This is a genomic window from Rhodococcus sp. IEGM 1351 (genome assembly GCF_030056875.1).
GTDB lineage: Bacteria > Actinomycetota > Actinomycetes > Mycobacteriales > Mycobacteriaceae > Rhodococcus_F > Rhodococcus_F opacus.
Genome location: NZ_JASHKU010000023.1, coordinates 1 through 55243, shown reverse-complemented (window position 1 = coordinate 55243; position 55243 = coordinate 1). Strand labels below are relative to the sequence as shown.

Below are 55243 nucleotides of genomic sequence, written 5' to 3'. Positions count from 1 at the left end.
CGTCGTGCGGGAGGTGGTCCCATCCCCACTGGCCGAGCGAGGTGACCGAACGGCGGGCCCGCTTACGGAAAGGTGGGGCGACCTGGTTGCCGGCCAGGGCGGTGTCGAACATCGCGCGCATGTCGGCCGCGGACGCCCCGTCCGGTGGGTTGAAGACCGCCAGGCCGCCGACGTGCATCGGATGCTCGCGGGATTCGCCGAGCAGAAACAACCGGTAGAAAATTGGGGGAATCGAGCCCGACCGAGCAGGTCAGTTGTCCAACCCGGCCGCGAGTGCTTGACGGCTGGCGTGGACGTGAGGCCCGTGCCGCTCGCCCCATGTCACACAAGTTCAATCTGATTGGCCGGCGGTGACATTGGGCGACGGGCGACAGGCGGAGGCACCGAGGTCCACGTCGGCTGAGCTAAGGTCTGCCTATGGACGACGAGCACGCAGTGGGAACGCCTGGCGGTCCGGTGCGGTATGAAGGTGGACTGCCGGGACTGATCGCGCGCGCCCGCGTGCTCGCCGACTCGGGTCAGCGCCGGCTGCTCGGCATTGCCGGGTCGCCGGGCTCGGGCAAGAGCACCGTCGCCGCGGCAGTGCTCGCGGCACTGGGATCGTCCGCGGTGGTGGTGCCCATGGACGGATTCCACCTGGCGGGTGCGGAACTGGTCCGCCTCGGGCGATCCGGCCGCAAGGGCGCACCGGACACGTTCGACGCCGCCGGCTACGTGGCCCTGCTGCGCCGGCTGCGTGAACCCGACGGCGAGACGGTGTACGCCCCGGAGTTCCACCGCGACGTCGAGGAGTCCTACGCCGGGTCGATCGCCGTCCCGCCGGACGTTCCGCTGGTGATCACCGAGGGCAACTACCTGCTGCTCGACGAGCAGCCGTGGTCGAGGGTGCGCGGCCTGCTCGACGAGGCGTGGTTCCTCGCCCCGGACGAGGAGGAGCGCGTCACCCGGCTCGTCGAGCGGCACGTCCGGTTCGGCAAGTCGCCCGAAGATGCGCGAGAGTGGGTGCGTCGCAGCGACGAACGCAACACCGCGTTGGTCGAGCCCGGCCGTGCCCGCGCCGACGTCGTCGTGCTCGGTGACCCCGTGTAACTCAGACCGGGTATTCGATCGGTTCCATCCGGCCGCTGGTGAGGGAGCGCGCCGCGGCCTCGGCGATCGCCTGCGCCTTCAACGCCTCCGCCAGGGTCGGGCCGATCGCGGCACCGTTCTCCAGCGCGTCGACGAAGTGGTCGAGCGCGGTGCGGTAGCTGCCTCTGATCCGCTCGAACCATCCCGCGTGCAGGCCGTCGTCGACCACGCGGCCGGCGCTGTACCGGGAGACGGATCCGGCGCGCTGGCGACGCGCTTCGACCATGCCGGTCGAACCGAGCACCTCGATGCGTTCGTCGTAGCCGTAGCCGATCCGCCGGGTGCAGTCGATCTGGACGAGCGCGCCGCCGGGCAGACGCAGGGTGACTGCCGACGTGTCGACGTCGCCGTACTCGGCGAGGCGGGGTTCGGCGAGCGTGGAACCGGTCGCGAAGACGGACTCGGGGTCGAGCCCGGAGATCCACCGGGCCAGGTCGAAGAAGTGGACGGTCTGGTCGCGCATCTGCCCACCCGAGACCGCGACGTACTCGAGCGGCGGCATCGCCGGACCGCGGCTGGTCAGCTGGATCAGCTCCACCGAACCGATCTCACCGGACGTGACCACCCGCTGCAGTTCGGCGTAGTCACGGTCGAAGCGGCGGTTGAAATCGACCATCGCCCGCAGTGATCGAGTTTCGGCGAAGCGCACGACGTCGACGGCGCGCGCGAGATCGAGGTCGATCGGTTTCTCACACAGGGCCGGGATCCCCGCCGTGGCCGCGGTGCGAAGGTGCTCGGCGTGGGTGTCGGTGGAGGACGCGATGAGGACGGCGTCGATTGCCGTGGGGTCGAAGGCTTCCGCGAGATCGGTGGTCGCACGGCTGCCGTGCCGCTTGGCGAGGTCCGTCGCGCGAGCGAGGTCGATGTCGAAGACGAGGGCCAGATCGACGTCGGGGTGCGCGGCGAGGTTGGCGCCGTGCACTCCGCCGATGAATCCGGCTCCGATGAGGGCGAATCGCTGCATGTCAGATACCGACCTTGTCGTGTGCGAAAGCGGGAACCACCCACGCGGAGTCGGCGGCGTGCGAGGCGGCCGTCGCCTCGACTAACTGGACGCCGATCAGCCCGTCGCGTCCGGTGGGGAAGGACAGATCGCGGACGGTGGTGGGACCGCCGTCGCGGCGGGCGCGGAGTTCGTCCGCGAGATCGCGGTAGAAGTTCGCGAACGCCTCGAGGAAGCCTTCGGGATGTCCCAGGCCGGGTCGGGTGAGCCGGCCGGCGTCCTCGGACAGCGTGCGCATCCCCTGCGCGAGGATCGTCGTGCCACCGTCGAGGTCGCGCACCGTCAGGTGCTGGGGGTCCTCGTGCCGCCATTCGATGCTCGCGGTGTCACCGAACACCCGGATGCGCAGGCCGTGCTCGTTGCCGGTGGCGGCCATGCTCGCCCACAGTGTCGCGGGCGCCCCGTTGGAGAGGGTGAGGCGAACGGTGGCGTTGTCGAACACCCGCCGTCCGGGGACGAGGGTGTCCAGTTCGGCCGACACCCTGGTGGCTTCCAGTCCGGTGACGTACCGCAGGAGGTGGAACGCGTGGGTGCCGAGATCGCCGACGACGCTGGGGAATCCCGCGACGCCGGGGTCGGTGCGCCAGCGTGCCTGCCGGTGCTCGCCGAGTTCGACGGGTGCCGCGGCCCAACCGGACGCGTGCTCGACCGCGGCGAATCGGATCCGGCCGAGGTCGCCGTCGCGCACCATCCGGGCCGCGTGCCGGACCATCGCGTACGCCGAATAGCAGTGCGGGACGGCGAGAATCGCACCGGAGGACTCGGCGATCGCGACCAGTTCCGCGGCCGACGCCGAGTCGGGCGTGAGGGGTTTCTCGCACACCACCGAGATGCCCGCCTCCAGGAACGTGCGCGCGATGTCGAAGTGGCTGTCGTTCGGCGTGGTCACGGCGACCACGTCGACGCCGTCCTCGCGTGCGGCTTCCCGTTCCGCCATCTCCCGGTAGTCGCGATACGTGCGATCCGCCGGCACACCGAGGCTTCCGGCGATCCGCACCGACGATGCGCCGTCTCGCCCGAAGACCCCCGCGTGCAGTTCGTACCGGTCGTCGAGGCGCATCGCGTAACGGTGGGTCTTGCCGATGTCGGCGCCCTGTCCGCCGCCGACCATGCCCGCGACCAGGCGCAGGCTCCCTTGCTTGCTCAACTCGGCTCCTACTGAGGGGTTTTGACCGCGAGGACCGGGATCGGGGATTGCAGGATGAGGCGTTGGCTCACGCTCCCGAGCAGGGCCTTGCCGACCGCGCTGCGGCGTTTGACGCCGATCACGAGGCGTTCGATGTCGGGTCGTTCGTCGAGCAGGTCGAGCACGGCGGTCGCGGGATCGCGGTCTCCGCGGCCGATCCGGTCGAGGACGGTCACGCCGTCGTCCGCGAGCGTGTGCACGTCTTCGGGTTCGGTGAGGGAGAGGTTCACCACCAGAAGGTCGGCACCCAGCATCGCGGCTTCCTTCTTGCCGGCCAGGAGGGCGTGCGATCCTTCGGAGGAGTCGGTCACGGCTACGAGCACTGTCATGGGATCAACCTTTCAGGGGAGGCGGTGCGGCGACTGTCACGAGTAGTCGCGCCGAAACTGATCTTCGAGTTCCTCGAGCGAGCGGCCACGGGTCTCCGGAACCTGAGTTTTGATGAAGACGAGAGCCAGCACGCCGAGGCCGGCGAAGATGAAGAACGTCGCACCGATTCCCAGTGCGGCCACGACGGGCGGGAAGAGCAGCGCGACAACCGCGTTGGCGATCCACAGTGCGAAGATGCAGACACCGATGGCGAAGCTGCGGATCTTCAGCGGGAAGATCTCCGAGAGCATCAGCCACACCAGGGGGCCGATCGTGGCCTGCATCGAGAAGACGAACAGCACCACGAACGTCAGGATCAGGTAGGCCTTGAGGGTGCCGTCGGGCAGCAGGAACGCGGAGAGGCCGACGAGCACGTGGAACGTGGTGGTGAGGGTGAAGCCGCCGAGGAGCATCTTCCGTCGGTCGATCCGGTTGATCAGGGCGACGCCGGTGAGGACGCCGAGCACGCTGAACAGACCGTTGAGGGTGTTCGCGACGATGGCGGCGTTGGAGGAGAATCCGGCGTCGCCGAGCAGCTGGGTGCCGTAGTACATCACCGAGTTGATGCCGGTGGCCTGCTGGAACACTCCGAGGCCGACGCCGATGAAGATGAGGCGGCGGATCCATTTCACCGACAGGTCGGCGGCCCCGCCGGTCTGGGAGAGCTTCTCTTCCTCGGCGAGCGCCCGGACTTCCTCCAACTCGGCACGTGCCCGCTCCGGGGACCGAACCTGGAGAAGCACGGCGAGCGCTTCGTCGTGCCGGTCCTGCGACATCAGCCAGCGCGGACTCTCCGGCATCCGCAGCATTCCGGCGAACAGGAAGATGGCCGGTGTGACGGCGACCAGAAGCATGAAGCGCCAGACGTTCTCGTGCTCGCCCCAGATGTTGAAGATGACGGCGTTGATCACGAAGGCGGCGAACTGTCCGACGACGATCATGACTTCGTTGCGGGAGACCACGCTGCCGCGTCGTTCGGTGGGCGAGATCTCGGAGAGGTAGACGGGCACGGTCGCGGAGGCGCCGCCGACGGCGAGGCCGAGGATGAAGCGGAACAGTGCGAGCACCTCCCACGTCGGGGACAGCACGCAGCCGAGCGTCCCGATCATGAAGATGATCGCGAGCACCAGGATGTTGTGCCGGCGTCCGAACCGGTCGGACATCCGTCCGCCGATGAGAGCGCCGATCGCGGCACCGAAGATCAGGATGCTCACCACCAGGCCCTCGGTGAACGAGGTGAGCTGAAGGTCTTCCGTGAGCGGTTCGAGTGCGCCGTTGATGACTCCGGTGTCGTATCCGAAGAGCAGGCCGCCGAAGGTGGCGACGACGGCGATGATGCCGAGTCTGTGCGAGTGTCGCCCAGGGGCGTCGGCAGGCAGGGACGGGGCGGTAGTTCGGGTGAGATCGCTGGCCATGAACATCTCCTCGACGTGATCTATGTACAGAACACGTAATGTGTTTATGTCCGAACAAAGCTAACTCATTGTGACTCGGGGCACAACGGCAAGCCGATCATCGGGCGGATCCCCTAGGTGAATGCTTACTCCCTACCCGCGAGTAATAGAACGCACGATCTGTTATCGTTCGGCGTATGCCCAGGCCACGAGTTCACGACCTCGACGCCGCGCTCGATGCCGCCGAACGGCTGGCCGTCGAGGGCGGACCGAGTGCGGTGACCCTACGCGCGGTCGCCGCGGCCACGGAGATGTCCAACGGCGCCATCTATCACGCATTCGGCTCGCGGGGAGGGCTGGTCGGGCGCGCCTGGTTGCGGGCGGCGCACCGATTTCTCGACCTGCAACAGGAATCGGTTCAGGAGGGGCGTGGTCCCGTGGACGCCGTCGTCGCGGCCGCCGACACCCCGGCCGTCTTCGCCGAGCGGTTCCCGCAGTCGTCGCGACTTCTCCTCACCGTGCGCCGCGACGAACTGCTCGGATCCGACGTCCCCGAGGACGTCGCCGCCGAGTTGTCGCGCCTCGACTCCGTCCTCGTCGAACTGTTCGTCCGATTGGCGCTGGCGTTGTGGGGGCGCAAGGACGGTCGCGCGGTCGAAGTGATCGAAGCGTGCGTCGTCGGGCTCCCCACCGGACTGCTGCTGCACGCCCGGCGAAAACCGGACGACGCCATGCGCCGACGCCTGGAGGCGGCGGTCCGCGCCGTCCTCGCACTGGACCCCCCGTCCCCGGGAAAACGTCACGACAGCAACACGAAAGGTTCCCAATGACCGCCACCCTGACCTACCGGGACACGATCGCCGTCCTCGACCTCGGCGACGACGAGAATCGTTTTTCCCCCGAGTGGCTCGACAACGTCGACCGGCTCCTCGACGACGCCCACGAACACGGCGCGCAGGCCCTGGTCACCACGGCCACGGGGAAGTTCTACTCCAACGGCCTCGACCTGGACTGGCTGATGGCGAACGGTGACCGCGCAGACTGGTATGTCGGGCGCGTGCAGGCCCTGTTCAGCCGGATTCTGACGCTCCCCCTGCCGACGGTGGCCGCGGTCAACGGGCACGCGTTCGGCGCCGGCGCCATGCTCGGAATCGCCCACGACTACCGGGTGATGCGGTCCGACCGTGGGTACTACTGCTTCCCCGAGGTCGACATCCACATTCCGTTCACCCCGGGGATGGCCGCGCTGATCCAGGCCAAGCTGACACCGCAGACCGCGATCACCGCCATGACCACCGGCCGCCGCTACGGCGGCGCCGACGCGCACACGAGTGGGCTGGTCGACGGGACCGCGCCCGAAGGCGCGGTCCTGGACGCTGCCGTCGACCTGATCACGCCGCTCGCGGGGAAGGACGCCGGCACGCTCGGCGCGATCAAGTCCACCATGTTCGCGCCGGCCGTCGCCGCACTCGCATCGGGCCGATCATGACCCGGTGACGCGAAACCTACTGTGCCGGAGTGATGGTCACTCGCCGGGCACGTGGAGAATCAGGGCGTCGCCCTGTCCGCCGCCGCCGCAGAGAGCGGCGGCGCCGGTTCCACCGCCGCGTCGTTTCAGCTCGAGCGCGAGGTGCAGCACGACCCGTGCCCCCGACATGCCGAGCGGGTGCCCGATGGCGATGGCGCCGCCGTTCACGTTGACCATCGACGGGTCGACTCCGAGTTGCCGGGTCGACTCGATGCCGACGGCGGCGAAGGCTTCGTTGATCTCGACGAGGTCGAGCGCCGAGGGGTCGAGTCCCTCACGGGTGCACGCCTTGTCGATGGCATTGGCGGGCTGCTGCTGGAGCGTCGAGTCGGGCCCGGCGACGATGCCGTGGGCGCCGATCTCGGCGAGCCATTCGAGCCCCAGCTCCTCGGCCTTGGCCTTGCTCATCACCACGACGGCGGCCGCGCCGTCGGAGATCTGCGACGCGGAACCCGCGGTGACGGTGCCGTTCTTGTTGAAGGCGGGCCGCAGCTTCGACAGCGACTCGGCCGTGGTGTCGGCGCGGATGCCTTCGTCCTCGGTGACGACGAGCGGCTCACCCCGGCGCTGCGGGATGGTGACGGGTACGACCTCGTCGTCGAAGAGTCCGTTCTTCCACGCGGCCGCGGCGCGCTGATGTGAGGCGGCGGCGAAGGCGTCCTGCTCTTCGCGACCGATCTTGTCGGTGTTCGCGTTCCGGTCCTCGGTGAGGGCACCCATCGCCTGCTTGGTGAAGATGTCGTACAGGCCGTCGTAGGCGAGGTGATCGACGAGGGTGGTGTCGCCGTACTTGAAACCGCTCCGCGAGTTCGGGAGAAGGTGCGGCGCCTGGGACATCGACTCCTGCCCACCGGCGACGACGACATCGAATTCGCCGGCGCGGATCAGCTGGTCGGCGAGCGCGATGGCGTCGAGACCCGACAGGCACACCTTGTTGACGGTCAAGGCGGGCACCGACATCGGGATGCCCGCGTTGACCGCGGCCTGCCGGGCCGGGATCTGACCGGCGCCGGCAGTGAGGACCTGCCCCATGATCACGTACTCCACCAGTTCGGGTGCCACCCCGGCCTTGTCGAGGGCGCCCTTGATGGCGATGCCACCGAGATCGGATCCGGAGAGTGACGCGAGCGAACCCGTCAGCCGGCCGACGGGGGTCCGGGCTCCGGCAACGATGACGGACCTGGTGCGAGAAGTCATGGGAGTGTCCTTGGTGTCGTGACGAATGTCGCTCAGACGAGCGCGGATTCGCGAATCTCGAGGGGGGTTCCGGTGGCGGCGACGACCTCGTCGACGGTGACGCCGGGGGCGACCTCACGGAGAGCGAGGGTGCCGTCGCCGACCACGTCGATGACGGCGAGGTTGGTGATGATGCGGTTGACGACGCCCTGGCCGGTCAGCGGCAGGGTGCAGGCGTCGATGATCTTGGGGTTGCCGTCCCGGTCGGTGTGTTCCATGAGGACGATGACGCGGCTCGCGCCGTGCACGAGGTCCATCGCGCCGCCCATGCCCTTGACCATCTTCCCGGGGACCATCCAGTTGGCGAGGTCGCCGGTGCGGGAGACCTGCATGCCACCGAGGACGGCGGTGTCGATGTGGCCGCCGCGGATCATGCCGAACGACAACGCGGAATCGAAGAACGCGGCACCGGCGTTGACGGTGACCGTTTCCTTGCCGGCGTTGATCAGGTCGGGGTCGACGTTCTCGTCGGTGGGGTAGGGGCCGGTGCCGAGGATGCCGTTCTCCGAATGCAGGGTCACGGTGACGTCGGTGCCGAGGTATCCGGGAATGAGCGTGGGCAGTCCGATGCCGAGGTTGACGTATTCGCCGTCGACCATCTCCGCGGCCGCGCGGGCGGCCATTTGCTCACGTGTCCATCCGTTGGTGCCAGTCATCGAGTGGCTCCTTCCGTGCTGCTGACTGTCCGCTTCTCGATCCGCTTGTTCTGGGGGCCGGTCTCGACGATGCGTTGAACGAAGACTCCGGGCAGGTGTACCTGGGCGGGGTCGATGGTGCCTGCGGGGACGAGTTCCTCGACCTGCGCGATGGTCACCTTTCCGGCCATCGCCGCGAGGGGGTTGAAGTTCAGGGCCGACTTGTCGAACACCAGGTTGCCGGCGGTGTCGCCCCGCAGTGCGTGGACCAGGGCGAAGTCGGCGGTGATGCCGAGTTCGAGTACGTAGCGCTTGTCGCCGAACGCGCGGGTTTCCTTCGGGGGCGACGCGAGAGCGACGGAACCGTCGGCGGCGTACCGCCACGGCAGTCCGCCGTCGGCGACCGGGCTGCCCACACCGGCGGGGGTGAAGAACGCGGGGATGCCCGCGCCGCCCGCCCGGAGGCGTTCGGCCAGCGTGCCCTGCGGGGTCAGCTCCACCTCGAGCTCACCGGAAAGGTACTGACGCGCGAATTCCTTGTTCTCGCCGACGTACGACGCGGTGACGCGCCGGATCCGGCGGGCACCCAGCAGAATTCCGAGCCCGTGGTCGTCCACACCGCAGTTGTTGGAGAAGACCTCGAGGTTCCCGACGCCGGAGTCGGCGAGCGCGCGGATCAGCGAGTCGGGGATTCCGCACAGGCCGAACCCGCCCACGGCGATCGATGCGCCGTCGGACACGTCCGCGACTGCTTCTTCCGGGGTGTCGAACACTCTCGATCCCATGTGCATCCTTTCTCCTGGCCGCCGTAGCCGGCGATACCGTCTTCCCGTGAAGAGTCGTCCACCTGATGGACGACTCTGCGCGACGAGCTCTGCTCCACTAAAAGGGGTCTTTGCATGCATTTCAAGGGTTCCCGGCACAGTGCTCGCGGTCTGGACGTCGCGCCGGAGAGCGTTCACTGAGTGAACGTATACTGCAATCATGGACGACGCGCAGCGGCCGCAGGTCATTCGACGGGTGGGATCCCTCCTCCGGGCCATCGCGGCTCTCGAAGAGTCGGGCTCCTCGACGTCCGCCCTGGCGCGGGAGACGGGGCTCGCCCGCCCGACCGTGCATCGCCTCCTCGTCTCGCTGGCCGAGGAGGGGCTGGTCGACCGCGACCAGAAGTCGGGGAAATGGTCGCTGGGACCCGAGCTGTACCTGCTCGGCTCGCTCGCCGCCGGCCGGTACGACATCACGGACCGCTCCCGCGACATCCTGCGCGATCTCGCACGTGAGACCGGCGAGAGTGTCTTCCTGTCCGCGCGCCGCGGTGACGAAACGGTGTGCATCGCGAGCGAGGAGGGCAGCTTCCCGCTGCGTTCCCACGTGCTGTACGTCGGCATCCGCCTGCCGCTGGGGGTGGCGTCGGCGGGTCTGGTCATCCTGTCCCACCTGCCGGACCGCGACATCGACGACTACCTGTCGCGTGCCGACGTCACCGGCGAGTGGGGAACGCAGCACAGGCGGGACGAGATCGCCGAGCGCATCGCGGAGACCCGCCTGAACGGGTACGCCGTCAACCCCGGGCTGCTCGTCGAGGGCAGCTGGGGGATGGGCGCCGCCGTCTTCGACGCCCAGGGATCACCGGCCTGGGCGCTGAGCATCACCGGTGTGGAGAGCCGGTTCCGCGAGGAGCGTCGCCGCGAACTGGGAGAACTCCTCCTCCGCCAGGCGCACCGGCTCACCCAACTCCTCGCCGACAGGCCGCGGAGCCGGGGGTGAGCACGATTCGGTCCGGCGCCTACGCGGCTTTCCGTCGCCGCTGAGGTCGCCCGTGGCGGGTGTCGATACTCCACAGGTGGGTGCAGTCGGGGCACTGGAGATGGACGCGGGTGCCCCGATTGCTCAGCAGGTACTGCCAATGCCGGTCGCAGTTGCGGCTCGACCCGCAGTCGCCGCAGTCCGAGCCGTGGTCGCAGCCCGGGCAGGGCAACCAGGCGCGACGCGAGAAGTCCGCGGTCGGATCAATCGGTAACACGGCCCACCGTCCGATCCGGGAGCACACCCGCCTGGACCAGCTCGTCGTAGATGCGCTGCTGCTCGGGGTCGAGGCCGGAGTACAACATGTCGTACGCCCGCTCCTCCTCCGCGAGCACGGCGACGGGATCCCAGTCCTCGCCGATCGCCTCGAGAACAGCGGTGCGCCGCCGCGCCTCGTCCAGCGTGAGGTCGAGCGCGAACGAGAGTTCGGAGTCGCTACCCATGTGGTCACCTTCGTTTCGCGGTCGCCGTTATCGAAGGGGCCAGGGTCACTCGAGCCCGCCCGAGACCACAATGACCTGGATCACGTCGATCGAAAGTGTTGCGTCGTATTAACGACGAAACGCCCCGCCATCCGGGTGGATGACGGGGCTGTGGTGCGGGTGGTGTCAGGCCTGCAGGCCGGCCTCGATCTCGAGGGTGATGGTGATCTTGTCGCCGACGACGGCTCCGCCGCCTTCGAGGGGCATATCGATGGTGATGCCGAAGTCCTTGCGGTTGAGGACGGTGGTGGCTTCGAAGCCGGCGACCGGGCCGTTGCCCATGCCGGGGTTGACGCCGTTGAACTCGAGGGCGAGCTCGACCGGGCGGGTGACGCCGTGGAGGGTGAATTCGCCCTCGACCACGTAGTCGTCGCCCTTGGTGCGGACGGCGGTGGAGGTGAAGGTGGCGGTGGGGTACTGCTCGGCGTCGAAGAAGTCGGCGGACTTGATGTGGGCGTCGCGGTCGGTGTTCTTGGTGTCGATGGACGCGACCTGGATTTCGGCGGTGACGGCGGCGGTGCCGTCCTCGGCGACGGTGATCGCGCCGGTGAAGTCGTTGAACGTGCCGCGAACCTTGCTGACCATGAGGTGGCGGACGGAGAAGCCGACGGTGGAGTGGACGGTGTCGATGGCCCAGGTTCCGGCGGTGAGGTTGGGCAGGGTGGCGGTGGCGGTGGTCATGAAAACTCCTTGGGCTGTCGAACGGTCACTCGAAATCGAGGTAATTGAATCTGCAACTACTACGTTAAGCCGATGTCGTTGCAATGTCAACTAAATTCTGCGAAACGCAGGTGAACTGCGGTGTTACTGCTTGGGCCGGACCGGATGGCGGCTGACGATGGAGATCCGGTTGAAGGCGTTCATGGTGACGGCGATCCAGCTCACCGTGGAGATCTCCTGCTCGGAGAGGAATCGCCGCGCGAAGGCGTAGTCGGTCTCCTGGGTATGCGCGTCCGGGAGGGTCGTGATCGATTCGGCCAAGGTGAGCGCCGCGACCTCACGTTCGGAGAACAGCGTCGTCTCTTGCCAGGCAGGCAGAACCGCGAGGCGCTGCTGGGTCTCGCCGGCCGCGAGCGCCGCGGCGACGTGAACGTCCAGGCAGTACGCGCAGCGGTTGATCTGGGAGACGCGCACGTTGATCAACTCGACGAACCGCCGGTCCATCCCGGCCTCGGTGGTCGCATGACGGATGGCCTTGGCGACGCCGATCTGCGCCTGATAGACGGCCGGACTCTGCTTGTCGATGTGAACGTAGTCGTTCTCCGCTGACGTGCTGCTCATGGCCGACCTTTCCGGGCTCAGGGGTGTTCCAGCAGGTGGGTGCGCATTTCGCTGAAGTCGTGACCGAGGATGCCGACGTCGCGGGGGCTGAGCAGGTCGAACATGTTGCGGCGCACCTCCGCGACATGTCCCGGGCTGGCGGCGGCGAGCTTCTCGGCGCCGGCGTCGGTCAGCTCGGCCAGTGTTCCCCGCTTGTCGTCTTCGCATTCGACCCGGCGCACCCAGCCGGTGTCGACGAGCCTGCTGATGGCCCTGGTCACGCCGCTGCGGGTGGTGGTCACCGCGTCTGCGAGTTCGCGCATCCGCAGTTGTCGCTGGGGCGCCTCCGACAGCACGACGAGCAGTTCGAAGTCGGTGAACGAGATGCCGGCGTCTCGGGTGAGCTGCCGGTCGAGTGCCTGCAGGAGGAGGCGTGTGGCGTCCAGGTAGGCGCGCCAGGTGTTCTGTTCTTCGGCGCTGAGCCATCGGGTCGGTTCCACGGCACCAGCATAGCCCAAGTAGTTGACAACGCAACGAGTTGTTGTAGTCTGAATTTAGTTGAAAGCGCAATTACTGCGCTCCGCGGAGAGAGGCAGGGCAATGAGCACCACAGACGAGCAGGAGCGTTCGCAGAGGTTCGCGGAGCAACGCGACCGGATCCGCGCCGAGCATCTGAAGCCGGTGGCGTCGAGGCCCACGTCCTCGGCCCGCGGCCTCCATCACGCCGCGCTGATCAGTAGTGACGTCGAGCGCACGGTCCGGTTCTATCAGGACCTGCTCGAATTTCCGCTCACCGAGCTGATCGAGAACCGGGACTACGCCGGGTCTTCGCATTTCTTCTTCGACATCGGCAACGGCAACCTGCTGGCGTTCTTCGACTTCCCGGGACTCGACGTCGGCCCGTACCGGGAAGTTCTCGGCGGACTCCACCACATCGCGATCAGCGTCGAACCCGGCCGCTGGGATCACCTGCGCACGAAACTGATCGACGCCGGCGTCGAACTCGTCGAACACAGTGAGGTGTCGATGTACTTCCGCGACCCCGACGGTGCCCGCCTCGAACTCATCGCCGACCCGCTCGGCGAAATGTACGGCTCACACGTTCTCTGAGAACCCTGACTCCGGGAACCCCTGCTCTGAGAAACCTGGAAAGGATTCGCTGATGACTGCCGCCATCACCCCACCCCGCCTCGACGTCCGCCGAGCCGACGACCGGTTCAAGACCAACGCCGGCTGGCTGGATTCCAAGCATTCTTTCTCGTTCAGCCGCCACTACGATCCGGCCAACACCCATCACGGGGTGCTGATGGTCAACAACGACGACATCGTCGTCCCGGGTCAGGGCTTCGACACCCACCCCCACCAGGACATGGAGATCGTCACCTGGGTGCTCCAGGGTTCACTGGTGCATCAGGATTCGATGGGCCACTCCGGCGTCATCTACCCGGGGCTGGCCCAGCGGATGAGCGCGGGAACCGGAATCCTGCACTCGGAGAAGAACGACTCGTGGCGACTGGACGGCGTCACCGGCGAGCACACCGACGAGCACACCGATCCGGTCCACTTCATCCAGATGTGGGTCGTGCCCGACGAAGCCGGCATCACACCCGGTTACGAGCAACTCGAAATCGACCACGAGTTGCTCGCCGGGGGACTGGTCCCTGTCGCATCGGGCATGCCGGACCATGCGGACCACTCGGCGATCCGGATCAAGAACAAGTACGCCGCAATGCATGTCGCACGACTGCAGCCCGGGCAGGCGCCGATCACCCTGCCCGACGCACCGTTCCTCCACGTGTTCGTCGCGCGCGGTGAAGCGTCGATGGAAGGCGTCGGCATCCTCGCCGAGGGTGACGCCGTCCGGCTCAGCGGTGGCGGCGGCCAGCAGATGACCACCGGCGCCGGCGCCGAGATCATCGTGTGGGAGATGCACGCGACGATCGCTGGGTGACGCGTCCGCCGATCCACCGTCGAGTACGCCCCCGATCTGCTACTCGATCTTGTCCGTCCCGCGAAGCGGAGCAGCCCTTGCCTGCGGTCGTGTGGATTCACGGAGGTGGTTGGCGGCTTCAAGACCAAACTGCCTGCCCAGATCTGGTGCAGCACTTCGCAGAGCACGGTTATGTCATGGTCAGCATCGACTACCGGCTCGTGCCCGAGACCCGGCACCTCGGCCCCGCACAGCGCTGAGCGGGGCCGACTCCGGTCTGCCCGCCGAGTGTGAGACTCGTCAAGTTTGTCCATTTCGGTTTCCCTGTTGCCTGATCAGTGGCGACACTGGTGAAGCAGACATTTAACGTGGACGAAACAATGAGGTGGATTGTGTTGGGGCGCTCGAAGGCAGCCGTGGTGTACTCGGTGTCGGGTCGACCGTCCAACCCGTTCGCGCGACCTGTCGATCGGTTCGCGGCCACCCTGAAATCCGTCATCGTCGCCCTCGCGGGTGTCGCGATCGTGATCGCCGCCGTGATCGGCACCTGGGAATACCACCAGGAGAGTGCGCGGGCCGCGCAACAACGCGCCACCACGACCCTCGTCGAGGCCGTCACCAACGCCGACGCCCCCATCACCCTGTCGCCCCGCGGCTCCGTCCGGACCACCCCGATGGTGAAGGCGACGTGGGCCTGGGGCTCCGAGTCGCGCACCGACAGCATCGAGGTTCCCTCGGGAACGCCGGCGGGCACCGAGAAGACCATCGCCGTCGACGACGACGGAAACTGGGCCGGCCCGAGGATCACGACCTCCGACGTCGTCAGCGCCGCGGTCGCGGCAGTGCTCATCACCCTCGCCGCGAGCGCGTTGCTCCTGGGTGCGGTGTGGGCGATGTTCTCCCGCGCCGTCGAACGCCGCCGCCAGCAGTACTGGGACGAGAGCATCCGCAGGCTGTTCGCGACCTACCGTCGCTGACCCTCCGTAGGCCCGGTTCGACACGGCCTCGTACACGCGGATGTGAATCCGCTTCGGACGACACCCGATCGCGCTGTGCCATGTCGGTTTCGGTGGACCCACTCCGGGCTATTCAGTTGATGCCGAGGAAAGGTGGGAGCCATGTCCGACAGGGATGCTTCTATATTCGAGAGCGAACGCGAGCTCGACGAAGAGTCCGTCCGTAAGGCTCAGCGGACCGTCGCCCACCACTCGATCGATGCCGAAGACTGCCGGATGCTGCTCGCGGCCCTCGGCATTCCCCTCGTGCGCGACCTCGACAACGAGTCGGTCTCCGGCGCAGCCGGTGCAGAATCCCTGTGACCGACGCGTCTCGCTGAGACAGACCCAGGCGACCGCCGCTGGGCGACAGGCGTTCACAGCGACTCCACAGCGGAGCTCGAGGCTGCCTGCACCGGCGACCGCTTGTATGGGATGTAACCCGAACAGCCCATGGAGAGGTCCTCATGACGAACAGCCCGCGTCACCACGCCGACGAAGTGCACGAGCACGACCGCGGACTCAGCCACGACCTGAAATCGATGTTGTCGCGTCGCCGCGCATTGTTCGTGTTCGGCGCGGCGGGTGCGACCGCGCTCGCCGCGTGCTCGACGGCGGGGTCCACGGCGACCTCGTCCTCGTCCTCGACGGAGGCGGCCGCGTCCACGGCGGAGACGGTGAGCGGCGGCACGTGCGTGGCGGCGGCGCCGCAGGAAACGGCCGGCCCGTATCCCGGCGACGGGTCGAACGGTCCGAACGTGCTGGTCGAGTCGGGGATCGTGCGTCAGGACATTCGCAGCAGCTTCGGTGCGTACTCCGGGACCGCGGAGGGTGTCGCGACGACCATCGAACTGAACCTGCAAGACCTGACGAAGGACTGCGCGGCCGGCGAAGGAATGGCGGTCTACCTGTGGCACTGCGACCGGGACGGCGAGTACTCGCTCTACGGTCAGGGCATCACCGAGCAGAATTACCTGCGTGGCGTTCAGGTCGCGGATTCCGCGGGCAGGGTGTCGTTCACGTCGATCTTCCCGGCCTGCTACTCGGGCCGCTGGCCGCACATCCACTTCGAGGTGTTCGACTCATTGGAGTCTGCGGTGGCGGGCGAGGACGCCCGGTTGACGTCTCAGATCGCGGTGCCGCAGGACGCGTGCACCACCGTCTTCGCCTACGACAGCGGCTATGCGAACAGTGTCGGCAACCTGTCGAAGGTCTCCCTGGACTCGGACAACGTGTTCGGTGACGGCTGGGATGCCGAGTTGGCCACCGTGTCGGGCGAACCGGCCACCGGTATGTCGATCTCGATCACGATCGGTGTCGCCGAGAAGTCGGCGAACACGCAGTCTGCGCCGAGCGGTCCCGGTGGGGGTGGCGGACAGCCGCCGAACGGGGCACCCCGGCGGTAGCCGGCGCGGCTCGGTTCCGCCGTCCGTCAGCTGACGTGCCACCCGGGTGGTCTGTCGAGTTCGTTCCATTCACGGGTCAGCTGAGCCTGCTGCCGGCGGGACGCAACCCAGTGGACGACGAGGAAGAGGAGGCAGTAACCGCCGGTCGCTGTCACCCAGATCCCGCACGCGACGCTCACCGCCGTGGCGGCGTTCTGCGAACCGGTCTCCGGCGCCGCGACGAGACCGCCGTTCGGATCGAGCCAGACGGTGACGGTCTGACCGGCCTTCGTGCCCGATTCGGTGGGAACGTCGGCGGTGCGTGTCTGCCCGTTCGCCGACCACTGCACCCGTGCGTGCGCTTGATACTGGGGAGCGGCCGGCAGGGGTTCTCCCGTGCTCCCGGTGCGGGAATCCTCGACGAGCGTGGCGGGTGTCGGGTGGTGGGTGGCGAGTTCGGCCTGCGTCTCCTGGTCCAGTCGCGAGTACGTCTCGGTTCCGACGGCCGCGGCCAGCGGAACCATCAAGAGCACGAAGAACACCCCGATGAGAACCATCGCGGAGCGGAGCCGGTCGCACCCCCTCATGAGCGGGTTGCGGCTCCATGGACCCAGACGCCACAGGCGTATCGGCGCTGCACACGTATCGCTCATCGCGCACCTCCGGGTGGTTGCCCACCACCATTGTGCAACCGAAACGCCTGCACGTGTAGGGCCTTCTGACAGGTGTTCGCACGCGGCCGGTGTTGCCGGGTCAGACCCTTCGCGACAGGTCGGGCCACGGGGAGCTGTCACGCATCGATGCCGGCGAAGGCTTCGGTCAGTGCCTCGATCCCGGCCCGGACCGTGGGCCGGTCGTTGTCGGCGCGGCGGAGCGCGTAGATCTCGCGCTCGAGTGTGGGACGCACCGGGACGATCGCCACGTTGTCCGGCACCCAGACGCGGGCAAGGCGTGGCACGAGAGCGGCGGCGAGTCCGTGCGCGACGAACTCGAGTTGAGCCGCGAATTCGGGCACCTCGTACCTGATATCCGGTTCGACGCCGCGGTTACGCAACGTCTGCACCAGCCAGGTGTGGTACACCGCGCCCTTCTTCCACGTCGTCCACGGCATGTCCGCGATCTCGTCGAGATCGACGTGGTCGCGCGACGCCAGCGGATGGTCCCGGGACAGTGCGACGTCGGCCGAATCCCGGTGCACCAGGGTGTGCACTGCGTCCTCGGGCAGGTGCAGCGGCATCGTGACCCAGCTGTCGACGACGGCGAGGTCGAGTTCCCGGCGCACGATCGCGGGTATGAGGTCCTCGGTCTCGCCGGCGAAGAAGCTGACCCTGAGCTGCGGGTGGCGCCTGCGCAGCGTCGCCACGGCAGTCGGCACGACCACCCTGCCTGCGGAGGAGAAGGACCCGATTCGCAGGTCTCCCACCACATCGCGGTCCAGGGAGACGACCTCGGATTCGGCCTGCGCCAGAAGCGATATCACTTCCTGTCCGCGACGGGCCAGGAGCCGGCCCGCATCGGTGAGCTGAACGCCGCGGCCCGCGGGTACCAGGAGTTCGACGCCGACCTCCCGTTCGAACTTGCCGAGTTGCTGCGACACCCCGGACGGCGTCACGTGCAGGGCGCGGGCTGCGGCACCGATCGATCCGTGTTCGGCGACAGCGCACAACGCGCGGAGGCGATCGACACTCAACATGGTAGTAACTCTACTTCTTTCATGACACGACTATTCACTTGTTGTAATGGTTGGAGCCTCGGAGAATTTTCGGTGTGACTACCGCCCTCCGTTTGCGTCCCCGTGCCCTCGTCCGCCCCTCTTTCAGCGTCGCGTCCGTGGATCCGCGACTGCTGGTGCTGGCGGGTGCGGTGGCGACGTCGCTGACCGGCAGTCTCATCAAATTGTCCGGGGTGGAGCCGGCCACGTCGACGTTCTTCCGGTGTGTGCTGGCGCTGCCCATCCTCGGACTTCTTGCGCTGCAAGAATTTCGGCGGTACGGCGGGATCCCGCGCAGGGTGATCGCGGCCCAGGTACTCGGCGGGATGATGCTCGGCGTCGACTTCGCGTTGTGGGCGCGATCGATCCACCTGATCGGCGCCGGCATCTCCACCGTCGTCGTCAACGTGCAAGTCGTCGTCGTGCCACTGCTCGCGTGGGTCTTCTTCCGTGCACGGGTGCCGGTCCGGTTCGTCGTGGCCGTTCCCTTCCTGTTCGCCGGTGTGGCTCTCGCCGGTGGAATCCTCGGCGGCAGCGGCGAGGGTGACCAGCTGTTCCTCGGAACTCTGCTGTCGCTGGCGGCGGGCGTGGCCTACGGGATCTACATCTTCGTCATCGGCCGCGCCGGATCCGCACACCGGGCGTCGTCGCAGGTCTTCGTGTCGACGATCGCCGCCGGCGTCGTCGGAACCGCAGTGGGATCACTGTGGGGAACGGTGGACCTCACGCCGGGATGGCCCGCGCTGGGATGGCTGGCGGCACTGTCGCTGAGCAGCCAGGTACTCGGCTGGGTCCTCATCGGATTCGCCCTGCCGCGGCTCGCCGCCGAGGTGGGCGCCACATTGCTGCTGCTCCAGCCGGTCCTGGCGATGCTGTTCTCCGTCGTGATCGTGCACGAGCGGCCCAGCATCGGGCAGTTCGCCGGCTGCGCGCTCGTCGTCGCCGCGGTGTGGATGGTCACCCACGTGAAGCCGGCGGACCGTCGTCCGGTGACCGCGCGAATCGCCGAATGACTCGGAGTGCGGCGTCTGCCCGGGCGTTTCACCCCGTCCGCAGTGTGGGTTCGTCGCCGGGCGGTTCGGGTGGGTGCTGCCGCTGCTTCGCCGTGTACAGCTCGCGGTCGGCGGTTCGATAGAGCGCGGTGAGTGGGTCGGCCTCGCCGGTGCACGACGCGGCGCCGAGGCTGAACGGGGTAGGGCTCTGCCGGGCGAGTTGCGCCATCACGCCGGGCAGCCCGGCGTGGTGCTCGCCGACCACGCAGGTGACGAACTCGTCGCCACCGACCCGGGCGAGAAGGGCGCCGCGGGGCATGTGCTCGGCGAGGTAGTTCGCGAGGTCGACGAGAACCGCGTCGCCCGCGGCATGGCCGTAGTGATCGTTGGTGGACTTGAACTGGTCGACGTCGATGAGGACCAATGTCACGGAGACCTGTCCGGTGCCCGCGCCTTCGACGGCGTGCCGGAACGCGAGCTCGAAACCGGCGCGGTTGAGCAGGGCCGTGAGTCCGTCGGTGCTGGCCGATTCGATCAGCGTCCGGGTGAGGGATCCGAACATCTCGGCGGCGCCGACCACGCAGGTGACGGCCACGACGAGAACGGCGGCCTTCACGGTCACCGTGTCCACCTCGACCGGCACCAGCGTGAAGGCAGTGGGGGCGACGACGACTCCGACCACCATCAACCCGGTGAGGCATCCGACGAGGAGCCGCGACTGCCGCTTCGGGTAGAACACGACGAAATACATCGCCAGGAACATCGCCGCGATCGCGCAGAGCAGTTGGGCGACGGCGAGAACGAGACCGGACATCACGATCGGAGTGGCGAGCAGTGCCGCCGCCGTGCAGACCTGGTAGGCCCGTCGGCTCGGCCTGCGTCCGCCCCGGTACAGCACGACGAGTGCGAACACTCCCAGGAGGATGCCCGCCGTGCGAGCGGCGACGGTCTCCGGCCGGATCGGCAACCCGACCATGGGAGGAAGGACGAATCCCGCGAGGTGCAGCGCAGTCGTGATCCACAGGTAGCGGCGCAGGATGCGCGGCTGATAGTCCTGCAGGACCGTGTCGACGGACGACGCAGCGAGGGGCCTCACTCTCGCAATTATCCAGGACCGGTCCAGGAAGGGGCGGGTCTCTCGTGACCGCCCCTTCCGGGAGGGCGAGTCAGCTGGGCGTGGACGCCGGGATCGGCACGGCGGTTTCGTGCCACGGAGGCGTGTGGATGCCCCCGCCGCCGTACATCGGGAGTCGGATCCCGTCGCCGTACCGGGCGATCTGGTCCCAGGGGCGGTTGAGGCCGAACGTGCCGTAGGTGCGGACCCGGGTCACGGCGTCGAGGTCGAGGGTGTCGACGAGCACTTCTTCGCCCGACCCTGCCTGCTGGCGGATGATGCCCTCGGGGTCGACGACGACGCTGGCACCGACTGCGGCCGGGTCGGCGCCGTTGACGTTGACGACGTACACCTGGTTGGTCCACGCGTTGGCGCGGGAGCAGACGAGTTCCATCTCGCGGTCGCGGGTGGTGGTGAGGGTGGGTTGGATGATCACTTCCGCGCCGAGCCAGGCCAGTTGGCGTGCGGTCTCCGGGAAGGAGCCGTCGTAGCAGATGGCCAGACCGATCCGGCCGGTACCGGGAATGTCGAAGACGACGAACTCGCTGCCGGGCGCGGTCTGCTCGTACGGCTGCCAGGGGAAGACCTTGCGGTAGTGGGCCACGACCTCGCCGAGGGGCGACACGGCGATGGCGGTGTTGTAGATCTTGTCGTCGTCGCCGCGCTCGTAGAGGCTTCCCGGCACCAGCCACAGTCCGGTCTCCTCGGCGAGTGCGCAGATCCGGTCGATGTGGGGGCCGGCGAGTGGCAGTGCCACCCGGTCCATCCAGTCGGCGCGGGCCTGCAGGAGGGGTGCCTCCGCGGCCAGCACGAGTTCGGGGACCACAACGAGTTCGACGTGTGGGAAGGTGTCGCGCACGGCGCGGACCTGGTCGGCGAACCGCTGCCAGGTGGCCTCCACATCGAACGGGATCGGGGCGGTCTGGACGGCGGCGATGGTCAGTGTGCGCATGGTTTCAGTCCTCTGTGACGGTCAGTTCGGTGACGGCGGTGCGGCCGTCTCGGAAGAAGCGGCGGAAGCGGGTGCGGACGAGCAGCATCGCCACGGCGCCGACGGCGATCGAGCCGACACCGAGCAGGAACACCCCGCCGATGCCGTGGAACGAGGTGGCCCCGTAGCCCGGGTCGAGCATGTCGTGGGCGCTGCGCGCGAAGGCGGCGAGCATGATCGTCCCGCCCAGTGCGGGCAGGATGCCCCGGAGGAACAGGTCGCGCGGGGAGTTGTTCAGGCGGTGGCGGAAGTACCAGACGCAGGCGAGACCGGTGACGCCGTAGTAGAACGCGATGAGCAGGCCGATCGAGAGGATCGCGTCACCGAGGAAGTTGCCGGAGACGAGCGTGAGGGCGGTGAGCAGGACCGCGGCGGTCGCCCCGAAGAACACCGTGCCGAACGCGGGGGTGCGGTAGGTGGGGTGGATTCGGGTGAAGGTGCGGGGCAGTGCGCCGTGGGCGCCCATGGAGAGGGTGGCGCGTGAGCTGCCGATGACACAGGTGAGCAGCGCCGAGATCGCCGATACGCAGATGGCGAGTTCGACCACCTTCGACAGGCCCGCGCCGAGAACCGGCGGCCCGAGCGTGGCGAGTACGTCTCCCGCGTTGTCGGGATTGCCCAGGCCCAGCCCGTCGGTGCCGATGCCGGCGAAGCTGATCGCGGCGAATCCGGTGAAGAGGTACGTGCCCAGCAGGACGAGCGTGGAGATCACGGCGGCCTGACCCGGGATGCGATCGCTGTCACGGGTTTCCTCGTTGACGGTGATCAGCGCGTCCCAGCCCCAGTAGATGAACAGGCACAGCAGCACCGCCTCCGCGAAGGGACCGAAGCCGCCGAACGCGAACGGGTTGAGCCAGGACAGGCTCGGTGCGGAGGCCCCGGTGCGGGCGAACGCGGCCGCTCCGAACCCGAACAGGGCGACCAGTTGCAGCCCCAGCAGCACGTATTGCACGGGGGCCGCGAGTTGCAGCCCGCGGTAGGCGATGGTGGTGACCGCGGCGACGATCAGGACCGCGGTGACGATTACCGCGACGTTGTCGGACGCCAGCGAATCCAGGCCGAGCAGGGTCAGGAGGTACCCGGCTCCGACTCGGGCCAGTGCCGTCATCGCGATGAGGGTCGCGATCTGCACCACCCAGCCGCCGGAGAGCCATCCCGTGTGTGGACCGAACGCGCGGGTGGTCCAGACGAACGTGGTGCCGCAGTCCGGCATCTCCCGGTTCAGCTCGCGAAAGGCGAACGCCGTCAAAAGGATCGGCACGAAACCGAGGAGCAGGGCGGCGGGGGCGAGGTTGCCGACGACCATCGTCACGAAACCGAGCGTGACCGCGATGCTGTAGGCCGGCGCGACCGAGGACAGGCCGAGCGCGACTGCGGCGAGCAGACCCACGGAGCCGCCCCGCAGTCCCTTCCCGGTGGGTGCTGGTGGTGGGTCGAGACTCGTCTCGGCGTCGGTGGGATTGGTCGACACGGTGACTCCTGAGATCGGATTGGATTCTTTAAATAGAAATTTAAGAACAGTGTGATCTACCTGTCAATAGCTGGGCAGGTATTGTCTAAATCTCCATATAGAAACCAGGAAAGAGCGGAGCGAGGGCAGTGGCGCGGAAGAAGGATCAGGGGGCCCGTCGGGCCGAACTCGGTGAGGCCGTCCAGCGGGCGGTGCTCGCGCGTGGACTGGAGGGCCTGCGTCTGCGTGACATCGCGGAGCAGGCCGGGGTCACGCCTGCGGCGGTGCTCTACTACGGCGACCTGGACGCGTTGATCTACGAGACGTATCAGCGGGCCATCGAGCGGTTCAGTCAGGAGCGCGAGCGCGTCGCCGACCAGTTCCCCGACGCGCGCGACCGCCTCCGGGCCTGCATCGACCACGGCGTCGCGAGCGGGCCGGACGACGAACTGGTCCGACTGCTGTTCGAGTGCTGGCCGAGATCACTGCGCGACGCCAAGGTGGCGGCCCTGGACAGTTCGCTGACCGAACGCCAAATCGCCGTCTACTACGGCATTCTCGTCATCGGTGAGACTCAGGGGCACTTCACGCTCACCGACCCGCCACGCCTGCTCGCAGCGAATTTCGTGGCCATGGAGGACGGTTACCAGATGGAGGTGCTGGCCGGACGTCGCAGCCGCGCCGAGGTGATCGCCAGCCTCCACTCCTACGCGCGTGCGGCCACCGGCCACGATCTGAGCAGCTAGGCCGAGTACGGGAAACTGGGAGTAACAGATAGGTTGGATGCGCGTCGCCAGGCCCGGCCGCCGAGCACCGACAAGGAGCCTCCCATCAAGATCCTGCAGAACGTCTCTTCTCCGGACTAACGACCGCCAGTGGATTTCGGAGAGGGCGGTGGTGTCCGGCTCGAGCGTTGCAGCGATATCCTGGTAGGACGTTTTCGTGAGGTGAGCGCCGTGCTGCATCGTCAAGGGTGTCTCGGATCGGGTGAATCGGCGTAGCCGATGGTTGATGCCGATCCGTACCGGACGCAGCGCGAGGTTGGCGCTTCAGTCACAGCGGAGCTAGAAGCCGCTGGACTCGAAGACGCCCAGGAAATCGGCCGCGGTGGCTTCGGCGTTGTCTACCGGTGTATCCAGACTGAGCTGGACCGAACGGTCGCGGTGAAGGTCCTCACCGCCGACATGGAAGCGGAGAACCGGGCACGGTTCTTCCGGGAACAGCAGGCGATGGGCAGGTTGACCGGTCACCCGAACATCGTCCCTGTCCTGCAAGTCGGTGCCACCGCCACCGGCCGCCCCTACATCGTCATGCCCTATCACCCGCAGGACTCCTTGCAGGTGCGGATCCGAGACCACGGTCCCCTGCCATTGGGCGACGCGCTGCGGCTCGGAGTAAAGCTCGCTGGCGCGGTGGAGACGGCGCACCGGCTCGGCATCCTGCACCGCGACGTGAAACCGGCGAACATCCTGCTCACCGACTACGGCGAACCCGCGCTCACCGACTTCGGTATCGCGCACATCGCCGGAGGATTCGAGACCGCCACCGGCACCGTGACCGGCTCACCGGCCTTCACCGCGCCCGAGGTGCTGGCAGGCGATCCGCCGACCTCCAGTTCGGATATCTACGGGCTCGGGGCGACGCTGTTCTGCGCGCTCACCGGCCACGCCGCGTTCGAACGGCGCAGCGGTGAGCAGTTGGTTGCCCAGTTCCTGAGGATCACAACACAGCCGGTACCGAATCTGCGTGAACAGGGAATCTCCGACGACGTGGCGGCAACGATCGAGCGGGCGATGTCGACGAATCCGCACAACCGCCCGTCCGCGGTCCAGCTCGGAGACGAACTCCGTGAGATCCAGCTCCACCGGGGGTTTGCGGTCGACGTGATGGCCCTCCACGGCGATACGGGGTCCGCGCCGCGGAAACTGCCGAACTCTGTCGTGCAGCGCCTGACGATGGCGCGCACCGTCGGGGACGTCAAGACGAACATTCGCCTGGAACTCACCAGTTTCGTCGGCCGACGGAACGAGGTGACAGAACTCAAGAACCTGTTGTCGGTGTCCCGTTTGGTGACGCTCACCGGGATCGGTGGCGTGGGGAAGACGCGTCTGGCGTTGCGGGTTGCGACCATCACGCACCGCGACTACGCCGACGGAGTGTGGCTCGTGGAGCTGGCCGAGCTGCGGGACGAGTCGTTGCTCGTCGACATGATCGCCGCCTCCCTCGGAATAGGTGATCACTCGGCCAGGCCGTTGATCGAGGTGCTAGCGGAATTTCTGGTGCCGCGCGAGCTGCTGCTGGTATTCGACAACTGCGAGCACATCCTGGATGGCGTCGCCGGGCTGGCCGAGACCCTGCTGCGGGCGTGTCCGGGATTACGCATCCTCGCCACCAGCCGCGAGCCCCTCGGTATCGGCGGGGAAACACTGCTCCGGGTGCCCCCGCTCACTGTCCCCGACCCCGACCGACCGCCCTCCCTGCAGGGTCTGCCCCGCTACGACGCGGTGACATTGTTCGCCGAGCGCGCAGCCGCAGCTGTGCCCGGATTCGAGCTCACCGAGGACAACGCCGCCGCGGTCGCCGGGATCTGCCATCGGCTGGACGGATTACCGCTGCCGATCGAACTAGCGGCGACTCGGTTGCGGGCGATGTCGCCCGAGCAGATCCTTGCGCGGCTGACCGACCGTTACACGCTGCTGACCCGCGGCAGCCGAGGCGCTCCCTCTCGTCAGCAGACCCTTCGGCTGTGTATCGATTGGAGCTACGAGCTGTGCACCCCGCAGGAGCAACAGTTGTGGTCTCGGCTGTCCGTGTTCGCCGGTAGCTTCGAACTCGATGCGGTGGAACAGGTCTGCGGTATGGGACTGGCATCATCGGATCCGCTCGATGTCGTGGCCTCCCTGGTGGACAAATCGGTCGTGATCCGGGTGGAATCCGGCTCGGCCGTGTGCTTTCGGCTGCTCGAGACCCTGCGCGAGTACGGGCATGAGAAGCTCCAGGCCACCGAGGAGTATGTCGAACTGCGTCGACGGCACCGCGACTGGTATGAGCAACTGACCGCCGAGTCTGAGGCCGAGTGGATCAGCTCCCGGCAACTGGACTGGATCGCCCGACTCGAGCGTGAACAAGCGAATCTACGGGAGGCGATGGAGTTCTGTGTGTCCGACAGCCCCAACATTGGACTTCGCATCGCCGCGAGCTTGCTCCCCTTCTGGCTCTCCCGGAGCTTGCTCAGCGAGGGGCGGTACTGGCTGGGTCGCGTCCTTGCACACCTGCCAGCGGAGCCGACCCTGGAGCGGATCAAAGCGGTCTACGCCTGCAGCGTGCTGGCCGAATTGCAGGGCGACCTCTCCGCGGGGGCGGCACTGGTGGAGGAGGGCCGCAGACTGGCCGAACAGACGACCGACGCGGTGAGCCACGCATACATCGAGTACGCGGACGGCCTCCTCGCCCTTTTCAGGGGTGATCCCACTCGCGCCTGCGCGCGACTCGAAAGCGCCGGCACCGTTTTCCGCACACAGGAGGACGTTTCATACGTCGGGGTCCTGCACCGGCTGGGGATGGCCTACGAACAACTCGGCGAATCCCAGCGGGCGAGTGACTGTTACGAACAGATCGTCGCGATCACACAGGCGCACGGTGAATCGATGTACCAGTCGTTCGCGCTGTGGGCCATGGGCGATGCGGGGTGGCGCCACGGTGATACCGATCAGGCAGTTCAACTACTCGAACAGTCACTGCAGTTGACCCGGCAGGTGAACACCCCGCGCACCGCCATCGCGTGCCTCGAGACACTGGGCTCGATCGCCGCCGTAGCGCATGACGCGCGACGCGCGGTCATCCTGATGGCGGCCGCTGACGAACTCGGACGCACCGTGGGCAGCCCCACGGTGGGGTTCCCCCATCTACTCGTCTCCCGCGAGGAGTCCGAACAGAGAGCCTATGGAGCGCTCGGCAAGAGCTCCGTGGAGGCGGCGCGCCGAGAGGGGCGGCGCTTGGGCTTTGACGCCGCCATCGCCTATGCCCTCGGCGAACGGATCCCGGACGCGTCGCCTGATACCTCAGTGAAACTGACCAAACGTGAACGGCAGGTCGCCGAACTGATCGCCGCCGAGGGCCTGACCAACAGGGCGATCGCCGCACGACTGGTGATATCGCCCCGCACCGCGCAAGGCCATGTGGAGCGTGTACTCAGCAAACTCGGCTTCACCTCCCGCGCGCAGATCGCAGCCTGGGTGGTCGAGCAGGCCCAGCAACGATGACACACGGCCTCGTGATCGATAGCGCCGGAAATCCTCAATTTCGCTGCATCGGTTAGATATTGGAGCGGACGGTCCGTTGTCCGGGCCTAGAGAGGAAGGGAGGTCCAGGTCCGCTTCTCTTCACCCCGAACACCGACGGCGCCGTGGAGCACGCCTATCGCGTTCGGATGATCTCCGGAATGTGCACCGCCCGCCTGTGTTCTCCTCCTCGATGGTGCTGTCACCGTCATTGATCAGCCCATCGAGGGGATGAGTGCTGCTGGGCGACCCTTGATCGGGTCGCCCAGCGCCGCGAACAGGTGTCAGGCCGGGCGGTCGCCTCTGAGGGTGACGCGGTGCATACGCCGGTAGTGCGGGTGGTAGTCGCCGACCGCGTAGTGTTGCGTCGATCGGTTGTCCCAGATCACCAGGGAGTTCGGTTCCCAACGGAATCGGACCTGGTACTCCGGGGTCTTGGCCAGGCCCGTGAGCATGTTTCGTAGCGAGTCGCTCAGTTGCGGAGGAACCCCGGAGATGCGGGAGGTGAACAACTCGTTGACGTAGACGAGTCTGCGACCGGTTTCCGGATGCTTGCGTACCACGGGGTGGGTCATCGGAGGATACTTTCGGCGTGTTTCCTCGTACCGTGCTTCCGCGTCCTCTCCTTGGCGGACGACGCCGGTCAGTTCCTTTTCCCAATCGTGCACGGCCTCGAGCCCGTCGATGAGGTTCTTCATCGTCTCCGGTAGCGCGTCATATGCGGCAGTCATGCTCGACCACAGTGTGTCACCGCCGCAGGGCGGGATGTCCTGGGCGTGGAGGCAGGTCGCGGAATTTGGAGTCGCCTGCCAGGTCAGATCGGAGTGCCAGACGTCGGTTCCGGCTGCGCGACCGCGAGATTCGAGCACCTCGATGAACGGGTTTCCCGGAAGGGAGGGAAAGAATGCACTTACTTCCTGGGGGTCTCCGAACACCTTCGCGAATCGGAGCTGATCTTCTGGCTCGAGGTGCTGATCGCGAAGAAACAGGACTTCGTGTTCCAGGAAGGCTGTGCGCAGTTCGGTCTGGCACTGCGGTGTGATCTCGTCACGAAGATCCAGGCCGTGGATGAATGCCCCGATGGTGGGTGTTGCGCGTTCCAGGGTGAATGTTTCGTAGCGTGATTCATTGCTGCTCATAGGGTTTCCTTCCGTCAGCGTGTTATCTGTTACTGGATGGGGGCGAATTCTGTGCCGCGGCGGGCGGAGCCTGAACCCCTAGAGCGCAGGACGGTGAGCACCCCTTCTCCGAGAGGTTGTTCTTTCAGGAGCTGTGGGACCCGATCAGAGTTCGCTGTCATTGTGAGTGCTTCCGTGCCCGAGAGGCGACGTCCATGAGGGGTATCACTCCGAGTAGGTGGGAGTGCGGAGCCCGCTCACGTTATCGGTGCCGATTCCGCTGTCGGCTTGCGTGTCTTTTTTCCGGTTCGTCCGTCCGAGCACCAGTACACAGACGAACGACATTGCTGCGGTGACGAAGACATACAGGGAAATGGAGACGGACGCATGAGTTGCGCTGAGTAGTGTGCCGGCAATGAGAGGCGCGATAGCGCTGCCCAAGAGGTTGCCGAGGGTGGTGGCCAACGACAGCCCGCTGTAGCGGACTCGTGCGTCGAATGCCTCGGAGAAGTATGCCGGCTGCAGCGCCCAGGGGATGTATACGGCGATGGTCGCGGCGACGTAGCAGACAGCGATGAAGCCGTACGAGCCCGAGTCGAGCGCCCAGTAGAGCGGGAAGGCGAGAGAACCGATGAGGGCAAGGCCCAGCAGGAAGAGCCGTTGCCGGCCGAACCTGTCGGAGAGCGCACCTGCGATCGGGGTGACCACGAATCCGACCGCGGAGGTGACGATCACCAGAATCAGCATGGAGCTTTGACTCAGGCCGCCCGCCTCTTGCGTGTAGACGAAGTTGTACACGGTCAGGAGGTAGAAGAAGATGCCCGGCGACAGGCTGGCGCCGGCGACCAGGAGGACCTGCTTCGGGTGTGTGCGAAGAACTTCGATGATGGGCAGGCGCACGACCGCGTGCACATCCTTGACCCGGTCGAACTCCGGACTCTCGGCGACCTGTACCCGGATGATCAGTCCGGTGATCACCAGTACCGCGCTGAGGAGGAACGGAACACGCCACCCCCAGGCCATGAAGTGATCATCGGCCATTGCATCGAGGGGTAGGTACACGGTCATCGCCAGGATCAGTCCGACCGCCACCCCCGCCTGCGGCCAGCTGCCGAAGAAACCACGTCGGTTATCGGGGGAATGCTCCGTGGCCATGAGCGCAGCACCGCCCCATTCGCCGCCGAGCGCGAAGCCTTGTGTCAGTCGCAGCAGCACCAGCAGCACCGGAGCGAAGGCGCCGATGGTGGCATATGTCGGCAGCAGGCCGATCAGCACGGTGGCGACGCCCATGATCAAGATGGTGACGACCATCATCGATTTTCGGCCCACCCTGTCCCCGAAGTGACCGAACACGATGGCTCCGATCGGGCGGGCGACGAAGCCGGCGGCGAAGGTCGAGAAGGCCAGCAGCGTTCCGATGGCCGGGTCGAAGCTGGGGAAGAAGTGATGGTTGAATACGAGCACCGCTGCGGTGCTGTAGATGAAGAAGTCGTACCACTCGATGGTTGTGCCGATCAGGCTCGCCAGTGCGACCTTCTTCGGCGAGCCTGCGCCCGCTGGTCGTGCGACTGCACCACCCATACTGTGCCTCCCGGCTATTTGACGAACATGCGATCACGCGGCGCGTGAACCGCGTGGCGAATCAGAGCGTTCTAGGGACCCTCTGTTTCTGGAATAACGAGCACAATGGAAAACCTTCAAATTATTTAAGTGGTCAATATCTTAACGCTGAGGCTAGTTGTGCGCAAGCTCTCATTTCTTAAAGTTTGAGCCCTCAACCTGCTGTTATGCCGAACCGCGAGACCGCAAGATTCAGGCACTGAGTGACAGATGAAATAGAGCGGGAAATGGATTCCCCGGCCCGAAATGCCGCTACACACCTCGGCGGAATCGGCCACGCATGGCTCGCACGAAGAAATAGACCGTGTGCACAGTTAACGATTTCCACTCGTGGGCGGAAAGCAAGAGAAATCCACGTGGGGGATTAATTGCGAAACATGGTCAGCGGCAAGCTGGCACGCCACGAACAGAAATGTCCGCAGAGATGCGGATCCTGACGGGATTGCCGGCACTCACCCAAGCCGCGCGGGGTGCGATCGTGTGGGACGTCAGCGTGGATTCGACCATCGCGCAGGCTCACCAGCATGCGGCGGGCGTGCGCTGGGCTCCCGAGGCGCAGTCCGTGCCGCCCGGCGAGGTCGAGATCGAGCCCGCCGACCACGCGTTGCGGCGCTCCCGAGGAGGGTGGACCACCAGGACGCATCTGGCCTACCTGGCCGCAGCGGTCCCTGATTACCTCGGCCGCGGCGTCAGCGTAGTCGTCCAGGTCGAACCGACGTCCGGGATCCCCGCTGCGCCCGGAACCGGGGGCGTCCCACGCGAGCAGCCTCAGGGAACTGTTGAGCTCACCGAATTGTGGTGCGAAACTGTCGGCGCTACCACCGATTCCGCGCAGCAGGTGAGCGGGAGCGGTGCCAGCCCCGACTGCGTGCGCCACAACGCCCGCCCGCTGTCTACCCGCCCGTTGGACGGCACCTTCCTCACCCCTGACTGATTGTGTCCACATGCATCGACCTCGACTTCGTGGGCCGGGAGTCCCGGTTGCGCAACTCGCGCTCAACCACTCTGAGTGGCGCACCTCACGAGACCTGGGTTTTGGCCGATTTCCATAATTTTTACGGCCATAATGTCCAATATGACCTCTCAGGCTGCAGCAGAACTGGACCTTGCAATTATCGGCGCGCTGCAGCTCAACCCCCGCGCTGACTGGGCGGACTTGGCGGAGGCACTTCAGTACTCGCCGAAGACACTCGCCCGAAGATGGAAGCTGTTGTCCGAGAGCGGCTCGGCATGGATCGCGGTGGCTCCGGGCCCGACCTTCCTGAAATTCGGATGTGCCGCATGGCTTGCGATCACCTGCAGACCCCAGAGCAAGCATGACGTTGCAGAAGCCCTGATTGCCGAACCAGCAGTCGACACGGTATCGAGCACATCCGGGACGTCGGACTTCCATGTGATCGTGTTCGTGTCCAGCATTGCCGACCTCACCCGTCTGCTCACCGACCGCATCGAGGTGATCGAAGGAATCAGGTCGGTGGCAACGACGGTCGTGCTCACCAACTACACAGAAGGCGCGCGGTGGCGCGTCCAGGCGTTAGACCTGGAACAGGCCCATCTTCTCCAATTACCCCAGGCAGCGCCCACACGCAGGAAAACGATTCCATTCCTGGACGATCTCGATCGTTCTCTGCTCGGAGCTCTGGCGAAAGATGGGCGTCAAGCATGGACCACACTCGGCGAGCAATGCGATGTGACCGGACCGACCGCGCGACGCCGCGTCGAAAGGCTGATCGACGGGGGCCGCGTGGCCCTGCGCTGCGAGGGAGCGAACACACTTGTCGGACCAGTCGTTGAGACGACTTTCATGATCACGACCGCACCGAGCGAGTTGAACACGGTCGGCAACCTATTGAGCCGAATTCCAAAATGCCGAATTGCAAACGCCACTACCGGAACCTCGACAATCGTCGCCACGATGTGGTTTCAGACGGTTAGCGAGATTGCGCCATTCGCGGCTGCACTCACGCGAGAACTTCCGTCCATCACCATTTCGGACCGGTTCATCAGCCTCCACACATTCAAGAGGGCAGGACATGTCCTTGATCAGGATGGACGAACCACCGGATTGATCCCACGGGCCATCTTCTAGCGGGAACCGAACAACCCGTAACCAGCCGACACCCGGAGCTCTTGGGGGTGACCGGTCATCGATCCGCTTCCGGAAGGGCAGGTCATTGACATCGACAACCTTGTTGGCGCCCTCCTGCTCGGCGCCAACGACGCCAGCCCAAACGCCACCGCCAGCACCAGCCAGTCGCTGAAGATCTCGGGTCGGCGGCGGACCGGCTCTCCACATTGGCAGGCATGACAGGCCACAAGCTGGAGACGCGCCGCGGCACGAACTCGGCGTCCGGGCGGTGGGTTCGCAGTCCTCCAGCGGTCAATGCCGTCGAAGAAGCGAGTGGTGGTGCACTCGCCTTCAGGCCATCCTTTGTGCGCGTCGATCACCGCGCATTCCTATCACTGAACTGGGCAGATGGCACGTCCCTGTGACGGCCGAAGGGCTACTGCCCACGCAACGTCCAGCTCTGACAATGGGGGAGATGCCATGACCGGTGCAGCAACCACGCCGCCGCTCGGGAAGATTCTGACGGCCGATGAGATCACCCGGTTCGTGGCCCGGGTCGCGTATCCCACCAGCCCGGTGGTGCTGGTGGGTGAGGAACTGGCTCTGGCCGCTCCGGCGCGGGCCTACGGTGATCGGCGGGGTGCGCTGCCGGACCTGGCGGAGAAGGCGCGCACGCTTCTGCCCGAGACAGCCGACGGCCGCACCGCGGACGACACCGCCCCCGATTCCGGGCCCGGCGCGTAGCGACCACCCCGGCTCGGTTCCCGGCCGCCGGTACCTGAGGGGTGAGAGAGTGCGGGGTATATGACATTGCGGCTGCTCACGACTCTTGCGACGGACTCGGACGCCGCGGCGACCGCGGCTCTGACGAAGTAATACGGCCGCCCGTATCTGGGCGAGGACGCCTTCGTCGGCGCGCACTTCGACTCCTGGTCGAGCACCGGGGAGCGGGTGGGGGAGGCGGACCGGTTCACCGCGGACGATCTGGTTGCGGCGGGTGTTCCTGACGGTGCAGATTCCGCCGACGGCGGCGCGGGCGATCCTGGGCACGAAGGCGGAGGCGCTGAACGCCCTTCTGGCGGCCGTAGGCCCGGATCGGGACCTGGTTCGATGTTCCGCGTCCCCGGGTGTCTCCGCACGGTTCGTTCACCTCGTTGGGCCTGATCCGCCGCCGGCGTCGAATTGGGTGAGTTGGGCGGCGCCGGCGGTGTTGGTGGTGGTGTTCGGGTTGGTGACGGTTCCGTGGCGTGCTGCCCGGCAATTCGCCGTTCCGTTTGTGCTGGCGTTTGCGCCGATCGCCGCGCTGGCGGCGTGGTTCGTCATCGGGATGGACCTGTTTTCACCCCGGACTGAGCTCGCCGGTGCCGCTCGGGCGGCGCGTGAGTTGCTGCTGGGGCTGCTCGACGGTCCGCCCGGCGGGACCTATGTCGAGGGCCGCGACGATCGGCCCTGGCTGGACCCCGAGGCTTAGGTCGTGTTTCAAAGGTGGTTCGGCTGTGAGTTTTCGATCAAGTGGATGTGTCGCTGCCGTTGAATGACCTCGTGCCCAGCGTCGCGGGGCCGGGGCGGACGTTACCGACGTGCAATGGGCGCGGTTGGTGCCGCTGCTGCCTCTGGGTAGGAAGGCGGGCCGTTCGCCGAAGTGGACGAAACGGCAGCTCATCGACGGGATCCGGTGGCGGATTCGGGCGGGTACGACGTGGCGGGATGTGCCGGCCCGGTACGAGCCGTGGCACGGCGTACGGGTTGTTCCGGTGTTGGCGGCGGACGGGGGTGTGGGTGCGGCGCTGAAGTGTCGCTGCGACGCAGGAACAGCGACGTTGCGCGGGAGGATGCCGCCGTCGGGTCCTGCTCCTGTCGACGTTCCGGTCGTCGGCGTCTGTGCCGACGACCGGTGGTCTGAGGTCCGGTTGCATTCAGGCGTGCGACAACGGCGGGAGACCGGGCACGCCGCCGGGTGAGAGTGCACGAAAGACGCGCTCTGGTGTCATCGGCAACTCGGTGAGCTGGGCACCGACCGCGTCGGCGATGGCCTGCGCAATCGCCGGGGCGATGGGGAGCATGCCGCCCTCCCCCATGCCTTTGGCGCCGAAGGGGCCCGCGCCGTGTCCCTGCTCCTGGGTGATCGAGACGAACCGCTCGGGGAGGTCCTCCGCGAGTGGGACGCGGTACAGCAGGGCCTCGGCGTTGAGAAGTTCACCGTTCTCGTAGCGCATTTCCTCGAACAGAGCCTGCGCGAGTCCCAGAACGGCGGCGCCTTCATCCTGACCGCGGCAGCCGATCTTGTTGATCACCTTGCCCGCGTCACCACTGACCACGAGCTGCAGGACCGTAACCCTGCCGGTCTCCGGGTCGACTTCGACCTCGGCTGCCGCCCACCCGATCTCGTAGAAGACACACCGGGCGGCCAAGGGTGCATCGGCATCACTGCGCACCTTGTAATAGCCGTCGGCCGAGAACTCGAACCCGGTGTGTCCGAAGAACTCCATGATTTGCGGGAGAAGCGGATATACCTCGCCTGTGGGGGTGCGCACCGTCCAGTCGTCGAGCACTGCGGTGGCCGAGTCGATGGCGAACTGTTCACCGGCCCACTCGAGCACTTGTCTACGCAGGTTCTCCGCCGCGTTCCGGACGGCCTGTCCCATCACCACCACGCCGGACGAGGCGTTGGTGCCCTGATCGAAGGGGGTGTGGTCGGTGTCGATGCGCGTGTACACGACGCGGTCGCGGCTGGTGCGCAGGACGTCGGCGACGATCTGGGACAACGCGGAGTGCCCGCCCTGGCCCATCTCGGTGAGCGCGCAATTGAGGAAGACGTCGCCGTTGGCGGTCACCTTGACCCGCGCCATCGCGGGCTTGTTGCCGCCGCCACTGTCCTTGAGCCCGACGCATACCCCCATGCCGCGGTTTCCGCTGCGATCCCTGGAGTGGTAGCCGATAGCGTCCGCGACCAGACGCATTCCCTCGGCGAGGTCGGAGTCGATCCCCGCATCCCCGGGGACGAATTCTTCGCCGAGCTTTTTGAGGTTTTTCAGCCGCAGTGCGTAGGGATCGATGCCGAGTCGCTGCGCGATGAGGTCGATCTGACGTTCACCGGCCCACGTGGTCTGCGTGGCACCGAAGCCGCGCATGGCGCCGGCGGGCACCGTGTTCGTGGTAACCGCCTTGCAGACGGTGTCGATGTGCTGCCAGCGATACGCGCCCGGCATCCGATAGCCGGCCTTCTCCGCCACCGCCGGACTGTGTTCGGCGTAGGCCCCGCTGTCGAGGAGCACCGTCGATTTGCGGGCGACAAAGGTGCCGTCCGCCTTGACGCCGGCCTTGACGATCAGCTTCGCCGCGTGCTGCGACACGGTGAGGAAGCCCTCTTCCGTGCTCATGCAGAACCGCACCGGCCGGCCGCCGCTGAGCTGGGACAGGCGGATGGCGACCGGGTCGGCCTTCGGGCCGTTCTTCGCGCCGAACGCTCCGCCGAGCAGGGCGACGTGCACCCGGATCCGGTTTTCGGGGAGGTTGAATACGTGCCCGAGTTCCTGGCGGAGGTTGAACGGGCTCTGCGTCGCCGTCCAGACCTCGATCTGTTCATCGGTTGCCTCCGCGACCGTGACGAACGGTTCGAGATGCATATGGTTCATCCGGGAGAAGAGGAAGGTGTCCTCGAAGATGTGGTCGCACTCCTCCCACACGTCCGGTGATCCAGTGCTGTAACGGAATTCGTAGCTGACATTGTGGTCGATGCGCAGCGACGCCGACGCGCCGTTCCGGTAAGGGGGCAGACCACCGCGCGGCTCGAGCGGATGGATTGTCGGCGACGACGGATCGAGGGCCTCGTCGACGTCGAATACCGCGGGCAGAATCTCGTATTCGACCTGAATGAGGTCCAGTGCCGCCAGTGCCGTGCGCTCATCTACCGCAGCGACGGCGGCGACGATGTCGCCGACATAGCGGACGGCGTCCGTCGCGACGACCGGCTGGTCCTTGACCATGGTGCCGTAACACCCCAGGCCGTCGGTTTCGTTGCGGGTCAGCACCGCGGTGACGCCGTCCAGTGCCCCGGCGGCGCTCGCGTCGATGGACACGATACGAGCGTGCGCGTGCGGACTCCGCAGCACCTTCGCGTGCAGCATGCCCGGTCGCACGATGTCAGTGTTGTAGACCGCTTTGCCGGTCACCTTGACCGCGGCGTCCGCGCGCGGCAGATCGCGTCCGGTGACCCGCTTGTCCGGAGAGACGGTCGGCAGCGAATACACGGTGTACCCACCGCCCGCGGCGTCGGAATCAACGTTGTGAGTGAAGGATTCGGGTGTCGCGGTCACGCGGATTCCCCGTTCGTCTCACCGGTCAGTTCGGCAGCGCGCTCGACCGATTCGAGGATCATCTCGTATCCGGTACAGCGACAGGTGTTGGAACTGATCCATTCCCGGATGGTGCCGCGATCGGGTTGTGGGTCCTGACGCAGCAGCCCGGTGGTGAGCATCAACATCCCGGACGTGCAGAAGCCGCACTGGAAACCCCCGCACTCGGAGAATGCACGTTGCTGCGGGGACAGCGTGCCGTCGGGCGCGGCCAACCCTTCCACTGTCTCGACCGAGGCGCCGTCGATGCTGAACGCGAAGGTCGAACAGGAGGCGACGGGCAGATCGTCCACGAGCACGGTGCACGCTCCACAGACCCCACGCTCACAGGAACCGCGAACGCCGTTGCAGCCGTGGTTGTTGCGCAGGACGTCGAGCAGGATGGCGTTGGCGGCGACGCGCACGGTCTGCTTGACGCCGTTCAGGGCGAACTCGATGCAGGTGTCGAGTTCTCCGTCGGGGGCAGCGGATCGATCGGTCTCGCGATCGGTGTACTCGGTCATCTCGTTGTCTTTCCCTTCAGCTGAGCACATGCCGCGGTGAGCAGGCGGCGCGTCAACACACGCACCAGGTGCCGGCGGTACTCCGCCGAGCCGGTGTAATCGGCACAGTCGTCCGGTAGCTGCTGGGCAAGCTGCGCACTCACCTCGAGCGGATCGAGTTCGCGGGCGCCGGTATCGGCCGTCAGTGCGAATCCGTGGCGGTACTCCGATCCCGATTGCGCGCGCACCTGCAGGGTGCCGTCGGGGTTGCGACGCACCGCGAGGGCCACTGTCGCCGTCGGACGCATCGAACGCTCATATCCGAACCAGACGAGGTCGTCCGTTCGTACGGTGATGTCGGTCAACAGACCTCGCTGATCGGTTCCGCTGTCCGCCCACAACGACGCGACCGGGCGGGAGAGCGCGCCGGCGTCGAAGACCAGGTCCGCGCCGAGCGCCCCGAGAAGCAGCGGCATCTCGTAGCGGTACCGCCGCGCCATCAGGTTTCCGCCGACGGTCGCGGTGTAGCGGATCCGAACGGTCGCGATCGACGCCCATGCCGCCGCGAGGTTCGGGATCGCGGTGCCGACGATGTCGTCCGTCGCACCCATGTGGTGGGTCACCATCGGGCCGATATGAAGAACACCGGCCTCGTGGCTGGTGATGCGGAGCGCATCGACCTTCTGCAGCGACACCAACGTGTTCGGGGCGCAGCCCTCACGGATCTGGGCGACCAGATCCGAGCAGCCAGCGGCGAAAACAGCGTCCGGATGTTCGGACACGATCGCCAGGGCGTCCTCGATGGTGGTGGGGCGATGGAGCCGGAAAGGGGCCATCGCGAGTTGGCTCTGTGCCACCAACCCGGCCCCCAGGGCCTGGGTGCGCATCAGCGGGCTCCCCGCACGAGTGTGCAGCTCGGTCTCCCATAGCCGGTATGCATGTGGTGATTCACCCCTTGTAGGGCGCGCCGTTCGACGGCCGCGGAGACGACGTCGAGTGCGGCGCGGACGGCTACCGAACCGAGTCCGGTGTAGACGAACTTACGCCGATTCCGGCCCCGAAGATGCTCACGAACCACGATCTGATCCTCACTGCCAACGCAGTCGTAGGCGGCTGGGTCGGGGAGGAACAGCACGGCAGCCAAGGAGCCACGCGCGCCGAGCCTGCCGTCTGCTGGGTTCTGCTCGGGGGTCGCAACGCCGCGAAAGGGTAGGGCGGTCACTGTGCCGCCGCCCTCCGCAGCCACCGTGGGAAGGCCGCTCTTGTGCATGTGCCTCGTTCCATTCGAAAGGACAACGAATGCCGGTCCAAGAAGACTCAGCGCAAAGTATCTTTGCTATAAGATAGTTCTACGTTCCTGGCGCCCTGAGGTCAATAGCTCGGCCACGGTCGCCGGACCGATTGCGTCGATGCCCACGGAGCCGAGGCGCAACACCCACCGAAGAGTTCAGGTCGCAGTCGTAGCTGCATCGAAACACCGCCACCGACGCGTAGCTGCACCACCCCAAGAACGCCCTGCGACCACGTCAAGCGACCCGGGGGGCCCCACGATCGCCCATATTGGATTCGAGCTCTATGCAGACGCTGCGCCGAGCGACTTGGCGACATTCTCCGATGCGGCAGCCTGTAAGGAGCCCTCGAGGACGGACAGAAGATCGGCGAGCTGCTCGCGCTGACCACCCTCGAGGCCACCCTGCATCCGCGCCAGCTCCGCGAAGTGCGCATCCGAGACAGCGTCGACAAGTTTCCGGCCCGCGTCGGTGAGCGTCACATACACCACGCGGGAGTCGATGTCATCGCGCTCGCGCAGTACCAGGCCGGCATCCTCGAGCCGGTTCACCCGCATCGTCAGGCCACCCGTGGTGATCAAGGTCTGCTTCGCCAGTTCCCCGGCAGTGCGGCGGAACGTTGGTTCCGCACGCCGAAGGCAGGCGAGAACGTCGAACCCCGCCTCGTTCGTCCCGAACCGTTCGAACAGCTCATTGATCTGAGCCCGGTACAGCAGAAAACTCCGATGCAGCCGTCCGAAAATCTCCAAAGCCGACACGTCCAGCTCGGGACGCGTCCGAGTCCACTGCCGGATGATCTCACCGACCCCATCCACCCGATCCGATTCGGCCACTTCACACTCCAGATTCGATACGGGCACGGTGCCGCGAATCAGTCTCGCCTACCGGCGACCGGCTCACCGACAATTTCAGGACTTATCTTTGCGCAAAACTATTGTACGATCCTCGCCACCACCGCGACGGCTCCCCAGCCCCGGTCGCCGGAACCGTGACGCGAACAGAATTGCGAGGCACTCGTGAACACCGTCCTTCGCGACATCCACACCGAATGGGAAGCACACCGCGCTGTCGCTGTCGCCACCGTCATCGCCACTCACGGGTCATCCCCGCGAGACCCCGGCGCCATGCTCGCAGTCCATCAGGACGGAACCGTGGTCGGCAGCATCTCGGGCGGCTGCGTCGAAGGCGCCCTTTACGAGACCGCCCTCGACGTCCTCACCACCGGCCACCCCCGAATCGAGCACTACGGCCCCACCGGCGACATCCTCGAACCCGGACTGACCTGCGGCGGGTCGCTGACCGTGCTCGTGGAACGCGTAGACCGCGAGACCATGCCGCAACTCGCCGACCTCATGGAAGGGACACTGCGCGACGAAACCGTCATCCTCGAGACGGTCCTCACCGGACCGGAAGCAGGTACCCACCGCATCGCAAACGAACTCGACGCCCCCACCGGCCTGACCCCCTCCGGAACGCTGATACGCCGCTTCCAGTCCCGGCCACGGATGGTGATCGTGGGTTCGACCGACTTCGCCGCGGAAACCGGGATAGTCGGTACCCGAATGGGCTACCGGGTCACCATTTGCGATGCCCGCCCCGTGTTCACGACATCGCAACGATTTCCCGATGTCGACGAGGTCGTGTGCGAATGGCCGTCGGACTGGATCATAAGTGAGCGCAACAAAGGCCGATTCGATTCCCGCACAGTCATTGTCGTTCTCACCCACGACCCCAAAATCGACATTCCCGTCCTCCTCGAATGCCTCGACAAAACCAAATGGGCACAACCCCTCGCTTACATCGGCGCCATGGGGTCACTCACCGCCGACACCAACCGACGGCAAGCACTCACCGCAGGCGGCCTCCGCCCCGAACACCTCACCGCACTGTCGAGCCCAATCGGCCTCGACATCGGCAACCGCGGACCAGCCGAGACCGCCATCTCCATCGCCGCCGAAATCATCGCCAGACGGTCCGCGCCAATGTGCTCATACAAAGATGACCCCCATCCCGGTAACCCGCGGATCTCCAGCGCCGACCAGGACCAAAACCACCAGATCGATGCGCTGTTCCGCGCCGGGGTGATCGCCAGCCTCCACTCCTACGCGCGCGCGGCCACCGGCCACGATCTGAGCAGCTAGGCCGAGTACGGGAAACTGGGAGTAACAGATAGGTTGGATGCGCGTCGCCAGGCCCGGCCGCCGAGCACTGACAAGGAGCCTCCCATCAAGATCCTGCAGAACGTCTCGAGCGAGATCCGCGAGTGGGAACACGCCGTCACGACGGTGATGCTCCGAATACGACAGATCGGGGTGCTGATCGACCGTCTGGGGCCCGCGCTCGACGACCTGTCCGAACTGCTCGACGCGGCCAAGCAGATCGCGGAGACCGCGGAGGGGCTCGCCGTCAGCGCGAAGGGCATCGACCAGAGCGCCGAGATCATCGCCCGTGACGCCGAGAAGATCGCGCAGGCGCTGCCCGCGGTCGAGCGGCTGGGGAGACTCGCAGACCGCCTACCCGGTGGGGGTAGACGGTCTGCTGCCGGGCGGTGACGAGCGGATGTAGCCCCGTCAGGCGGTGTTACCTAGCGAGGTCGTGGACATCCGTGCCGACGAGGCGCAGTTCGGTGGGCTGCGCATCCGGGTCGTCGGCGATCCCCGAAATCGGCATCATCGCGAGGGCCTGGTCGAATGCGTCGACGAGCCATTCCCCGGTCACCGTCACGAGCCGGGTGTCCTCGGCGGCGGGCTGCTTCTGAAAGAAACTCACGACCCAGGGGTTCTGCGCGTCCGGATCGGAACTGAGATCCCCGGGTGCGTTGGTGGCGAGCAGGTGAATACCGCGCTCGAAATCGACCCGGACGGCGTATCCGGTGCCGGTGTTGACGACGGTGGCCGGGCGGTGCGCGGCCAGAGCCAGCGTCATCAGGGCATCGGCGTAACGAGTGGTGTGCTCCACGGTGAGTGGCATGAACGATCACCTTTCAACTTCTGTGAGCGTCGCCGCGGCAGAGCAGGCCCGGAGTTCAGTGGTCCGAAAATGCAGTTCCTCCGACAGGTCACGAGAAGATAGAAGTAAAACTGTTCGTCGGGAGCTTCGGCTGCGAGAGCGTCGTGCGGAATGGTGCTCTCACTGTCGGCCACCTTCGAGGTGGGCGTCCTGGCACAGCGTGCACAGTTGGTACGCCCGATTGGAACACGGACACGCCGGGCGGCCCGTGAACTCGGTAGCTGTGTACTCAACTACGACTAACCGTACGGTGCCGGACCCGGATACGCGACGCGGGGGCGTCCGTCGGATAGCGCTGTGGCCCATGACCTGGCGTCATGGGCCACAGCGTGTCGGCCTGGGGACAGCTCAGTGCTGCAACACCGGGTAGTCGGTGTAGCCCTTCGCTCCCTCCGAGTAGAAGGTCTGGGGGTCCGGGGTGTTGAGCGGCAGGTCTTCCTGCCAGCGCCGCACGAGATCCGGATTGGCGATCGCGGGACGCCCGACGACGACGGCATCGCCGTGGCCGTCGTCGAGGATTGCCAGCGCTTCGTCGCGGGTGGTGATCGCCCCGAAACCGCTGTTGATCAGCACCGGGCCGCCGAAGCGCGTCCGCAGGTCCTGCGCCAGGGGCCCGGACGGGTCCTTGTGCAGAATGCTCAGGTAGGCGGGCTTCAGCGGAGCAATGGCGTCGACCAGCGCACCGTAGGTGGCTTGAACGTCGTCGGCATCCAGTTCCAGGGCGTCCTGGATGTTGTGTTCGGGTGAGATGCGGATACCCACCCGGCCGGCGCCGATGGCGTCTGCCACGGCCTCGAACACCTCGACGACGAAGCGTGCCCGGTTCGCGGGTGAGCCGCCGTACGCGTCCTCACGCAGGTTGGATGCCGGGGAGAGGAACTCGTGCAGCAGGTAGCCGTTCGCGGCGTGGATTTCGACGCCGTCCATCCCGGCTGCCACCGCCTTCCGCGACGCCTGGACGAACTCCTCGATGACGGCGGAGAGTTCCTCGGTACCCAGCGCGCGGGGCACCGGGTACGGCTCCTTCCCCTCGTAGGTGCGGGTCTCGCCGTCGATAGCGACGGCGCTCGGACCGACGACCTCGTGACCGCCGGTGGTTCCCTCGTGGGTCACACGGCCGGCGTGCATGACCTGCGCGACGATCCGTCCACCGGCCGCATGCACGGCGTCGGCGACGTTCTTCCAGCCCGCAACCTGCTCGGGTGTCACCAGCCCGGGCTGGCCGGGGAAGCCCTGGCCGGCGTGGCTGGGGTAGGTGCCTTCACTGACGATCAGACCGAGAGAGGCCCGCTGTCGGTAGTGCTCGACCACCAGCGGTCCGGGCACGCCGTCACGCCCGGAGCGGACGCGGGTCAGGGGTGCCATCACGACCCGGTTGGGCAGTTCGAGTTCGCCGAGTGTCAAGGGGGAGAAGAGATTCACAAATATCGGTCTTTCCGTAGGTCGTGTTCGGCAGCGCCGTTCTCGGTGCCGCCGCGCAGTATCGGGATCCACTAGGGGAACGGGCACACGGGCCGGGCTATTCCGACTCGAGACGGCCGTCACCGCGAGGGCACCGTCCCCGAGCCAGGGACTCGAGCTCGCCTACAGGCTGTGGTCGCACTCGAGGAGGGCGTCGAGCCAGAGCAACGCTTCGACGAGGGCTTGCATGCGCGTGAGTGCGGTGTCGGCAGGCACGGGCGGCGGGGGATCGGATCCCGCCCGGTGCCTGCTCTGCAGGTGTCTCACGACGGCGGTGAACAGCCACTCGGCGGGCGCGGGCAACTCCTCGTTCAGCGCGGCTGTGTCGTGCACGACGGGGACGACGCTGATGAAGCTGTCGACGGCATCGTTGACGCTCGAGGCCGGATCCGCGATGAGGTCGGCGATGGTGGTGACGATCCACGCCACGACCTCCGTGAACGCCGACCGGTCGCTGCCGTGGTCGCACGCGATCTGGGAGATCTCGGGTGCGAGCGCCTGGAAGTCGCGGTCGCCGACCAAGGTCAGGAGGCGACCGCCCAGTTCCGCGCCGTCGGCGCGTTGAGGCCCATCGATCATGGCTGTCCCACGGCAGGTATTCGGCGCCGTGAGGGTTACGGATGGGCCGGTGATCCGACCCCGTCCGGGCGGCTCAGACCTCTGCTGCGACGGGAGGCTTGACCCCGACGACCGGGCACTGCGCCTCGAGGAGCACGCGCTGAGCGACGGAGCCCATGAGGAGTTTGCCGACGGGCGAGCGTCGTCGCATGCCGAGGACGAGGAGTTCGGCGGCGGAGTCGTAGGACGCGTCGATGAGGTTGTCGGCGTGGGAGCGGTCGGGTTCGTTCCGCGCGATGCGGTAGTCGACGCCGGCTGCGTCCGCTTCCTCCCTTGCGGAGTGCAGTTCGGCCCCGAAGCCGGGATTCGAGGCGCTGTCGCCGTCGGCGATCACCACGAGATCGGTTGCACGCATGCGGGCTTCGGCGAATCCGAAGGCCAGGGCGCCACGACCTTCGATTGTCGGAACGTAGCTGAGAATGACGCTCATCGTGACCTCGGCTCGAGTACGGGGGTGGTCAGGGTGCCCTGGGCGAGGTATTCGTCGAGGTTCTGCAGGGTGAGAGCCTCCATCGCGGCCCGGGTCTCGGTCGTGCCGCTCGCGACGTGGGGGAGGAGGACGACGGTGTCGAGCGCGAGGAGCGCTTCGGGAACGTGCGGTTCCCGGGCGAACACGTCCAGTCCGGCACCGGCGAGCTTGTGTTTGGTGAGCAGTTCGACGAGCGCGTCCTCGTCGACGACGCTTCCGCGTGCCACGTTGATCAGGTAGCCGTCGGGTCCGAGGGCTTCGAGAACCTCTCGGTCCACGAGCTTTTCGGTGCCCTTGCCGCCCGCTGCGGCGACGATCAGCACGTCGACCCCGGCGGCGAGTGCGGCGGCCGAGCCGACGTACGCGAACGGGGAGCCGGGAACCTCGCGACGATTGTGGTAGGAGATCGTGCAGCCGAAGCCGGTGAGGCGGGTGGCGATGGCGGAGCCGATGCGTCCCAGCCCGACGATGCCGACCCGGGTGCCGCTCACCTGCCGGGTGAGGGGGAAGTTGCCCTCGGCAGGCCAGCGGCCGTCACGCACGAAGCGGTCGGCGGCGGAGAAGCCGCGGAGCGTGTCGATCAGCAATCCGACGGCGGTGTCGGCGACGCAGTCTGTGAGGACGTCGGGGGTGTTGCTCACGCCGATTCCGAGTTCCTCGGCGAGCGCGACATCGGTTGTGTCGTAACCGACTCCGAAGTGCACGATGGCGCCGAGGTTCGGCAGGTCCGTCATCAGTGCGGCGTCGACTCCGGTGCGGCCGGACGTCACGACCGCGGTGACGGACTCGCCGTGTTCGGCGAGGAAGCGGGTGCGGTCGTCGCCGAGCGGGAGGTCGAGTGCGTCGTACTTCTCGGCGAGCGTCGCGGTGAGGGACGGCTTCAGCGGCCCGACCTTCAGAACGCGTCCTCCCGAAACAGTCTGTGCAGCAGCTTCTTTCACGGACGACTCTGCGGTCACCATCGTGCCTCCTGACGAGTGGTGGCGCGACTCTCCGCGTCACCGGTTACCCGTACGTTAAGCGGCGCTCGGAATACCTGTCCAACACGTAAATAACATGGATCGATACTCAAACGGCATTGGTTGGCGGCGCGTTGACGTGCGCAGATGCCGTAACCCCCTGTATGTGCCGGTCAGGGGCCTGCCGGGGTGATCGCAGTCTCCGTCAATCAGGCGTGTGATGGCCCTCACGAGCCGTTTTGCGCCGTTTCCCCCTGTTGACGGCTCCTCCGCGCCGCTCATAGCGTGTGTCTACCGTCACAGGCGGGCCCTCTTCACTCGCGTCGAGTACGCGACACATCCCTACGGAGGACACCATGAGCCCTGCACGTTCGTTGCAGCAGGGAACCCGTTACCGCGCCGTCGTCGTGGCCACCGCCGCACTGACGGTGCCGGCTCTGGTCGCAGGTTGCTCGGTGGCCAATTCGAGCCACAGCGACGCCGCCAGCCCCGACACGTTGCGGATCGTGCTCCCGCAGGAGCCGCCCACACTCGAACCCTGCGACGCGTCACTCACCTCTACCGGAGTCGTCGTCCGCTCCAACATCACCGAGCCGCTGGTGGAACGCAACGCCGATACCGGCGATCTCGAACCGAAGCTCGCCGACTCGTGGGAGCAGACGTCGGACACGGTCTGGACGTTCCGGATCCATCCGGGCGTCACGTTCAGCGACGGCAGCGCGTTCGACGCCGAGGACGCCGCCTTCTCGATCGATCGCACCGTCAACTCGACCATCGGCTGCGACGTCGACGGGTACGTCTTCGGCGACGACGAACTCGTGGTGAACGCGATCGACCCGTCGACCGTGACGGTGCAGACCCCCGCCGCCGACCCGATCCTTCCGCTGCGGATCTCGTTCGTGGAGATGGTGCCGTCCACCACCGACGCCCAGGACAAGGTGCGCGATCCCATCGGCACCGGCCCCTACGAGATCGACTACTGGGATCACGGGCAGCGACTCGCGCTGGTCCGCAACGACACGTACTGGGGCCCGGCGCCCGAGTACACGCGGGCGATCTACCAGTGGCGGACCGAGGGCAGCGTCCGGGCCGCGATGGTCACCAACGACGAGGCCGAACTCGCCACGTACCTCGGTCCGGAGGACGGCGCGGGCGACCTCGGCGTGGCCTACCCCAACAACGAGACGACGGCGCTGCGCATGATGGCCACCGAACCGCCGCTCGACGACTACCGCGTCCGCGAGGCCATCGACCTCTCCGTCAACCGGGCAGGGATCGTCAAGGCGCTGTTCCAGGGTCTCGGCGAGCCGGCCGGGCAACTCGTCGGCAGCAGCATCGTCGGGTTCGACCCCGATCTTCAGCCGACCCCCTACGACTCCGATCGCGCCGCGCAACTGGTGGCGGAGGCCAAGGCCGACGGCGTTCCCGTGGACAACCAGATCCGCTTGATCGGGCGCACGGGCCAGTTCCCCAAGATCAACGAGACCATCGAGGTCATCCAGAACTCGCTGAGCAAGGCCGGCCTGAACGTGAAGATCGAGATGATGGACACGGCCGGGCAGATGCAGTACCAGATCCGGCCGTTCCCGCAGGGCACCGGACCGATTCTGCTGATGATCCAGCACGGCAACCAGGCGGGTGACGCGCAGTTCACCGTCGACCAGTACATGCGCAGCGACGGATACCAGAGCTACTTCGGTTCCCCCGGATACGACGCGCAGATCGACGCGGCCGAGCAACTCGTCGGCGACGAACGCCAGGACGCGTTCGCCTCGGTACTGGCCAACGAGCCGAAGGAGATCCGGCAGTTCGCGTACATCGCTCACATGAATGCGGTGCTCGCCAAGTCCCCGACGGTGCAGTACGCACCCAACTCCGCGACCGGCGACGAGATGCGCCTGAGCGAGATGACCCACGCGGACACATCCGCGAACGGCTAACCCCTCTTCCCAGCCCCCCGGAGGAACTGAGATGTCCCAACCGAACCCGATCCGAAGGCGGTGAGTCATGTTCGCCTTCCTGCGCCGACGCGTCTACACCAGCCTCGTACCCCTCCTCGTCGTCCTCTTCGGTGTGTTCCTGCTCGCCCGCCTCACCGGCGACCCGACCAACCTCTACCTCCCGGTCTCCGCGACACCGGATCAGCGCGCGGAGTTCGCGGCCGAGAACGGCCTCGACAAGCCGGTGCTGAGCCAGATGGTCGACTACCTGTCCGGGGTCGTCCACCTCGACTTCGGCGAATCGCTGCGCACCGGTGAGTCCGCCGCGACCATGGCGTTGCGGGCGTTCCCGGCCACGCTGCAGCTGGCGTTCTTCACGATGCTGCTCGCGATCATCGGCGCCATCGTGATCGGTTGCTGGGCGGCGTACCGGCCGAATTCGCTCGCCGACCGGATCTCGAGCCTGCTGTCGATGACCGCGGCCAGCATCCCCGACTTCTGGTTCGCCATCACCGGCGTGTGGATCTTCGCGGTGGTGCTGGGGGTGCTGCCCACGTCGGGTACCGGAAGCGCGCTGTCGTGGATCCTGCCGATCGCCACGCTGCTCATCCGCCCGCTCGGCGTGCTCACCCAGGTGGTCCGCGGCGCGATGGTGTCGGCGCTGTCCGCACCATACGTACGTCTTGCTCGGAGCAAGGGCGCCGGCGACCTGCGCGTCGTCACCCATCACGCGCTTCGCAACGCCGCGGCTCCGGCGCTGACGGTGGCCGGCGACCTCACCGTCGGCCTGGTCAACGGCGCCGTCGTCGTCGAGGCGATCTTCGGGTGGCCCGGCATCGGCAAGCTGATGATCGACGCGATCCTGCAGCGCGATTTCGCCGTCCTGCAGGCGGCGGTGCTGCTGACCGCGGTCAGCATCTTCGTCCTCAACATCCTGATCGACGCGGGCTACGCACTTCTCGACGCGCGTGTCCGTGAGAAGTCCAAGGTCTAGGAGGCCGCCGAGATGTCCATAGACAACGCACCCCGCCTGGACGGAGCCGGCGACCTCTACCCGGGCCCCGACGAGACGCCTGCCGTCGCGGCCCCCGTCGAGGAGTCCGTTCCGGCACCGAAGCCCTCCCGGAGCAAGGCACCGTTGTGGCGACTGCTCCTGCGTGACCGGATGGCCACGGTCGCGGCGGCGATCCTGGTGTTCGTGTTCCTCGTCGCCGTCTTCGGCCCGTGGCTCGTCGGCGACGCCGCGACGGGTCAGAACCTCGACCAGTCCAACCTCGCACCGTTCCACGTGGCGAACGGGTGGATGAACATCCTCGGCACCGACCCGCTCGGACGCAGCATGCTGGCCCGGTTGATCGTCGCGTGCCGCACCACCCTCCTGGTGGCGCTGCCCGCGGTCGCGCTGTCCTGCATCGTCGGGTCCCTCGCCGGCATGTGGGCGGGCTACCACCGCGGCTGGCGGGAGACGACGGCGATGCGCGTCGCCGACGTCATCATGAGCTTCCCGTCGCTGCTGATGGCCGTCGTCGTCCTGTACGTGTTCTCGCCCAGTGCCGCGAACATCGTCCTGGTCCTGGCCATCACCCGCATCCCGATCTACCTCCGCACCGCCCGCGCGGAGTCGGCGGAACTGCAGAGCCGGTTGTTCGTGGACGCCGCGCGCACGTTCGGCGCCCGCAGCGGGGCCGTCATCCGCCGGCACGTGTTCCCCATCCTGCTGCCGACGCTGCTCACCGTCGCCACCCTCGACTTCTGCTACGTGATGCTCGCCGAGTCGTCGCTGAGCTTCCTCGGCATCGGCATCCAGCCGCCGGACATCAGCTGGGGCCTGATGGTGTCCCAGGGCCGGACGTACCTCCAGACGGCCTGGTGGCTGTCGTTCTTCCCCGGTCTCGCCATCGTGATCACCACCGTGTCGGCGACCGTGCTCGCGGCATGGGCGCGGATCGCCACCGACCCCGCCCAGCGCTGGCGTCTGACCGTCCCGCGGTCGCGTCGCTCCCGGCTGTTCCCCACCCGAAAGGTCGTCTCATGAGTGCACCCGCACCGGCTGTCGAATCGCCCGACGTCGCAGACACCGACCGCGTCGCCCTCGAGGTCGCGGATCTGACCGTCGACCTGCGCACCCCCTCGGGCACGGTCCGGGCCGTCGACCACGTGTCGTTCACCGCGCGGCGCGGGGAGACCCTCGCGCTGCTCGGTGAGTCGGGGTGCGGCAAGTCGATGACCGCGCAGGCGCTCGTCGGCCTGCTGGAACCGATCGCCGACATCACCGACGGCTCGGTCCGTCTCGGCGACGTCGACCTGGTGACGGCGAAGGCCAAGACACGCCGCACCCTCGCCGCCACCGAACTCGCCATCGTGTTCCAGGACGCGCTGACCGCGCTCAACCCGGTGTACACGGTCGGCAAGCAGTTGGCCGAACCGTTCCGCATCCATCGCGGGCTGTCCTCGAAAGAGGCGCGACGGGAAGCGGTCTCGCTGATGGAGAGGGTCGGGATTCCCGAGCCCGAATCGCGCGTCGACTCCTACCCGCACCAGTTCTCCGGCGGCATGCGGCAGCGCCTGCTGATCGCGATGGCCGTCGCACTGAGCCCGACGGTCCTGCTCGCCGACGAACCGACGACGGCGCTCGACGTCACGGTGCAGGCGCAGATCATGTCGCTGCTGCGGGACCTGCGCACCGAGCACGACATGGCCGTCATCCTCATCACCCACGACCTCGCCCTGGTCGCGGAGGAGGCCGACCGCGTCGCGATCATGTACGCGGGCAACGTCGTCGAGACCGGTCCGGTCGCCGAGGTGTTCTCGTCGCCGCAGCACCCGTACACCAAGGGCCTGCTCGATTCGGTCCCCGTGCACGCGGTCCGCGGCGAAGACCTGAAATCCATCGGCGGCACCCCGCCCGACCTGCATTCCATTCCGTCCGGCTGCGTCTACCAGGCGCGCTGCCCGCTGGCCCGCGACCTGTGCCGGACCACCCGACCGCCGCTCGCCGACGTCGCCACACCTGGTCGCCGCTCGGCGTGCCATTTCCCCGAGGAGATCTCGCATGTCTGAGTCGATTCTGAAGGTGCGGGGCCTCACCAAGACGTTCAAGGTGCCGGCCAACGCGGCGGGCAAGAATCAGTTGCGCGCGCTCGACGGCATCGACCTCGACCTCGCCCGCGGCGAAACGCTCGGGCTCGTCGGCGAATCGGGTTGTGGCAAGTCGACTCTCGCCCGCACGCTGATGATGCTCGAGCGTCCGGACTCCGGTTCGATGACGTGGGACGGCGTCGACCCGTTCTCGCTGAAGGGCAAGGACCTGCTGGCGCTGCGCCGCCGGGTGCAGATGGTGTTCCAGGACCCGTACGCGTCGCTGAATTCCCGGATGTCGGCGGCCGACATCATCGCCGAGCCGTGGCGCACCCACAAGACGATGTACAAGACGAGCCGCGACCGCGCGGCACGGGTGCGGGAATTGCTGCACCTGGTGGGTCTGCGGCCGAGCGACGAGCACCGGTACCCGCAGGAGTTCTCCGGCGGTCAGCGGCAGCGACTCGGAATCGCCCGCGCCCTGGCGTTGAACCCGAGCGTCGTCATCTGCGACGAACCCGTGTCGGCGCTCGACCTGTCGGTGCAGGCGCAGGTGCTCAACCTGCTGAACGACCTGCAGAAGCAACTCGGCATCTCGTATGTGTTCATCTCGCACGACCTGTCGGTGGTCCGGCACGTCGCCGACCGCGTCGCCGTGATGTACCTCGGGCGGATCGTGGAGACGGGTGCGACGGACGCCGTCTTCGACCGTCCCGCCCACCCGTACACCGAGGCCCTGATGTCGGCGGCGCCGAAGCTGGACGCCGAATCCCGGGGCAAGCGGATCATCCTCGACGGTGAAGTGCCGTCGCCGCTGAACCCGCCGTCGGGCTGCCGGTTCCGCACCCGCTGCGCCCACGCGACCGACATCTGCGCGAGCACCGTGCCGCCCACCGCCGTCGACGAGCGGGAGAGCGGCCATGTCGCCGAATGCCACCACCCCCGGCGTCCGACCGAACTCGGCGTCCCCGTCGCGGTCGGGTGAGCGGGGCGGAATTCGCGATCATCGCGTTCGCCGTCTTCCTCGCCTCGTGCATGCAGGCGTCGATCGGCTTCGGGATGGGGATGCTCGCCGCACCCGTCGTCGCGCTCGTCGATCCGGGCCTGCTGCCCGGGACGCTGATCATGACGGCGACGGTCGTCACGGTGATGGTGGTGTGGCGGGAACGCGACGCCCTCGATCTGTCGGGCACCGGGTGGGCCCTGGCCGGCCGGGTGCCGGGCACGATCGCGGGCGCGTTGCTGCTGGTGGTGCTGCCGGAACGAGGGCTGTCGCTGCTGCTCGCCGCCGTGGTGCTGTTCGGGGTCGTCTTCGCGACGCTGGGCTGGGCACCGCCGCCGCGACGCCGGAACCTCGCCGTCGCCGGCGCCGCGTCGGGTCTGCTCGGCACGGCCACGTCGATCGGCGGACCGCCGATGGCACTGGTGATGCAGGGGTCGAAGGGGGCGCAGCTGCGCGGCAACATGAGCGCGTTCTTCCTGGTCGGCTCCACACTGTCGGTGGCCGTTCTCGCCGCGACGGGGTCGGTGCACCGCGAGTCGGCGGTGATGTTCCTGCTGCTGATCCCGGCGACGGTGCTCGGCTACGTGGCCTCGCGGTTCGTGAATCGCCACCTGGACGCGGCGCGCCTGCGCCGGGCGTCGATCACGGTGTCCTGTGTGGGTGCGTTGATGCTGATCGGACAGCAACTTCTCTGATGCAGTGTCTGCATCGTTCGATGCTCAACAAGTCTTGGACATGTATCGATCGGGCCACTTAGAGTTTTCGTTGTGAGGCGCCTCACGGGCGGCGCTGCGCTGTGAAGGAAGGTTTTCGGAGATGAGTACAACGAGCACCACCCCGGTCGTCACCGACATGCGAGTGGTCCCGATCGCGGGACACGACAGCATGCTCCTGAACCTGTCCGGCGCGCATGCCCCGTACTTCACCCGGAACCTGGTGATCCTCACCGATTCCGACGGCAACACCGGTGTCGGCGAGGTGCCCGGCGGTGAACCGATCCGCCGTACTCTCGAAGACGCCCGCGCGATCGTGACGGGGCGCAGCATCGGCGAGTACAACGGCGTTCTCGCCGATCTGCGACGCACGTTCGCCGACCGGGACGCGGCGGGCCGCGGCAACCAGACGTTCGACCTCCGTGTCGCGATCCACGCCGTCACCGCCGTCGAGTCGGCACTCCTCGACGTTCTCGGGCAGCACCTCGGTGTTCCCGTCGCGGCCCTGCTCGGCGAGGGTCAGCAGCGCGAGAAGGTGCGGGCGCTCGGCTATCTCTTCTTCGTCGGCGACCGCAACAAGACCGACCTCGAGTACCAGTCGGGTGCGGCGGAGTCCGACGACTGGCTGCGCCTGCGGCACGAGGAGGCGCTGACACCGGACGCGGTCGTGCGGCTCGCCGAGGCGGCCCAGGCGCGGTACGGCTTCGCCGACTTCAAGCTCAAGGGCGGCGTCCTGGCGCCCCGCGAGGAGGCGGCGGCCGTGACGGCGCTGGCCGAGCGGTTCCCCGACGCCCGGATCACCCTCGACCCCAACGGCGGTTGGCTGCTGTCGGAGGCGATCGAGACGTGCCGCGGACTGAAAGACGTTCTCGCGTATGCCGAGGACCCCGTCGGCCCCGAGGGCAGCTTCTCCGGTCGCGAGGTGATGAGTGAATTCAAGCGCGCCACCGGACTGCCGACCGCCACCAACATGATCGCCACCGACTGGCGCGAGATGGGGCACACCATCCGCTCCGGCGCCGTCGACATCCCGCTCGCCGACCCGCACTTCTGGACGATGAACGGATCCGTCCGCGTCGCCCAGCTCTGCGACGCGTGGGGCCTCACGTGGGGTTCGCATTCCAACAACCACTTCGACGTGTCGCTCGCGATGTTCACCCACGTCGCCGCCGCGGCTCCGGGCGACATCACCGCCATCGACACCCACTGGATCTGGCAGGACGGTCAGCGGATCACCAAGGACCCGTACGAGATCGAAGACGGCTACCTCACAGTGCCGTCGACGCCCGGCCTCGGTGTCGAACTCGACATGGACCGCGTCGAGGCGGCCCACGAGCTGTACCTGCAGAAGGGTCTCGGCGCGCGCGACGACTCGATCGGCATGCAGTTCCTGGTGCCCGGCTGGACGTTCGACAGCAAGCGCCCGGCGTTGGTGCGCGCCTGATGAAGGTCGTCGTCGGCGACCGGAACCTGCTGCCGCATCGTGAGCTGTTCGAGTCGGGCCTGCCGTCCGGTGCGACGGTGTCGTGGCATCGGACGTTCGACGAGTCGGCCATCGTCGCCGACCTCGGCGACGCCGACGTGTACGTGGGTGGCCGGTTCACCGCCGCGATGGCGGCCGCAGCGCCGAAGCTGCGCCTGCTGCACGTCGCCGGCGCGGGCACCGACAACGTGGCGTTCGCCGCGCTTCCCACAGACACCCTGGTGGCCAACACCTTCCACCACGAGGACTCGATCGCCGAGTACATCGTGTCCGCGGCACTGATGCTGCGACGCGGATTCCTCCGGCACGATCGCGCCCTCCGCGGCGACGTCTGGGCCACCTCGGTCTACGACGACGCGATCGCGCAGTCCCGGTCGATGCGGGGCGCGCGGGTCGGATTCGTCGGTTTCGGTCACATCGGCTGGCGGTCGTGGAACCTGCTGCGCGCGTTCGGTTCCGAGGGCTGCGCGGTGACCGGCCGGGGCGATCTCGACGCCGCCGCGGAAGGCCTCGCATGGGCGGGAGACAACACGTCGCTGCTCCGGCTCCTGACGGAGTCCGACGTGGTGGTGGTGTCCGCACCGCTGAACGATCACACCCGTGGCATGATCGGCGGCGCGGAACTCGACGCGCTCGGCCCCGACGGCATCCTGATCAACGTCGGGCGCGGCCCTCTCGTCCGGGAACAACCGCTGTACGACGCGCCGGCATCGCAGCGGATCGCGGCCGCGGCGATCGACGTCTGGTTCTCCTACCCCGATGCCGGCGGTCACGGCGCCCCGAGCGTGCTGCCGTTCCGCGACCTGCGGAACGTCCTGATGACCCCGCACTCGTCCGGCGTCACCGGCCACACGTTCGTCGGCCGGGTCGGCGACATCACCGACAACATCCGCAGGCTGGACACGGGGCAGACGGTCCTGCGCACCGTCCGCCCCGGCTAGCGTGCGTCAGTAGTTACCGCAGGTCTCGGCGATCGTCAGCGCCTTCGCGCGCCACTCGACGGCCGGTCCCTCGGTAGGCACGGTGTCCAGTCGGCTCTTCAGCTGCGGGTGGGCGTCGAGGACGGCCTGGCGGTCGGCCGGGGACTTCGAGAAGAAGTCCGCCAGCTGAGCCTTGCGCTCGGGTGCCTGGTCGAGGCGCGCGGCGAGCTGCGGAGTCACGTCGTGCATCGCCGCATCGATCTGCGCGAAGCTGCACGTGGAGTTCACGAGGCGGGAAGAGTCGGAGTCGGCCGGATCCGCGGAGGCGATGCCCGGGATCACGAGGGCGGCGGAGATCGCGCCGACGGCGGCGATACCGAATTGCAGACGTGCTCGTGAAACGTTCATGACGAGTCCTCCCATGTCGGTTGGTTTGCCGGGGAAACGATAGGGGCCCGAATTGTGACTTTCCTGAGGACCGTCTGAGAATTGGTGCGGCGAACTGGACTCCGAAGATGGTGCGCAACGCGAAGGCCGCACGTCAGCAGCCCACCGATCGGCGTTCGGCGTTCGACAGGTTCGTGGAGCAGATCGAACTCCGGGTCAGTCAGGCGCCATTCCAGCCGTGTGGGGTCATCCACAGCCCGTGGACGAGGTCGAGGGTGTCGGGTGCTGCGGTGTGACCTTTCATGACTGTGATCCTTTTGTCTCGGGTGAGGGGATGCCACGAGGTGTAGGTAGACCGCGAGCACGGCGCCGTCGATCCGCGCGGATGACTTTCTTGCCGCCGACATCGAACGGCACTGTCTGGTCGTCGTCACGTGAATGACGAGGGTGGGGACGTCGACCTTGTCGAGGTCAGCTCGGAAGTCCGTCGCCGAGAACGCGGCGATGCCTTCGTAGGCGTTGTGGTGACCCCCCTGATTTGCCTGCGACCAGAACGAGTCGCGTACACCCTGGGACGGGTGACTGTCAGGTCGGTTGCGCCGAAGAATCGAAGGCTTCGACCGGGATGCCGTCGGGGTTGTCGGCGGTCTGCAGCATGAACGGCGGCACCGCCGAGGCGAGCACGATCTGGGCGACCCGGCCGGTCCCGTGCCGTCCGGCGTATCTACTCACCTCACCACCGCCGGTCGAGAGACCGACCAGCGTGGTGTCGTGAAGGTCGAGGTGCTCGAGTAGCGCCGCGAGGTCGGTCCTGCGCTTCCCAGCTGTCCGCATTGAGCGGCCACCCGTGGCTCAGGACTACGGGCGGCCGGCACCCCGGTCCTTGTAGGGGATCTCGGTGCCGCCGAGAGTGGTGACTGCCGGTATGCCGTACTTCTCGATGAGGACTCCCCGATGAAGAGTGAGTGGTAATGGGAGCGACGGTCCCACCGTCGAGCTTTCGGACCTGCTAAACCGGCTCAGCGTGCACGCTTCTGGTCTGACGGTGCACGCCGGCACGAATGGCAGATCCGGCGGAGTTCAGCGTGCGAATCCCCGCGACCAGGCGATTTGGAATATCGCGTGCGGTTCGCGTAACTTATTCCAAGTCAGAGCGACACGGACACCGACATTCACCACCTGGTGATGCAACGAGGTTGTACGAAGTGCCTGACCAATCCGAAGTTCACCATCGTGTATGGTTGTGCTTCAACCCCGGAATGTCTTCAGCGGGTGCCGGTTTGCGCCGGTCAGTCCGATGAGATAAGCTGGAAAAGTTGCCCCGGAGCGGCTGGCGAGTGTGCCAGAAGTGATGGTGTGTGCGTGTTCTTTGAGAACTCAACAGTGTGTCGATGAA

At 67.0% G+C, this 55243-nt stretch carries 58 protein-coding genes and 1 pseudogene (1 of these 59 cut by a window edge); 28 read left to right on the top strand and 31 right to left on the bottom strand.

Annotated elements, in window-relative coordinates; all coding sequences use genetic code 11:
* Nucleotides 1-178 (bottom strand): annotated as a pseudogene (locus QM806_RS31440) (wax ester/triacylglycerol synthase domain-containing protein) (its annotated part extends 47 nt beyond the left edge of the window); the annotation flags it as partial.
* A 239-nt stretch (nt 179-417) separates the two neighbouring features.
* Between QM806_RS31440 and QM806_RS31435 the strand changes: the two are divergent.
* Entirely contained in the window at nt 418-1089 is a 672-nt protein-coding gene (locus tag QM806_RS31435; protein WP_064080228.1) for a nucleoside/nucleotide kinase family protein, read from the top strand.
* 1 nt (nt 1090) lies between these two features.
* Here QM806_RS31435 and QM806_RS31430 read toward each other — a convergent pair whose 3' ends face one another.
* Genes QM806_RS31430 through QM806_RS31415 form a run of 4 tightly spaced genes read right to left on the bottom strand, consistent with a single transcriptional unit; the run spans nt 1091 to nt 5101 of the window.
* Nucleotides 1091-2092 (bottom strand): Gfo/Idh/MocA family protein, encoded by a 1002-nt coding sequence (locus QM806_RS31430; RefSeq protein WP_120659969.1) that lies wholly within the window; start codon nt 2090-2092, stop codon nt 1091-1093.
* A 1-nt stretch (nt 2093) separates the two neighbouring features.
* Complete coding sequence (locus QM806_RS31425) at nt 2094-3278, bottom strand: Gfo/Idh/MocA family protein (RefSeq protein ID WP_120659968.1); 1185 nt, start codon at nt 3276-3278, stop codon at nt 2094-2096.
* 8 nt (nt 3279-3286) lie between these two features.
* Nucleotides 3287-3646, bottom strand: a complete 360-nt coding sequence (locus QM806_RS31420; protein ID WP_005571320.1) for a universal stress protein — start codon at nt 3644-3646, stop codon at nt 3287-3289.
* 36 nt (nt 3647-3682) lie between these two features.
* Nucleotides 3683-5101 (bottom strand): sugar porter family MFS transporter, encoded by a 1419-nt coding sequence (locus QM806_RS31415; protein ID WP_120661361.1) that lies wholly within the window; start codon nt 5099-5101, stop codon nt 3683-3685.
* Nucleotides 5102-5277: 176 nt separating this feature from the next.
* Here QM806_RS31415 and QM806_RS31410 point away from each other — a divergent pair, with 176 nt between their 5' ends.
* Together QM806_RS31410 and QM806_RS31405 are read left to right on the top strand one after the other, a co-directional pair.
* Nucleotides 5278-5910, top strand: coding sequence for a TetR/AcrR family transcriptional regulator (locus QM806_RS31410; protein WP_120659967.1), 633 nt, complete (start codon nt 5278-5280; stop codon nt 5908-5910).
* A complete protein-coding gene (locus QM806_RS31405) occupies nt 5907-6569 on the top strand; it encodes an enoyl-CoA hydratase-related protein (protein WP_054246732.1) in 663 nt (220 codons plus the stop codon). The genes QM806_RS31410 and QM806_RS31405 overlap by 4 nt, the downstream gene beginning before the upstream one ends.
* A 36-nt stretch (nt 6570-6605) precedes the next feature.
* Here QM806_RS31405 and QM806_RS31400 read toward each other — a convergent pair whose 3' ends face one another.
* Genes QM806_RS31400 through QM806_RS31390 form a run of 3 tightly spaced genes read right to left on the bottom strand, consistent with a single transcriptional unit; the run spans nt 6606 to nt 9264 of the window.
* Nucleotides 6606-7805: an acetyl-CoA C-acetyltransferase gene (locus QM806_RS31400; RefSeq protein WP_283293966.1), complete on the bottom strand. Its 1200-nt coding sequence runs from the start codon at nt 7803-7805 to the stop codon at nt 6606-6608.
* A gap of 32 nt (nt 7806-7837) precedes the next feature.
* Complete coding sequence (locus QM806_RS31395) at nt 7838-8500, bottom strand: 3-oxoacid CoA-transferase subunit B (RefSeq protein ID WP_005260718.1); 663 nt, start codon at nt 8498-8500, stop codon at nt 7838-7840.
* On the bottom strand, nt 8497-9264 hold the full coding sequence (locus tag QM806_RS31390; protein WP_005260717.1) for a CoA transferase subunit A: 768 nt from the start codon (nt 9262-9264) through the stop codon (nt 8497-8499). Before QM806_RS31390 ends, QM806_RS31395 begins: the two co-directional genes overlap by 4 nt.
* 199 nt (nt 9265-9463) lie before the next feature.
* On the opposite strand from QM806_RS31390, the gene QM806_RS31385 reads away from it, so the two are divergent.
* Nucleotides 9464-10246 (top strand): IclR family transcriptional regulator, encoded by a 783-nt coding sequence (locus QM806_RS31385; protein ID WP_005571316.1) that lies wholly within the window; start codon nt 9464-9466, stop codon nt 10244-10246.
* 242 nt (nt 10247-10488) lie between these two features.
* On the opposite strand, the gene QM806_RS31380 is transcribed toward QM806_RS31385, so the two are convergent.
* The 4 genes from QM806_RS31380 to QM806_RS31365 form a co-directional block, all read right to left on the bottom strand.
* Nucleotides 10489-10728: a DUF6400 family protein gene (locus tag QM806_RS31380; RefSeq protein ID WP_005237803.1), complete on the bottom strand. Its 240-nt coding sequence runs from the start codon at nt 10726-10728 to the stop codon at nt 10489-10491.
* 165 nt (nt 10729-10893) lie between these two features.
* Entirely contained in the window at nt 10894-11448 is a 555-nt protein-coding gene (locus QM806_RS31375) for a YceI family protein (RefSeq protein WP_283293962.1), read from the bottom strand.
* Nucleotides 11449-11571: 123 nt separating this feature from the next.
* A complete protein-coding gene (locus QM806_RS31370; RefSeq protein WP_120659964.1) occupies nt 11572-12048 on the bottom strand; it encodes a carboxymuconolactone decarboxylase family protein in 477 nt (158 codons plus the stop codon).
* 17 nt (nt 12049-12065) lie between these two features.
* Nucleotides 12066-12527: a MarR family winged helix-turn-helix transcriptional regulator gene (locus tag QM806_RS31365; protein WP_005256464.1), complete on the bottom strand. Its 462-nt coding sequence runs from the start codon at nt 12525-12527 to the stop codon at nt 12066-12068.
* Between the two features lie 100 nt (nt 12528-12627).
* On the opposite strand from QM806_RS31365, the gene QM806_RS31360 reads away from it, so the two are divergent.
* From QM806_RS31360 to QM806_RS31335, 6 genes are all read left to right on the top strand, one after another.
* Nucleotides 12628-13137: a VOC family protein gene (locus tag QM806_RS31360; protein WP_265146848.1), complete on the top strand. Its 510-nt coding sequence runs from the start codon at nt 12628-12630 to the stop codon at nt 13135-13137.
* Between the two features lie 52 nt (nt 13138-13189).
* A complete protein-coding gene (locus QM806_RS31355; RefSeq protein WP_283293958.1) occupies nt 13190-13978 on the top strand; it encodes a pirin family protein in 789 nt (262 codons plus the stop codon).
* The gene (locus QM806_RS41495) at nt 13948-14217 is read left to right on the top strand and encodes an alpha/beta hydrolase fold domain-containing protein (protein WP_349307615.1); all 270 of its coding nucleotides are present in this window, start codon (nt 13948-13950) and stop codon (nt 14215-14217) included. Before QM806_RS31355 ends, QM806_RS41495 begins: the two co-directional genes overlap by 31 nt.
* 132 nt (nt 14218-14349) lie before the next feature.
* The gene (locus tag QM806_RS31345) at nt 14350-14934 is read left to right on the top strand and encodes an Rv1733c family protein (protein ID WP_005256471.1); all 585 of its coding nucleotides are present in this window, start codon (nt 14350-14352) and stop codon (nt 14932-14934) included.
* 141 nt (nt 14935-15075) lie between these two features.
* Nucleotides 15076-15276 (top strand): hypothetical protein, encoded by a 201-nt coding sequence (locus tag QM806_RS31340; protein ID WP_005256474.1) that lies wholly within the window; start codon nt 15076-15078, stop codon nt 15274-15276.
* A gap of 143 nt (nt 15277-15419) precedes the next feature.
* Entirely contained in the window at nt 15420-16358 is a 939-nt protein-coding gene (locus tag QM806_RS31335; RefSeq protein WP_005569213.1) for a dioxygenase family protein, read from the top strand.
* Between the two features lie 26 nt (nt 16359-16384).
* Here the strand turns inward: QM806_RS31335 and QM806_RS31330 are convergent, their stop codons facing one another.
* Both QM806_RS31330 and QM806_RS31325 read right to left on the bottom strand, forming a co-directional pair.
* Nucleotides 16385-16990, bottom strand: coding sequence for an Rv1733c family protein (locus tag QM806_RS31330; RefSeq protein WP_186301218.1), 606 nt, complete (start codon nt 16988-16990; stop codon nt 16385-16387).
* 137 nt (nt 16991-17127) lie between these two features.
* A complete protein-coding gene (locus QM806_RS31325) occupies nt 17128-18030 on the bottom strand; it encodes a LysR family transcriptional regulator (protein WP_005256479.1) in 903 nt (300 codons plus the stop codon).
* Between the two features lie 74 nt (nt 18031-18104).
* Between QM806_RS31325 and QM806_RS31320 the strand changes: the two genes are divergently transcribed.
* A complete protein-coding gene (locus QM806_RS31320) occupies nt 18105-19061 on the top strand; it encodes a DMT family transporter (RefSeq protein WP_043791009.1) in 957 nt (318 codons plus the stop codon).
* A 28-nt stretch (nt 19062-19089) separates the two neighbouring features.
* On the opposite strand, the gene QM806_RS31315 is transcribed toward QM806_RS31320, so the two are convergent.
* The 3 genes from QM806_RS31315 to QM806_RS31305 all read right to left on the bottom strand — a co-directional run bounded on the left by QM806_RS31315 (nt 19090) and on the right by QM806_RS31305 (nt 22616).
* A complete protein-coding gene (locus QM806_RS31315) occupies nt 19090-20136 on the bottom strand; it encodes a GGDEF domain-containing protein (protein WP_283293955.1) in 1047 nt (348 codons plus the stop codon).
* A gap of 70 nt (nt 20137-20206) precedes the next feature.
* Complete coding sequence (locus QM806_RS31310; RefSeq protein WP_005569216.1) at nt 20207-21106, bottom strand: carbon-nitrogen hydrolase family protein; 900 nt, start codon at nt 21104-21106, stop codon at nt 20207-20209.
* A gap of 4 nt (nt 21107-21110) precedes the next feature.
* Nucleotides 21111-22616, bottom strand: coding sequence for an APC family permease (locus QM806_RS31305; protein ID WP_283293953.1), 1506 nt, complete (start codon nt 22614-22616; stop codon nt 21111-21113).
* Nucleotides 22617-22744: 128 nt separating this feature from the next.
* Here QM806_RS31305 and QM806_RS31300 point away from each other — a divergent pair, with 128 nt between their 5' ends.
* A complete protein-coding gene (locus QM806_RS31300) occupies nt 22745-23341 on the top strand; it encodes a TetR/AcrR family transcriptional regulator (RefSeq protein WP_054246758.1) in 597 nt (198 codons plus the stop codon).
* Between the two features lie 258 nt (nt 23342-23599).
* Nucleotides 23600-26857 carry a protein kinase domain-containing protein gene (locus tag QM806_RS31295; protein ID WP_054246759.1) on the top strand — a complete coding sequence of 1086 codons (3258 nt, stop codon included), beginning with the start codon at nt 23600-23602 and terminating at the stop codon, nt 26855-26857.
* Nucleotides 26858-27159: 302 nt separating this feature from the next.
* Here QM806_RS31295 and QM806_RS31290 read toward each other — a convergent pair whose 3' ends face one another.
* Both QM806_RS31290 and QM806_RS31285 read right to left on the bottom strand, forming a co-directional pair.
* Nucleotides 27160-28014: a TauD/TfdA dioxygenase family protein gene (locus QM806_RS31290; RefSeq protein ID WP_005256492.1), complete on the bottom strand. Its 855-nt coding sequence runs from the start codon at nt 28012-28014 to the stop codon at nt 27160-27162.
* 204 nt (nt 28015-28218) lie between these two features.
* Nucleotides 28219-29574, bottom strand: coding sequence for an MFS transporter (locus tag QM806_RS31285; protein WP_283293950.1), 1356 nt, complete (start codon nt 29572-29574; stop codon nt 28219-28221).
* A 451-nt stretch (nt 29575-30025) separates the two neighbouring features.
* On the opposite strand from QM806_RS31285, the gene QM806_RS41875 reads away from it, so the two are divergent.
* From QM806_RS41875 to QM806_RS41870, 5 genes are all read left to right on the top strand, one after another.
* The gene (locus QM806_RS41875) at nt 30026-30547 is read left to right on the top strand and encodes a hypothetical protein (protein WP_005256496.1); all 522 of its coding nucleotides are present in this window, start codon (nt 30026-30028) and stop codon (nt 30545-30547) included.
* Between the two features lie 141 nt (nt 30548-30688).
* The gene (locus QM806_RS31275) at nt 30689-31702 is read left to right on the top strand and encodes an Lrp/AsnC family transcriptional regulator (RefSeq protein WP_080606133.1); all 1014 of its coding nucleotides are present in this window, start codon (nt 30689-30691) and stop codon (nt 31700-31702) included.
* Nucleotides 31703-32161: 459 nt separating this feature from the next.
* Nucleotides 32162-32425, top strand: a complete 264-nt coding sequence (locus tag QM806_RS31270) for a hypothetical protein (RefSeq protein ID WP_005256501.1) — start codon at nt 32162-32164, stop codon at nt 32423-32425.
* A gap of 253 nt (nt 32426-32678) precedes the next feature.
* On the top strand, nt 32679-33152 hold the full coding sequence (locus QM806_RS31265; protein ID WP_005569220.1) for a hypothetical protein: 474 nt from the start codon (nt 32679-32681) through the stop codon (nt 33150-33152).
* Nucleotides 33153-33261: 109 nt separating this feature from the next.
* Nucleotides 33262-33642: a transposase gene (locus tag QM806_RS41870; protein ID WP_198432306.1), complete on the top strand. Its 381-nt coding sequence runs from the start codon at nt 33262-33264 to the stop codon at nt 33640-33642.
* On the opposite strand, the gene QM806_RS31260 is transcribed toward QM806_RS41870, so the two are convergent.
* The 5 genes from QM806_RS31260 to QM806_RS31240 all read right to left on the bottom strand — a co-directional run bounded on the left by QM806_RS31260 (nt 33598) and on the right by QM806_RS31240 (nt 38640).
* On the bottom strand, nt 33598-35997 hold the full coding sequence (locus tag QM806_RS31260; protein WP_081276513.1) for a xanthine dehydrogenase family protein molybdopterin-binding subunit: 2400 nt from the start codon (nt 35995-35997) through the stop codon (nt 33598-33600). The genes QM806_RS41870 and QM806_RS31260 overlap by 45 nt on opposite strands.
* Nucleotides 35994-36539 (bottom strand): (2Fe-2S)-binding protein, encoded by a 546-nt coding sequence (locus tag QM806_RS31255; protein WP_005256507.1) that lies wholly within the window; start codon nt 36537-36539, stop codon nt 35994-35996. Before QM806_RS31255 ends, QM806_RS31260 begins: the two co-directional genes overlap by 4 nt.
* Nucleotides 36536-37405 (bottom strand): FAD binding domain-containing protein, encoded by an 870-nt coding sequence (locus QM806_RS31250; protein ID WP_005256509.1) that lies wholly within the window; start codon nt 37403-37405, stop codon nt 36536-36538. The genes QM806_RS31255 and QM806_RS31250 overlap by 4 nt, the downstream gene beginning before the upstream one ends.
* Nucleotides 37405-37788, bottom strand: coding sequence for a hypothetical protein (locus QM806_RS31245; RefSeq protein ID WP_005569224.1), 384 nt, complete (start codon nt 37786-37788; stop codon nt 37405-37407). The genes QM806_RS31250 and QM806_RS31245 overlap by 1 nt, the downstream gene beginning before the upstream one ends.
* 303 nt (nt 37789-38091) lie before the next feature.
* Nucleotides 38092-38640, bottom strand: coding sequence for a MarR family winged helix-turn-helix transcriptional regulator (locus QM806_RS31240; protein ID WP_210460700.1), 549 nt, complete (start codon nt 38638-38640; stop codon nt 38092-38094).
* 183 nt (nt 38641-38823) lie between these two features.
* Between QM806_RS31240 and QM806_RS31235 the strand changes: the two genes are divergently transcribed.
* Both QM806_RS31235 and QM806_RS31230 read left to right on the top strand, forming a co-directional pair.
* Complete coding sequence (locus QM806_RS31235) at nt 38824-39948, top strand: XdhC family protein (protein ID WP_167116136.1); 1125 nt, start codon at nt 38824-38826, stop codon at nt 39946-39948.
* Nucleotides 39949-39981: 33 nt separating this feature from the next.
* Entirely contained in the window at nt 39982-40359 is a 378-nt protein-coding gene (locus QM806_RS31230) for a hypothetical protein (RefSeq protein WP_005237773.1), read from the top strand.
* Between the two features lie 28 nt (nt 40360-40387).
* On the opposite strand, the gene QM806_RS31225 is transcribed toward QM806_RS31230, so the two are convergent.
* The 5 genes from QM806_RS31225 to QM806_RS31205 all read right to left on the bottom strand — a co-directional run bounded on the left by QM806_RS31225 (nt 40388) and on the right by QM806_RS31205 (nt 44326).
* Nucleotides 40388-40777 carry a hypothetical protein gene (locus tag QM806_RS31225; RefSeq protein ID WP_007296175.1) on the bottom strand — a complete coding sequence of 130 codons (390 nt, stop codon included), beginning with the start codon at nt 40775-40777 and terminating at the stop codon, nt 40388-40390.
* A 387-nt stretch (nt 40778-41164) separates the two neighbouring features.
* Entirely contained in the window at nt 41165-42238 is a 1074-nt protein-coding gene (locus QM806_RS31220) for an alkene reductase (protein ID WP_005569228.1), read from the bottom strand.
* A gap of 162 nt (nt 42239-42400) precedes the next feature.
* Nucleotides 42401-42856, bottom strand: coding sequence for a hypothetical protein (locus QM806_RS31215; RefSeq protein WP_283293945.1), 456 nt, complete (start codon nt 42854-42856; stop codon nt 42401-42403).
* A 73-nt stretch (nt 42857-42929) separates the two neighbouring features.
* On the bottom strand, nt 42930-43325 hold the full coding sequence (locus QM806_RS31210; RefSeq protein WP_005237769.1) for a universal stress protein: 396 nt from the start codon (nt 43323-43325) through the stop codon (nt 42930-42932).
* Nucleotides 43322-44326 (bottom strand): 2-hydroxyacid dehydrogenase, encoded by a 1005-nt coding sequence (locus QM806_RS31205; RefSeq protein WP_210460698.1) that lies wholly within the window; start codon nt 44324-44326, stop codon nt 43322-43324. Before QM806_RS31205 ends, QM806_RS31210 begins: the two co-directional genes overlap by 4 nt.
* Nucleotides 44327-44679: 353 nt before the next feature.
* On the opposite strand from QM806_RS31205, the gene QM806_RS31200 reads away from it, so the two are divergent.
* The 8 genes from QM806_RS31200 to QM806_RS31165 all read left to right on the top strand — a co-directional run bounded on the left by QM806_RS31200 (nt 44680) and on the right by QM806_RS31165 (nt 53481).
* A complete protein-coding gene (locus QM806_RS31200) occupies nt 44680-46263 on the top strand; it encodes an ABC transporter substrate-binding protein (protein ID WP_210460697.1) in 1584 nt (527 codons plus the stop codon).
* Nucleotides 46264-46330: 67 nt separating this feature from the next.
* Nucleotides 46331-47257, top strand: a complete 927-nt coding sequence (locus QM806_RS31195) for an ABC transporter permease (RefSeq protein WP_005237765.1) — start codon at nt 46331-46333, stop codon at nt 47255-47257.
* Between the two features lie 12 nt (nt 47258-47269).
* On the top strand, nt 47270-48298 hold the full coding sequence (locus QM806_RS31190; RefSeq protein ID WP_210460696.1) for an ABC transporter permease: 1029 nt from the start codon (nt 47270-47272) through the stop codon (nt 48296-48298).
* On the top strand, nt 48295-49323 hold the full coding sequence (locus tag QM806_RS31185; RefSeq protein ID WP_210460695.1) for an ABC transporter ATP-binding protein: 1029 nt from the start codon (nt 48295-48297) through the stop codon (nt 49321-49323). The genes QM806_RS31190 and QM806_RS31185 overlap by 4 nt, the downstream gene beginning before the upstream one ends.
* Nucleotides 49316-50326: an ABC transporter ATP-binding protein gene (locus QM806_RS31180; RefSeq protein WP_210460694.1), complete on the top strand. Its 1011-nt coding sequence runs from the start codon at nt 49316-49318 to the stop codon at nt 50324-50326. The genes QM806_RS31185 and QM806_RS31180 overlap by 8 nt, the downstream gene beginning before the upstream one ends.
* On the top strand, nt 50323-51039 hold the full coding sequence (locus tag QM806_RS31175) for a sulfite exporter TauE/SafE family protein (protein WP_054246767.1): 717 nt from the start codon (nt 50323-50325) through the stop codon (nt 51037-51039). The genes QM806_RS31180 and QM806_RS31175 overlap by 4 nt, the downstream gene beginning before the upstream one ends.
* A 121-nt stretch (nt 51040-51160) precedes the next feature.
* Nucleotides 51161-52501 carry a glucarate dehydratase gene (gudD, locus tag QM806_RS31170; RefSeq protein WP_283293942.1) on the top strand — a complete coding sequence of 447 codons (1341 nt, stop codon included), beginning with the start codon at nt 51161-51163 and terminating at the stop codon, nt 52499-52501.
* Nucleotides 52501-53481 carry a 2-hydroxyacid dehydrogenase gene (locus QM806_RS31165; RefSeq protein ID WP_283293940.1) on the top strand — a complete coding sequence of 327 codons (981 nt, stop codon included), beginning with the start codon at nt 52501-52503 and terminating at the stop codon, nt 53479-53481. The genes gudD and QM806_RS31165 overlap by 1 nt, the downstream gene beginning before the upstream one ends.
* A gap of 6 nt (nt 53482-53487) precedes the next feature.
* On the opposite strand, the gene QM806_RS31160 is transcribed toward QM806_RS31165, so the two are convergent.
* Together QM806_RS31160 and QM806_RS31155 are read right to left on the bottom strand one after the other, a co-directional pair.
* A complete protein-coding gene (locus tag QM806_RS31160) occupies nt 53488-53868 on the bottom strand; it encodes a hemophore-related protein (RefSeq protein ID WP_061040762.1) in 381 nt (126 codons plus the stop codon).
* Between the two features lie 564 nt (nt 53869-54432).
* Entirely contained in the window at nt 54433-54681 is a 249-nt protein-coding gene (locus QM806_RS31155; protein WP_005569242.1) for an alpha/beta fold hydrolase, read from the bottom strand.
* Nucleotides 54682-55243 lie beyond the last annotated feature (562 nt).

What these genes read in the sequence shown, in the direction of transcription:
- QM806_RS31290 (WP_005256492.1), bottom strand. Translation starts at nt 28,014, where the DNA reads ATGAGCAGCAATGAATCACGCTACGAAACATTCACCCTGGAACGCGCA.
- QM806_RS31355 (WP_283293958.1), top strand. Translation starts at nt 13,190, where the DNA reads ATGACTGCCGCCATCACCCCACCCCGCCTCGACGTCCGCCGAGCCGAC.
- QM806_RS31295 (WP_054246759.1), top strand. Translation starts at nt 23,600, where the DNA reads ATGGTTGATGCCGATCCGTACCGGACGCAGCGCGAGGTTGGCGCTTCA.
- QM806_RS31385 (WP_005571316.1), top strand. Translation starts at nt 9,464, where the DNA reads ATGGACGACGCGCAGCGGCCGCAGGTCATTCGACGGGTGGGATCCCTC.
- QM806_RS31160 (WP_061040762.1), bottom strand. Translation starts at nt 53,868, where the DNA reads ATGAACGTTTCACGAGCACGTCTGCAATTCGGTATCGCCGCCGTCGGC.
- QM806_RS31200 (WP_210460697.1), top strand. Translation starts at nt 44,680, where the DNA reads ATGAGCCCTGCACGTTCGTTGCAGCAGGGAACCCGTTACCGCGCCGTC.
- QM806_RS31405 (WP_054246732.1), top strand. Translation starts at nt 5,907, where the DNA reads ATGACCGCCACCCTGACCTACCGGGACACGATCGCCGTCCTCGACCTC.
- QM806_RS31185 (WP_210460695.1), top strand. Translation starts at nt 48,295, where the DNA reads ATGAGTGCACCCGCACCGGCTGTCGAATCGCCCGACGTCGCAGACACC.
- QM806_RS31195 (WP_005237765.1), top strand. Translation starts at nt 46,331, where the DNA reads ATGTTCGCCTTCCTGCGCCGACGCGTCTACACCAGCCTCGTACCCCTC.
- QM806_RS31210 (WP_005237769.1), bottom strand. Translation starts at nt 43,325, where the DNA reads ATGAGCGTCATTCTCAGCTACGTTCCGACAATCGAAGGTCGTGGCGCC.
- QM806_RS31155 (WP_005569242.1), bottom strand. Translation starts at nt 54,681, where the DNA reads ATGCGGACAGCTGGGAAGCGCAGGACCGACCTCGCGGCGCTACTCGAG.
- QM806_RS31415 (WP_120661361.1), bottom strand. Translation starts at nt 5,101, where the DNA reads ATGGCCAGCGATCTCACCCGAACTACCGCCCCGTCCCTGCCTGCCGAC.
- QM806_RS31390 (WP_005260717.1), bottom strand. Translation starts at nt 9,264, where the DNA reads ATGGGATCGAGAGTGTTCGACACCCCGGAAGAAGCAGTCGCGGACGTG.
- QM806_RS31255 (WP_005256507.1), bottom strand. Translation starts at nt 36,539, where the DNA reads ATGACCGAGTACACCGATCGCGAGACCGATCGATCCGCTGCCCCCGAC.
- QM806_RS31285 (WP_283293950.1), bottom strand. Translation starts at nt 29,574, where the DNA reads ATGGGTGGTGCAGTCGCACGACCAGCGGGCGCAGGCTCGCCGAAGAAG.
- QM806_RS31430 (WP_120659969.1), bottom strand. Translation starts at nt 2,092, where the DNA reads ATGCAGCGATTCGCCCTCATCGGAGCCGGATTCATCGGCGGAGTGCAC.
- QM806_RS31335 (WP_005569213.1), top strand. Translation starts at nt 15,420, where the DNA reads ATGACGAACAGCCCGCGTCACCACGCCGACGAAGTGCACGAGCACGAC.
- gudD (WP_283293942.1), top strand. Translation starts at nt 51,161, where the DNA reads ATGAGTACAACGAGCACCACCCCGGTCGTCACCGACATGCGAGTGGTC.
- QM806_RS31380 (WP_005237803.1), bottom strand. Translation starts at nt 10,728, where the DNA reads ATGGGTAGCGACTCCGAACTCTCGTTCGCGCTCGACCTCACGCTGGAC.
- QM806_RS31250 (WP_005256509.1), bottom strand. Translation starts at nt 37,405, where the DNA reads ATGCGCACCCAGGCCCTGGGGGCCGGGTTGGTGGCACAGAGCCAACTC.
- QM806_RS31275 (WP_080606133.1), top strand. Translation starts at nt 30,689, where the DNA reads ATGACCTCTCAGGCTGCAGCAGAACTGGACCTTGCAATTATCGGCGCG.
- QM806_RS31190 (WP_210460696.1), top strand. Translation starts at nt 47,270, where the DNA reads ATGTCCATAGACAACGCACCCCGCCTGGACGGAGCCGGCGACCTCTAC.
- QM806_RS31205 (WP_210460698.1), bottom strand. Translation starts at nt 44,326, where the DNA reads ATGGTGACCGCAGAGTCGTCCGTGAAAGAAGCTGCTGCACAGACTGTT.
- QM806_RS31435 (WP_064080228.1), top strand. Translation starts at nt 418, where the DNA reads ATGGACGACGAGCACGCAGTGGGAACGCCTGGCGGTCCGGTGCGGTAT.
- QM806_RS31225 (WP_007296175.1), bottom strand. Translation starts at nt 40,777, where the DNA reads ATGCCACTCACCGTGGAGCACACCACTCGTTACGCCGATGCCCTGATG.
- QM806_RS31330 (WP_186301218.1), bottom strand. Translation starts at nt 16,990, where the DNA reads ATGAGCGATACGTGTGCAGCGCCGATACGCCTGTGGCGTCTGGGTCCA.
- QM806_RS31310 (WP_005569216.1), bottom strand. Translation starts at nt 21,106, where the DNA reads ATGCGCACACTGACCATCGCCGCCGTCCAGACCGCCCCGATCCCGTTC.
- QM806_RS31400 (WP_283293966.1), bottom strand. Translation starts at nt 7,805, where the DNA reads ATGACTTCTCGCACCAGGTCCGTCATCGTTGCCGGAGCCCGGACCCCC.
- QM806_RS31180 (WP_210460694.1), top strand. Translation starts at nt 49,316, where the DNA reads ATGTCTGAGTCGATTCTGAAGGTGCGGGGCCTCACCAAGACGTTCAAG.
- QM806_RS31375 (WP_283293962.1), bottom strand. Translation starts at nt 11,448, where the DNA reads ATGACCACCGCCACCGCCACCCTGCCCAACCTCACCGCCGGAACCTGG.
- QM806_RS31340 (WP_005256474.1), top strand. Translation starts at nt 15,076, where the DNA reads ATGTCCGACAGGGATGCTTCTATATTCGAGAGCGAACGCGAGCTCGAC.
- QM806_RS31370 (WP_120659964.1), bottom strand. Translation starts at nt 12,048, where the DNA reads ATGAGCAGCACGTCAGCGGAGAACGACTACGTTCACATCGACAAGCAG.
- QM806_RS31395 (WP_005260718.1), bottom strand. Translation starts at nt 8,500, where the DNA reads ATGACTGGCACCAACGGATGGACACGTGAGCAAATGGCCGCCCGCGCG.
- QM806_RS31420 (WP_005571320.1), bottom strand. Translation starts at nt 3,646, where the DNA reads ATGACAGTGCTCGTAGCCGTGACCGACTCCTCCGAAGGATCGCACGCC.
- QM806_RS31325 (WP_005256479.1), bottom strand. Translation starts at nt 18,030, where the DNA reads ATGTTGAGTGTCGATCGCCTCCGCGCGTTGTGCGCTGTCGCCGAACAC.
- QM806_RS31215 (WP_283293945.1), bottom strand. Translation starts at nt 42,856, where the DNA reads ATGATCGATGGGCCTCAACGCGCCGACGGCGCGGAACTGGGCGGTCGC.
- QM806_RS31270 (WP_005256501.1), top strand. Translation starts at nt 32,162, where the DNA reads ATGACCGGTGCAGCAACCACGCCGCCGCTCGGGAAGATTCTGACGGCC.
- QM806_RS31245 (WP_005569224.1), bottom strand. Translation starts at nt 37,788, where the DNA reads ATGCACAAGAGCGGCCTTCCCACGGTGGCTGCGGAGGGCGGCGGCACA.
- QM806_RS31165 (WP_283293940.1), top strand. Translation starts at nt 52,501, where the DNA reads ATGAAGGTCGTCGTCGGCGACCGGAACCTGCTGCCGCATCGTGAGCTG.
- QM806_RS31410 (WP_120659967.1), top strand. Translation starts at nt 5,278, where the DNA reads ATGCCCAGGCCACGAGTTCACGACCTCGACGCCGCGCTCGATGCCGCC.
- QM806_RS31360 (WP_265146848.1), top strand. Translation starts at nt 12,628, where the DNA reads ATGAGCACCACAGACGAGCAGGAGCGTTCGCAGAGGTTCGCGGAGCAA.
- QM806_RS41875 (WP_005256496.1), top strand. Translation starts at nt 30,026, where the DNA reads ATGTCCGCAGAGATGCGGATCCTGACGGGATTGCCGGCACTCACCCAA.